The organism is Calorimonas adulescens, assembly GCF_008274215.1.
GTDB lineage: Bacteria > Bacillota > Thermoanaerobacteria > Thermoanaerobacterales > UBA4877 > Calorimonas > Calorimonas adulescens.
This window is the reverse complement of the sequence record NZ_VTPS01000008.1, coordinates 1-57,671: the sequence shown is the minus strand read 5'-3', so window position 1 is coordinate 57,671 and position 57,671 is coordinate 1. Positions and strand designations below refer to the sequence as shown.

General features: G+C 37.9%; 66 protein-coding genes and 2 pseudogenes (1 of these 68 running past the window's edge). 62 read left to right on the top strand and 6 right to left on the bottom strand.

Annotated elements, in window-relative coordinates:
- Positions 1-739, top strand: partial view of a 16S rRNA (cytidine(1402)-2'-O)-methyltransferase gene (rsmI, locus tag FWJ32_RS06490; protein ID WP_149545151.1) — the 3' portion only. It extends 86 nt beyond the left edge of the window; only the last 739 of its 825 coding nucleotides appear in the window; the start codon falls outside the window, past its left edge; it ends in the stop codon at positions 737-739.
- On the opposite strand, the gene FWJ32_RS06485 is transcribed toward rsmI, so the two are convergent.
- Complete coding sequence (locus tag FWJ32_RS06485; protein WP_149545150.1) at positions 736-981, bottom strand: AbrB/MazE/SpoVT family DNA-binding domain-containing protein; 246 nt, start codon at positions 979-981, stop codon at positions 736-738. The two genes, rsmI and FWJ32_RS06485, sit on opposite strands and share 4 nt — an antisense overlap.
- A 140-nt stretch (positions 982-1,121) precedes the next feature.
- On the opposite strand from FWJ32_RS06485, the gene FWJ32_RS06480 reads away from it, so the two are divergent.
- The 16 genes from FWJ32_RS06480 to argH all read left to right on the top strand — a co-directional run bounded on the left by FWJ32_RS06480 (position 1,122) and on the right by argH (position 16,592).
- Complete coding sequence (locus tag FWJ32_RS06480) at positions 1,122-1,712, top strand: nucleoside recognition domain-containing protein (RefSeq protein ID WP_149545149.1); 591 nt, start codon at positions 1,122-1,124, stop codon at positions 1,710-1,712.
- Positions 1,709-2,227 (top strand): spore maturation protein, encoded by a 519-nt coding sequence (locus FWJ32_RS06475; RefSeq protein ID WP_275266272.1) that lies wholly within the window; start codon positions 1,709-1,711, stop codon positions 2,225-2,227. The genes FWJ32_RS06480 and FWJ32_RS06475 overlap by 4 nt, the downstream gene beginning before the upstream one ends.
- Before the next feature lie 268 nt (positions 2,228-2,495).
- Positions 2,496-3,293, top strand: coding sequence for a fumarate hydratase (locus tag FWJ32_RS06470; RefSeq protein ID WP_149545208.1), 798 nt, complete (start codon positions 2,496-2,498; stop codon positions 3,291-3,293).
- On the top strand, positions 3,290-3,850 hold the full coding sequence (locus tag FWJ32_RS06465; protein ID WP_149545147.1) for a Fe-S-containing hydro-lyase: 561 nt from the start codon (positions 3,290-3,292) through the stop codon (positions 3,848-3,850). The genes FWJ32_RS06470 and FWJ32_RS06465 overlap by 4 nt, the downstream gene beginning before the upstream one ends.
- Positions 3,847-4,593 (top strand): hypothetical protein, encoded by a 747-nt coding sequence (locus tag FWJ32_RS06460; protein ID WP_149545146.1) that lies wholly within the window; start codon positions 3,847-3,849, stop codon positions 4,591-4,593. Before FWJ32_RS06465 ends, FWJ32_RS06460 begins: the two co-directional genes overlap by 4 nt.
- A gap of 24 nt (positions 4,594-4,617) precedes the next feature.
- Positions 4,618-6,516, top strand: coding sequence for a methionine--tRNA ligase (metG, locus tag FWJ32_RS06455; RefSeq protein ID WP_149545145.1), 1,899 nt, complete (start codon positions 4,618-4,620; stop codon positions 6,514-6,516).
- Positions 6,513-7,271 (top strand): TatD family hydrolase, encoded by a 759-nt coding sequence (locus tag FWJ32_RS06450; RefSeq protein WP_149545144.1) that lies wholly within the window; start codon positions 6,513-6,515, stop codon positions 7,269-7,271. The genes metG and FWJ32_RS06450 overlap by 4 nt, the downstream gene beginning before the upstream one ends.
- A gap of 75 nt (positions 7,272-7,346) precedes the next feature.
- Complete coding sequence (locus tag FWJ32_RS13475) at positions 7,347-7,688, top strand: hypothetical protein (RefSeq protein ID WP_203227616.1); 342 nt, start codon at positions 7,347-7,349, stop codon at positions 7,686-7,688.
- A gap of 159 nt (positions 7,689-7,847) precedes the next feature.
- Complete coding sequence (locus tag FWJ32_RS06440; RefSeq protein ID WP_149545143.1) at positions 7,848-8,873, top strand: ubiquitin-like domain-containing protein; 1,026 nt, start codon at positions 7,848-7,850, stop codon at positions 8,871-8,873.
- A 36-nt stretch (positions 8,874-8,909) separates the two neighbouring features.
- Entirely contained in the window at positions 8,910-9,734 is an 825-nt protein-coding gene (rsmA, locus tag FWJ32_RS06435; protein WP_149545142.1) for a 16S rRNA (adenine(1518)-N(6)/adenine(1519)-N(6))-dimethyltransferase RsmA, read from the top strand.
- Between the two features lie 57 nt (positions 9,735-9,791).
- On the top strand, positions 9,792-10,916 hold the full coding sequence (locus FWJ32_RS06430) for a hypothetical protein (RefSeq protein WP_149545141.1): 1,125 nt from the start codon (positions 9,792-9,794) through the stop codon (positions 10,914-10,916).
- An 81-nt stretch (positions 10,917-10,997) separates the two neighbouring features.
- Positions 10,998-12,473, top strand: coding sequence for a bifunctional methyltransferase/pyrophosphohydrolase YabN (gene yabN, locus FWJ32_RS06425; protein ID WP_149545140.1), 1,476 nt, complete (start codon positions 10,998-11,000; stop codon positions 12,471-12,473).
- A 74-nt stretch (positions 12,474-12,547) separates the two neighbouring features.
- On the top strand, positions 12,548-12,823 hold the full coding sequence (locus FWJ32_RS06420; protein ID WP_149545139.1) for an HU family DNA-binding protein: 276 nt from the start codon (positions 12,548-12,550) through the stop codon (positions 12,821-12,823).
- A 100-nt stretch (positions 12,824-12,923) separates the two neighbouring features.
- On the top strand, positions 12,924-13,880 hold the full coding sequence (locus FWJ32_RS06415) for a SpoIID/LytB domain-containing protein (RefSeq protein ID WP_238988814.1): 957 nt from the start codon (positions 12,924-12,926) through the stop codon (positions 13,878-13,880).
- Positions 13,881-13,983: 103 nt separating this feature from the next.
- Positions 13,984-15,201 (top strand): argininosuccinate synthase, encoded by a 1,218-nt coding sequence (locus tag FWJ32_RS06410; RefSeq protein ID WP_149545138.1) that lies wholly within the window; start codon positions 13,984-13,986, stop codon positions 15,199-15,201.
- Positions 15,198-16,592, top strand: a complete 1,395-nt coding sequence (gene argH / locus FWJ32_RS06405; protein ID WP_149545137.1) for an argininosuccinate lyase — start codon at positions 15,198-15,200, stop codon at positions 16,590-16,592. Before FWJ32_RS06410 ends, argH begins: the two co-directional genes overlap by 4 nt.
- On the opposite strand, the gene FWJ32_RS06400 is transcribed toward argH, so the two are convergent.
- On the bottom strand, positions 16,582-17,625 hold the full coding sequence (locus tag FWJ32_RS06400; RefSeq protein ID WP_203227614.1) for a coiled-coil domain-containing protein: 1,044 nt from the start codon (positions 17,623-17,625) through the stop codon (positions 16,582-16,584). The two genes, argH and FWJ32_RS06400, sit on opposite strands and share 11 nt — an antisense overlap.
- A 168-nt stretch (positions 17,626-17,793) precedes the next feature.
- Between FWJ32_RS06400 and glmM the strand changes: the two genes are divergently transcribed.
- Complete coding sequence (gene glmM / locus FWJ32_RS06395; RefSeq protein WP_149545135.1) at positions 17,794-19,137, top strand: phosphoglucosamine mutase; 1,344 nt, start codon at positions 17,794-17,796, stop codon at positions 19,135-19,137.
- A 2-nt stretch (positions 19,138-19,139) separates the two neighbouring features.
- The gene (locus FWJ32_RS06390; protein ID WP_149545134.1) at positions 19,140-19,901 is read left to right on the top strand and encodes a serine hydrolase; all 762 of its coding nucleotides are present in this window, start codon (positions 19,140-19,142) and stop codon (positions 19,899-19,901) included.
- 81 nt (positions 19,902-19,982) lie between these two features.
- On the opposite strand, the gene FWJ32_RS06385 is transcribed toward FWJ32_RS06390, so the two are convergent.
- From FWJ32_RS06385 to dpsA, 3 genes are read right to left on the bottom strand one after another with little or no spacing between them, the layout of a single operon-like run.
- Positions 19,983-21,167, bottom strand: coding sequence for an aspartate kinase (locus tag FWJ32_RS06385; RefSeq protein WP_149545133.1), 1,185 nt, complete (start codon positions 21,165-21,167; stop codon positions 19,983-19,985).
- 9 nt (positions 21,168-21,176) lie between these two features.
- Positions 21,177-21,761: a dipicolinate synthase subunit B gene (locus FWJ32_RS06380; protein ID WP_149545132.1), complete on the bottom strand. Its 585-nt coding sequence runs from the start codon at positions 21,759-21,761 to the stop codon at positions 21,177-21,179.
- 13 nt (positions 21,762-21,774) lie between these two features.
- A complete protein-coding gene (dpsA, locus tag FWJ32_RS06375; protein ID WP_162523540.1) occupies positions 21,775-22,644 on the bottom strand; it encodes a dipicolinate synthase subunit DpsA in 870 nt (289 codons plus the stop codon).
- Between the two features lie 378 nt (positions 22,645-23,022).
- Here dpsA and glmS point away from each other — a divergent pair, with 378 nt between their 5' ends.
- From glmS to FWJ32_RS06180, 41 genes and pseudogenes are all read left to right on the top strand, one after another.
- Positions 23,023-24,846 carry a glutamine--fructose-6-phosphate transaminase (isomerizing) gene (glmS, locus tag FWJ32_RS06370; protein ID WP_149545130.1) on the top strand — a complete coding sequence of 608 codons (1,824 nt, stop codon included), beginning with the start codon at positions 23,023-23,025 and terminating at the stop codon, positions 24,844-24,846.
- A gap of 786 nt (positions 24,847-25,632) precedes the next feature.
- Positions 25,633-26,160, top strand: a complete 528-nt coding sequence (locus FWJ32_RS06365) for a GNAT family N-acetyltransferase (RefSeq protein ID WP_149545129.1) — start codon at positions 25,633-25,635, stop codon at positions 26,158-26,160.
- Between the two features lie 147 nt (positions 26,161-26,307).
- A complete protein-coding gene (locus FWJ32_RS06360; RefSeq protein WP_149545128.1) occupies positions 26,308-26,895 on the top strand; it encodes an MBL fold metallo-hydrolase in 588 nt (195 codons plus the stop codon).
- A 53-nt stretch (positions 26,896-26,948) separates the two neighbouring features.
- On the top strand, positions 26,949-27,446 hold the full coding sequence (locus FWJ32_RS06355; protein ID WP_203227613.1) for a LysE family transporter: 498 nt from the start codon (positions 26,949-26,951) through the stop codon (positions 27,444-27,446).
- Between the two features lie 230 nt (positions 27,447-27,676).
- Positions 27,677-28,522, top strand: a complete 846-nt coding sequence (locus tag FWJ32_RS06350) for a hypothetical protein (RefSeq protein WP_149545127.1) — start codon at positions 27,677-27,679, stop codon at positions 28,520-28,522.
- 155 nt (positions 28,523-28,677) lie between these two features.
- Positions 28,678-29,169 carry a Csac_0668 family 2Fe-2S cluster-binding (seleno)protein gene (locus tag FWJ32_RS06345; RefSeq protein ID WP_149545126.1) on the top strand — a complete coding sequence of 164 codons (492 nt, stop codon included), beginning with the start codon at positions 28,678-28,680 and terminating at the stop codon, positions 29,167-29,169.
- 80 nt (positions 29,170-29,249) lie between these two features.
- Positions 29,250-29,546 (top strand): hypothetical protein, encoded by a 297-nt coding sequence (locus tag FWJ32_RS06340; protein ID WP_203227612.1) that lies wholly within the window; start codon positions 29,250-29,252, stop codon positions 29,544-29,546.
- Between the two features lie 156 nt (positions 29,547-29,702).
- Positions 29,703-29,921, top strand: coding sequence for a zinc ribbon domain-containing protein (locus FWJ32_RS06335; RefSeq protein WP_094549752.1), 219 nt, complete (start codon positions 29,703-29,705; stop codon positions 29,919-29,921).
- 62 nt (positions 29,922-29,983) lie between these two features.
- On the top strand, positions 29,984-30,262 hold the full coding sequence (locus FWJ32_RS06330; RefSeq protein WP_149545125.1) for a hypothetical protein: 279 nt from the start codon (positions 29,984-29,986) through the stop codon (positions 30,260-30,262).
- A 5-nt stretch (positions 30,263-30,267) separates the two neighbouring features.
- On the top strand, positions 30,268-30,726 hold the full coding sequence (locus FWJ32_RS06325) for a DUF5680 domain-containing protein (protein WP_149545124.1): 459 nt from the start codon (positions 30,268-30,270) through the stop codon (positions 30,724-30,726).
- A 71-nt stretch (positions 30,727-30,797) separates the two neighbouring features.
- Positions 30,798-31,118: a DUF1848 family protein gene (locus FWJ32_RS06320; protein ID WP_203227611.1), complete on the top strand. Its 321-nt coding sequence runs from the start codon at positions 30,798-30,800 to the stop codon at positions 31,116-31,118.
- 50 nt (positions 31,119-31,168) lie between these two features.
- Complete coding sequence (locus tag FWJ32_RS06315) at positions 31,169-31,576, top strand: gluzincin family metallopeptidase (RefSeq protein WP_203227610.1); 408 nt, start codon at positions 31,169-31,171, stop codon at positions 31,574-31,576.
- Positions 31,577-31,607: 31 nt separating this feature from the next.
- Entirely contained in the window at positions 31,608-31,844 is a 237-nt protein-coding gene (locus FWJ32_RS13470; protein ID WP_203227609.1) for a hypothetical protein, read from the top strand.
- A gap of 436 nt (positions 31,845-32,280) precedes the next feature.
- Positions 32,281-32,655 (top strand): helix-turn-helix domain-containing protein, encoded by a 375-nt coding sequence (locus tag FWJ32_RS06305; RefSeq protein WP_149545123.1) that lies wholly within the window; start codon positions 32,281-32,283, stop codon positions 32,653-32,655.
- A 13-nt stretch (positions 32,656-32,668) separates the two neighbouring features.
- Positions 32,669-33,463: an ImmA/IrrE family metallo-endopeptidase gene (locus FWJ32_RS06300; protein ID WP_149545122.1), complete on the top strand. Its 795-nt coding sequence runs from the start codon at positions 32,669-32,671 to the stop codon at positions 33,461-33,463.
- Positions 33,460-33,678, top strand: a complete 219-nt coding sequence (locus FWJ32_RS13605; RefSeq protein WP_238988813.1) for a hypothetical protein — start codon at positions 33,460-33,462, stop codon at positions 33,676-33,678. The genes FWJ32_RS06300 and FWJ32_RS13605 overlap by 4 nt, the downstream gene beginning before the upstream one ends.
- Positions 33,675-34,055, top strand: a complete 381-nt coding sequence (locus FWJ32_RS13600; protein WP_238988812.1) for a hypothetical protein — start codon at positions 33,675-33,677, stop codon at positions 34,053-34,055. Before FWJ32_RS13605 ends, FWJ32_RS13600 begins: the two co-directional genes overlap by 4 nt.
- Positions 34,056-34,175: 120 nt before the next feature.
- Entirely contained in the window at positions 34,176-34,616 is a 441-nt protein-coding gene (locus FWJ32_RS06290) for a hypothetical protein (protein WP_149545121.1), read from the top strand.
- A 114-nt stretch (positions 34,617-34,730) separates the two neighbouring features.
- On the top strand, positions 34,731-35,102 hold the full coding sequence (locus FWJ32_RS06285) for an SHOCT domain-containing protein (protein ID WP_149545120.1): 372 nt from the start codon (positions 34,731-34,733) through the stop codon (positions 35,100-35,102).
- A gap of 75 nt (positions 35,103-35,177) precedes the next feature.
- The gene (locus tag FWJ32_RS06280) at positions 35,178-35,393 is read left to right on the top strand and encodes a DUF4829 domain-containing protein (RefSeq protein WP_203227608.1); all 216 of its coding nucleotides are present in this window, start codon (positions 35,178-35,180) and stop codon (positions 35,391-35,393) included.
- 168 nt (positions 35,394-35,561) lie between these two features.
- Positions 35,562-37,226 (top strand): hypothetical protein, encoded by a 1,665-nt coding sequence (locus FWJ32_RS06275; RefSeq protein WP_149545118.1) that lies wholly within the window; start codon positions 35,562-35,564, stop codon positions 37,224-37,226.
- Between the two features lie 222 nt (positions 37,227-37,448).
- A complete protein-coding gene (locus tag FWJ32_RS06270) occupies positions 37,449-39,467 on the top strand; it encodes a type I restriction-modification system subunit M (RefSeq protein WP_149545117.1) in 2,019 nt (672 codons plus the stop codon).
- Entirely contained in the window at positions 39,464-40,735 is a 1,272-nt protein-coding gene (locus FWJ32_RS06265; protein ID WP_149545116.1) for a restriction endonuclease subunit S, read from the top strand. The genes FWJ32_RS06270 and FWJ32_RS06265 overlap by 4 nt, the downstream gene beginning before the upstream one ends.
- Positions 40,736-40,750: 15 nt before the next feature.
- The gene (locus FWJ32_RS06260) at positions 40,751-41,659 is read left to right on the top strand and encodes a DUF5655 domain-containing protein (protein ID WP_149545115.1); all 909 of its coding nucleotides are present in this window, start codon (positions 40,751-40,753) and stop codon (positions 41,657-41,659) included.
- Positions 41,660-41,677: 18 nt separating this feature from the next.
- On the top strand, positions 41,678-44,665 hold the full coding sequence (locus tag FWJ32_RS06255; RefSeq protein ID WP_149545114.1) for a type I restriction endonuclease subunit R: 2,988 nt from the start codon (positions 41,678-41,680) through the stop codon (positions 44,663-44,665).
- Positions 44,666-44,720: 55 nt separating this feature from the next.
- Entirely contained in the window at positions 44,721-45,875 is a 1,155-nt protein-coding gene (locus FWJ32_RS06250; protein WP_149545113.1) for a helix-turn-helix domain-containing protein, read from the top strand.
- 2 nt (positions 45,876-45,877) lie between these two features.
- Complete coding sequence (locus tag FWJ32_RS06245) at positions 45,878-46,420, top strand: PIN domain-containing protein (protein WP_149545112.1); 543 nt, start codon at positions 45,878-45,880, stop codon at positions 46,418-46,420.
- Between the two features lie 849 nt (positions 46,421-47,269).
- Positions 47,270-47,485, top strand: coding sequence for a hypothetical protein (locus FWJ32_RS06240; RefSeq protein ID WP_149545111.1), 216 nt, complete (start codon positions 47,270-47,272; stop codon positions 47,483-47,485).
- A 744-nt stretch (positions 47,486-48,229) separates the two neighbouring features.
- Complete coding sequence (locus FWJ32_RS06230; RefSeq protein ID WP_149545110.1) at positions 48,230-48,619, top strand: helix-turn-helix domain-containing protein; 390 nt, start codon at positions 48,230-48,232, stop codon at positions 48,617-48,619.
- Between the two features lie 2 nt (positions 48,620-48,621).
- A complete protein-coding gene (locus FWJ32_RS06225; protein WP_149545109.1) occupies positions 48,622-49,413 on the top strand; it encodes an ImmA/IrrE family metallo-endopeptidase in 792 nt (263 codons plus the stop codon).
- Between the two features lies 1 nt (position 49,414).
- Positions 49,415-49,981, top strand: coding sequence for a PIN domain-containing protein (locus FWJ32_RS06220; RefSeq protein WP_149545108.1), 567 nt, complete (start codon positions 49,415-49,417; stop codon positions 49,979-49,981).
- Positions 49,982-51,072: 1,091 nt separating this feature from the next.
- Positions 51,073-51,675, top strand: coding sequence for a hypothetical protein (locus FWJ32_RS06210; RefSeq protein ID WP_149545107.1), 603 nt, complete (start codon positions 51,073-51,075; stop codon positions 51,673-51,675).
- A gap of 148 nt (positions 51,676-51,823) precedes the next feature.
- Positions 51,824-52,798: a toll/interleukin-1 receptor domain-containing protein gene (locus FWJ32_RS06205; protein ID WP_149545106.1), complete on the top strand. Its 975-nt coding sequence runs from the start codon at positions 51,824-51,826 to the stop codon at positions 52,796-52,798.
- A 25-nt stretch (positions 52,799-52,823) separates the two neighbouring features.
- Positions 52,824-53,279 carry a DUF3908 family protein gene (locus tag FWJ32_RS06200; RefSeq protein WP_149545105.1) on the top strand — a complete coding sequence of 152 codons (456 nt, stop codon included), beginning with the start codon at positions 52,824-52,826 and terminating at the stop codon, positions 53,277-53,279.
- 20 nt (positions 53,280-53,299) lie between these two features.
- Entirely contained in the window at positions 53,300-54,190 is an 891-nt protein-coding gene (locus FWJ32_RS06195; RefSeq protein ID WP_149545104.1) for an ADP-ribosylglycohydrolase family protein, read from the top strand.
- A gap of 105 nt (positions 54,191-54,295) precedes the next feature.
- Positions 54,296-54,421, top strand: a pseudogene (locus FWJ32_RS13855) (DUF7685 domain-containing protein); the annotation flags it as partial.
- Positions 54,422-54,512: 91 nt separating this feature from the next.
- Positions 54,513-54,584, top strand: a complete 72-nt coding sequence (locus FWJ32_RS13850) for a hypothetical protein (protein WP_420837941.1) — start codon at positions 54,513-54,515, stop codon at positions 54,582-54,584.
- Positions 54,585-54,641: 57 nt separating this feature from the next.
- A pseudogene (locus tag FWJ32_RS13845) lies at positions 54,642-54,878 on the top strand (DUF7713 domain-containing protein).
- A gap of 174 nt (positions 54,879-55,052) precedes the next feature.
- A complete protein-coding gene (locus FWJ32_RS13465; protein WP_203227607.1) occupies positions 55,053-55,439 on the top strand; it encodes a hypothetical protein in 387 nt (128 codons plus the stop codon).
- Complete coding sequence (locus FWJ32_RS13460) at positions 55,420-55,791, top strand: DUF1444 domain-containing protein (protein ID WP_203227606.1); 372 nt, start codon at positions 55,420-55,422, stop codon at positions 55,789-55,791. The genes FWJ32_RS13465 and FWJ32_RS13460 overlap by 20 nt, the downstream gene beginning before the upstream one ends.
- A gap of 145 nt (positions 55,792-55,936) precedes the next feature.
- The gene (locus FWJ32_RS06180; protein ID WP_149545102.1) at positions 55,937-56,200 is read left to right on the top strand and encodes a hypothetical protein; all 264 of its coding nucleotides are present in this window, start codon (positions 55,937-55,939) and stop codon (positions 56,198-56,200) included.
- On the opposite strand, the gene FWJ32_RS06175 is transcribed toward FWJ32_RS06180, so the two are convergent.
- Positions 56,181-56,552 (bottom strand): hypothetical protein, encoded by a 372-nt coding sequence (locus FWJ32_RS06175; RefSeq protein ID WP_203227605.1) that lies wholly within the window; start codon positions 56,550-56,552, stop codon positions 56,181-56,183. The genes FWJ32_RS06180 and FWJ32_RS06175 overlap by 20 nt on opposite strands.
- A 242-nt stretch (positions 56,553-56,794) precedes the next feature.
- Between FWJ32_RS06175 and FWJ32_RS06170 the strand changes: the two genes are divergently transcribed.
- A complete protein-coding gene (locus FWJ32_RS06170; RefSeq protein ID WP_149545101.1) occupies positions 56,795-56,989 on the top strand; it encodes a hypothetical protein in 195 nt (64 codons plus the stop codon).
- Positions 56,990-57,281: 292 nt separating this feature from the next.
- The gene (locus tag FWJ32_RS13755; RefSeq protein ID WP_338028695.1) at positions 57,282-57,497 is read left to right on the top strand and encodes a hypothetical protein; all 216 of its coding nucleotides are present in this window, start codon (positions 57,282-57,284) and stop codon (positions 57,495-57,497) included.
- Positions 57,498-57,671 lie beyond the last annotated feature (174 nt).

Below are 57,671 nucleotides of genomic sequence, written 5' to 3'. Positions count from 1 at the left end.
GGATGTGATTGCGGCTGAGGACACAAGGAATACCATAAAGCTCTTAAACCATTACGATATACATAAGAGGCTTATAAGTTATCATGAGCATAATGAGGTTACTGCCTCAGAAGAAATAATAGGTATGCTCTTGGAAGGGAAAAATGTGGCCTTGGTAAGTGATGCGGGTATGCCCGCTATCTCTGACCCTGGGGAGATTGTAGTGGAAAAGTGCATTGAAAACGGCATACGGATAGAGGTACTGCCGGGACCGTCGGCCTTTACTGCGGCACTGGCACTTTCTGGCCTTGACACACGGAGGTTTTGCTTTGAGGGTTTTTTGCCCCGCAAGAAAAAAGAGAGGGATGAAATCCTTGAAGAGCTAAAACATGAGGTGCGTACCATTATTATATATGAGTCTCCACGTAGGGTTATGGGCACATTAAGGGATATAAAGGATGCACTGGGTGAACGAAATGTATCGGTAAGCAGAGAGATTACTAAGGTATACGAGGAGACCTTCAGAGGGACAATCAGCGAAGCGATTAAATATTTTGAGGAGAAAGGCACCAGGGGTGAGTTTGTGATTGTCGTAGAGGGTGCAGAAAAAGAAAAACCTCTCCTGGGGATTGACTTTGCCAGAGGCCTGGCCAGGAGGTACATGGACCAGGGCATGAAAAAGATGGATGCGATTAAACTGGCAGCGAAAGAAGCCGGTGTCACCAAAAGAGAGGTCTATGATATTTTTAAAGAGGTCTAAGCCTCTTTTTTTAATTCGTCCAGACAGTCTTTGCAGATGTTCTTACCTTTATAGTTTACCACATCTTTGGCGTTGCCGCAGAATATGCAGGCTGGTTCATACTTTTTTAATATAATCTGTTCTCCATCCACATAAATTTCCAAGGCATCTCTTTCTGCAATGTTTAAAGTCCTTCTAAGCTCAATTGGTATTACTACTCTGCCCAGTTCATCTACTTTACGAACTATTCCCGTTGATTTCATGTTTCTTCCCCTCCAAATTTCGACAAAATTTATATTTTAAGGATACCAGATTTTACAAATAAAGTCAACATTTTTTTAATGTAATTTAATCTCATAATATGCGCAAAGGGCTCATATGGTTTCCATAGGAGGTGCTGAAAATGATTAACTATTTCTGGTTTACCCTTATAGGCATAAGCGCAATAGTTGGAGTCCTGACAGGGAGGATAGACCAGTTGAACCAGGCAATAATGAACGGTGCTAAAGATGCTGTGGAGATCTCCATTGGTCTCATTGGCATTATGGGGCTATGGCTTGGAATAATGAGGATAGCTGAACATTCTGGCCTTATAAATTTGCTTTCAAGAGCACTGTACCCTGTTCTGAAGCCGTTATTTAAAGAACTTCCTGAAGACAACATGGCAATGGGCGCCATGATAATGAACCTTTCAGCCAATACGCTTGGGCTGGGTAATGCAGCCACGCCTATGGGGATAAAGGCTATGGAAGAGCTTCAAAGATTGAATCCGGACAAAGAGTCTGCTTCGGACGCCATGTGCATGTTTCTGGTGCTTAATACAGAGTGCGTGCAGTTCATGCCGACCACCATGATAGCCATTAGAGCGGTAGAGGGGTCAAAAGACCCGGCCGCCATTGTTCTGCCCATCATGATTTCATCAATCACTGCTGCAGCTATGTCTGTTATTGTAACACTCCTTATAAGAATGGCATACAGGAGATACAAGGTATGAATAGCCTTTCAAGATATATTATTCCTTTACTGCTGGTTGGCATACCATTTATAGGTATTATTAAGGGGGTAAAGGTATATGAAGTATTTGTTGAGGGGGCAAAGGAGGGACTTAAGACTGTCGTCAATATACTGCCCTACCTTATTGCCATGTTAGTGGCGGTAAACATGTTCAGGGAATCGGGTGCTATGGAAATAGTAGTAGAAACCATTGGCAGATTAACCTCTGCTGCGGGTATTCCGGTAGAGTTATTGCCCCTGGCCATCTTAAGACCTCTCTCTGGCAGTGCCTCTCTTGGGATAGCCATGGACCTTATCAGGGAATATGGACCCGATTCATACATAGGTATACTGGCGTCCATGATATACGGTTCTTCTGAGGCTACCTTATATGTGCTTTCTGTGTACTTTGGAGCTATAGGTATAAAGAAGATGAGGTATGCCCTCCTTGCCGGCCTGGCCTCAGATGTAATAGGCATTCTTATTTCCTGCCTTATAGCCAGTTTACTCTTTTGAGATTATTAAATAATGGAGCTGCGGCCTGACCAGAATAGATATTGTGATACAAAAATATGATAAGCCCAAAATAGAAAAACCAGTTCTGTTAAATAAAAAGACATTCACCAGTATAACTATGAAGTCCAAATTATAATCCTGCAATGCTTAAGGAACAGGCCACAAAAATTATTGAAGAAGCTGGTGCGGTGTGATATATTAGTAATAACTGGAGGGGATTTAGTTGATTAGTGCAGAGGAGATAACCGATGCAGTGGCCGGGCTCTGTATGGAGGCTAACAGCAAGCTTCCAGAGGATGTCATGGAAGCCCTAAAGAAGTCTTTGGATGTTGAGGAGTCTGAACTGGGAAAGAGCATACTGCAGGAGATAATTGAAAATGATAATATTGCATACTGCGAGGGTGTGCCCATGTGCCAGGACACCGGGATGGCTACTGTGTTTGTAGAGCTGGGACAGGATGCCACAATCGTTGGGGGAAGCCTTACGGATGCTATAAACAGGGGGGTGTCTAAGGGCTACAGGGAGGGGTATCTCAGGAAATCTGTAGACAGAAAGCCGCTGTTTGAAAGGGTAAATACCGGCGACAATACCCCGGCGATTATTCACGTGGATGTGGTACCGGGCGATAAACTCCGCATAGTGGTAGCACCAAAGGGCGCAGGGAGTGAAAACATGTGTGCACTGAGGATGCTAAAACCTGCCGATGGTGTGGATGGGGTAAAAAGGTTTATATTAGATACAGTAAGGAATGCAGGAGGAAACCCATGCCCGCCCATTATCGTGGGCGTGGGTATAGGAGGCAATTTTGAGAAGGTAGCCTTGATGGCTAAGAAAGCGCTCTTGAGGTCGATTGGCAGCCGCAATTCGGACAGCAGGTATGCAGCCTTAGAGGAGGAGCTCTTAAAGATGATCAATGATACAGGAATAGGGCCTCAAGGGCTGGGGGGCAGGGTGACGGCCTTAGATGTCCATATTGAGTATATGCCTACGCATATTGCATCGCTACCGGTAGCCTGTGCCATTCAATGTCATGCGGCAAGGCATGGAGAGGTGATATTAGGATGAGAGAGGTCCATATCACCACTCCTCTGAGTGATGATACAGTAGAGAGGCTCATAGCCGGTGACAGGGTCTATATTACGGGAACAATATATACAGCGAGAGATGCAGCCCACGAGAGGATGATGGAGCTGATCGAGAAAGGAGAACCGCTTCCCTTTGATGTAAAGGGGCAGGTAATATATTATGCCGGACCGACGCCTCCAAGGCCAGGCCGGGTTATTGGTTCTGTAGGGCCTACCACAAGCGGCAGGATGGACAGCTACACACCAACCATGCTTGACATGGGACTTAAGGGCATGGTGGGCAAGGGTGAAAGGTCAAAGGGTGTCATAGAGTCCATGGTAAAAAACAGGGCTGTGTATATGGTGGCGGTTGGCGGTGCGGGTGCAAAGATAGCACGCTGTGTAAAAAGAAGCAGTATAATTGCCTTTAAGGACTTAGGCCCTGAGGCTGTCTACATGCTTGAGGTTGAAAACTTTCCTGCAATAGTTGCCATAGACTGTTATGGGAATAATCAGTACGAGATGGGTATTAAACAGTATGGGAGGCTTACAAAATGAAAAGATGGTCTTTGCTAATTTCAATGCTTTTAATTGCAGCTATAGTTGTGCCGGTATTTGCTGATACGGGTACAGGAGTGGAAAAGAGAAAGTTCATAAATATAGAAGTCAGGGAACCGGAATTCTATCCACCAGGGAAGACTGATTTTACAGCACCTGAGGATTATGTAAATGCGTTCTTTGATGCCCTGTATTATGCGACCAGTGCGCCTGATGGGTCTAAAGGACTGGAACCTTATGAGTATGCCTACGGTCTTTTAAGCGATTCGTATCAGAGCAGGTTAGGGTATAAGGACTTTGTAGATTCGTGGAAGGATACCGCCAATGTTGCAGTGATAAAGGTGATCCCGGCCGGTTTTGAAAAGACAGGCCAGTTTGTTTATCCGAGATATTTTTATGAGACTGTAAACACTGAGATAGATGGGGATAAGAGTGCCTTTGTGATATATAACGGGCTTGTAACACTGGAAAAATTTGAGACCGGTTATAAGATAAGGAGTCTGACTAAAGAACCGGAGGATATGGTATCCTATGTGAACAACAATGCCACATGGAGAAATAATCCATATCTTGTAGCGCTGACATTTATGGGCAATCCGGAGGAGTATAAGACGTCGGATGGTGAAAAGTATACTATCCTGGAGGACGATAGGGCCACAGTGCGGATTGCCGGCAGGTCAATTTATCTTGCAAAGCTTACAAATGGTACATGGAAGATTTTATACTGGGAGGACAATAAATAATATACGGAAGGTGGACATTGAATAATGGAGAGAAAAACCTATTATATTACAACGCCTATCTATTATCCAAGTGATAAACTTCATATAGGCCACACCTATACTACTGTGGCTGCGGATGCTCTGGCCAGGTTTAAGAGGATGACAGGCTATGACGTTATGTTTCTTACCGGGACGGATGAGCACGGCCAGAAGATTCAGCGTATAGCGGAAGACAAGGGGGTAAGCCCCAAGCAATATGTGGATGAGATTGTAAGTGGTATAAAGGCTCTCTGGAGGGTAATGGACATCTCTTACGATAAGTTCATCAGGACTACTGATGAGGAGCATGAAAAGATAGTCCAGACGATCTTTCAAAGGATGTATGACAAAGGGGACATATACAAGGGTGAATATAAGGGCTGGTACTGCACCCCATGTGAGTCTTTCTGGACAGAGACCCAGCTTGTAGACGGGAAGTGTCCGGACTGTGGCAGGCCTGTAGAAATGGTAAGTGAGGAAGCTTATTTTTTCAAGCTGTCCAACTATGCCGATAGACTTTTGAGGTATTATGAAGAAAATCCTGAGTTTATACAGCCTGTGTCAAGGAAAAACGAGATGATAAGCTTTATAAAGGCTGGCCTTGAGGACCTGTGCGTCTCAAGGACATCATTTGACTGGGGCATTAAGGTGCCTTTTGACCCTAAACATGTAATCTATGTGTGGGTAGATGCCCTGTCTAACTATATAACTGCTTTGGGTTATTCTACAGGCCATGATGAGGCATACAAGAAATACTGGCCAGCGGATGTGCACCTGGTGGGTAAGGAAATAGTGAGGTTCCACACAATCATATGGCCTGCAATGCTGATGTCTCTTGGTGAGCCGCTGCCTAAGAGGGTATTTGGGCATGGCTGGTTAGTCTTAGATGGTGGGAAGATGTCCAAATCAAAGGGCAATGTGGTGGACCCTCTCCTGCTTGTTGAGAAATATGGTGTAGATGCCATAAGGTATTACCTCTTAAGGGAGGTACCCTTTGGTGCTGATGGTGTATTCTCCAATGAGGCGCTGATAAAGAGGATAAATGCAGACCTGGCCAACGACCTGGGCAACCTTTTGAGCAGGACAGTCAAGATGGTGGAGGACTATTTTGGCGGTGTGGTGCCGCAGGCAGGGAACATTGAGGGGCTTGACAGGGAAGTGATTGAAATGGCCTTGTCCCTGCCTGCAAAGGTTGAGGATTGTATGGATACCCTGCAGATAAGCAATGCCCTCTCCGAGATATGGAAGCTTGTTGGCAGGATGAATAAATACATCGATGAGACTGCTCCATGGGTCCTTGCAAAGGATGAAAAAAAGAGGGAGAGGTTGGCTACAGTTCTGTATAACTCCTGCGAGGCCTTGAGGTATATAGCAGTGCTGCTAAAGCCATATCTGCCGAATACCTATGTCAAGATTTTAGAGCAGATTGGCCTGGCCGACGATGATATGGCCACATGGGATTCGTTAAAGCAATGGGGAGGTTTAAAGGCAGGTACCGTTGTAAAGCGCGGCAGTCCTATCTTCCCCAGGATTACCGATAATGTTGGTGTAAAGGGAGATAAAGGGCAGAACAATAAAGGGGAATATATTACCATAGACGACTTTTCAAAGGTAGAGCTGAGGGTGGCAGAGGTTGTTGGGGCGGAGAGGGTAGAAAAATCAGACAAGCTATTAAAGCTGAGACTCAAGGTTGATAATGAGGAAAGGACTGTGGTTTCCGGCATATCGAAGTATTATGCGCCAGAGGAGCTTATAGGTAAAAAGGTTATACTGGTAGCCAACCTGCAGCCGGTCAAGCTGTTTGGAATAGAGTCTCATGGTATGATTCTGGCGGCATCCAATGAAAACAGCCTCTCCATACTTACCGTAGACAGAGACATAGAAAGCGGTGTTAAGGTCAAGTGATAGACACCCATGCTCATTTGAATGAACAAGAGTTTGATGGCGATATAGATGAGGTGCTTGACAGGGCAAAAAGGACCGGGATTACGAACATTATCGTCCCGGGCTCTGATTTAGAGACCTCATACAGGTCTATAGAGCTTGCCGAAAGATATAGCATCATATCCCCGGCTTTGGGTATTCATCCCCACGACTCCAGCGATAGTATGGAAAAGCTTGATGTGCTTTCAGACATGGCAAGAGGACATAGACCTGCGGCAATAGGTGAGATAGGGCTTGACTATCACTATGACTTCTCACCGAGAGAGGTACAGAAGGCGGTATTCAGGGAACAGGTACGCATAGCAAAAAAGCTGGATTTACCTGTGATAGTCCACATAAGGGAATCATTTGAGGATGCGTACAGGATCATGGCAGAGGAAAGGTTAGAAAAGGGTGTGGTTCACTGCTTTTCTGAAGGTATAGATGAGATGAAAAAAATTTTGTCTCTGGGTCTTCTCATATCCTTCACAGGGATTATTACTTTCAAAAACCTGCCTGCGGGTCTTGCGGAAGTGGTGAGGTATGTACCGCAGGACAGATATATGATAGAGACTGATAGTCCGTATCTTACCCCTGTACCGTACAGGGGCAGGCGTAATGAGCCGTCATATTTGGCTAAGGTTGCCCAAAAGGTATCTGAAATAAGGGAAATCCCTGTCGATATGGTAATCGAGCAGACAGACACCAATGCAATACTCCTCTTTGAATTGAGGTGAGGTATTATTTCCTCACCTTTTTATATTGCACCACATATATTAATATAGAAGCTTTGATATTGGAGGTGTAGATATATGGATTATAACGGACAGGATCAATATATGCCCTATCCTTCACCAGTTATGCCTTATCCCGGTATGCCTATGCACGATATGATGATGGTCCATATGATTATGCAGGACCCGTTTTTCAGGTACTTTGCCATGGAGACGATTGAGCACCTTGTGGAAGAGGTGGTAGAGACATGCCAGCGCATGGGAATGCCCGGAATGATGCCTGGTATGCCGTGCATGCCAGGGATGCCCGGAATGCCCGGAATGATGCCTGGTATGCCAGGAATGATGCCCATGCCCGGTATGCCATGCATGCCGGGGATGCCTGCCTCACCGCCGCCACCATATAAGAAGGAAGAGTGAGAACCGGGTATTATACCCGGTTCTTTTAATGCCATGTATAAAATTAGCAGAATTAGCATATGATTGTTATATACCATATTATGTAAGAAAATTTGACAAATAAATATGGATATATTAAAATTAATTATCTCCCAAATATGAAAAATAGGAGGTTGATGTATGGAGACAAACTGTACAGGCAGTAAGAACTGGATAAGCTTACCCATACTTACTGCAGCAATAGTTTGCACTGTTGCCTTTGCCCTTTTTCTTGGGGTCATGTTTTTGGAAAAGGATGTAAAGGTCAGTGTGGATGGTACAGTCCAATCCTATAAGACTTATAAGACAACCGTAGGAGAGTTTTTGACTGAAAAGGGTATAGAACTTGGCCCGGAGGATAAGGTATATCCGGGCAGAGACATAAAGCTGAAAGATGGCATGACTGTAACTATAAATAAGGCTGTACCAATAATTTTGACGGACGGAGGTGTTACCAAGGAATTAAAGACCACTGAGAAGACCGTGGGGGATTTCCTTAAGGCCAGCAATATTGTGTTGGGAGATAGTGATAAGGTTTTCCCTGGCCTGACCGCTGCACTGGTGCCCTATGTTAATATCAAGATAACAAGGGTGACAGAAAAAACAGTTGTAGAGCAAAAAGAGATACCGTATGATGTTAGCAAAAGGGAAAACAGAAAAATGGACCAGGGTACCACGAAGGTGGTCCAGGAGGGTGAAAACGGCCTGGCCGAAGTAACCTACAGGGTTACATATGAGGATGGTAAAGAAAAGACAAGAGAGGTACTGGCAGAAAGGATAATAAAAGAGCCCCTGTCCAAGATCATAGAGGTGGGGACCCTGGGGGTTTTAAAGACATCCAGGGGAGATACCATCAGGTATACCAAGGTATTAACCATGACCGCTACCGCTTATGATGCAACCTATGAGAGCACAGGGAAAAAGCCCGGGGATAAGGGCTATGGCATAACATACAGCGGGATCCCTGTAAGAGAAGGTATTGTGGCGGTAGACCCCAGGGTGATACCTCTTGGGACCAAGCTGTATGTAGAAGGCTACGGATACGCCTTGGCTGCCGATACAGGTGGTGCTATCAAGGGTAACAGGATTGACCTTTATTATGATGACCCTAAAGTGGTAGCAAGGTTTGGCATTCAAAAACGTAAGGTGTATATACTGGCAGATTGAGAGGATTATCCCTCTCTTCTTTTTTAGGAGGTTTCTATGGAAAATACAAGGGAATTTACCATACGTGTATTGAGGAGGTATGAGGTCAGGACGAAAAAATCCCTTGGCCAGAATTTTCTTATTGATGATGGTGTTATCGACAGGATTATCTCTAACGTACCGGATGGCTCCACTGTCCTTGAGATTGGGCCGGGAACGGGCGCTCTTACCAGGAGGCTGGTGGAAAAGGCGGGCAGGGTTATAGCTGTGGAGATTGACAGTAAGCTCTGCGAGATATTAAAAGAAGAGATAGATTCTAAAAGGCTTGAGGTGGTAAATGAAGATTTTTTGGATATAGACTTGAATGAGGTGCTTGCTGAAAGGGCCATTGCGGTAGCCAATATACCATATTATATAACCTCGCCCATAATATCTAAGCTCCTTACTTCTGCAGATATGGTTGAAACAGCAGTCTTAATGATGCAGAGAGAGGTGGCGGAGAGGGTTGTGGCCAGGCCTGGTGGGAAGGAGTATGGTATATTGAGCATAGTTGCTGCGTTATACAGCGAACCGGAGATACTCTTCTATATACCTGAAAGTGCCTTTATCCCACCACCAAGGGTGGAGTCATGCGTAGTAAGGTTTAACAAGAGGAAGCGACACTTAAGAGTGAGTGAGAAAGACCTTTTAAGGGTCGTAAAGGTGGCGTTTAGCAAGAGGAGAAAGACTATAGTCAATACGCTGGCGAACCTTTTTAATGGTGATAAAGATGAGTTTAAAGAATATCTTAAAAAGGCAGGAATTGACCCAATGGCAAGGCCGGAGACGCTGGGCATAGAACAGTTTGAGGAAATAACGGGTATAATATTTAAAAAGTCATAAAGGCATGCCTCCTGGAATATATTTATATGGAAAATCCATAAATTCGGGGGTATGCCCATGGACAGTTATAAAAGGAGTTATATAACCCTAAATATACTTGACAGAGAGGGTACTAACGGTGGTACTGCAAAAGGATACGTAAAAGTAGAGAAAAGGGGAGAAAAAGGAGCAATCACATTCTATGTGGAGGGTCTGGAAAATAATCTGGAATATAGCGGGTTTATGATATCTATAAAAGACGAGTCCATAGAATATGTAGACTGTGGAGGCATAAGGATAGACTCCGGCGGTATAGGAAGTCTCAAAAAGACCTTTGATGCCAGCAATATAGACGGGAAGGGATTTGACATATACGAGATATCGGCGGTGGGACTGATTACTCCTGAACATAAAATACCGGTTATAGGTTACACCACGGAAGAAATCCCGGGGATAAGAGAAAGGATACTCAGTCGTTTTATGAAGTCAGAAGACTTAGAGAAGAAACAAACCATAAATATGACGGAGGGAAAAAATGAAGAAGAACCTCAGGAGAAGATTACAAAAGAGGATGAAGCAGCCATAAATGAGGTTGATGGACAGGACGAGGAGACCGTTACACCGATGCAGGAAGAGAACTCAGAAAAAAAGGGCCAGCTCGATGTAAACAGTTCAAAAGAGAGTCCGGCAAGGGAGGAACAGATAGAAGGGAGACCGGCAGAGACAAACTCAACGGGGGAAAAGTCAGTAACCCATAGAGAAAATACAGGATTAGGGGAAGGCGGATTTTTAGAAAATGCGGGTAATATTAATGAAGAGATAGATGGCTATATGGTCAGCCTCAAAAAATATGTTGGCAGTATAGTGAATTATCTGCAGGAGGTGAAACCTTTCGAGTGGGATTTACCCGGTTACAGGTGGTGGAGGATTGACCTTAGCTTTACAGACAGTGTTTATGACCACTATCTTGTTGGATTCTATTATGAGGGAGACACCGTCAAATATCTGGTATATGGGATGCCGGGACGTTTTTGCATACAGGAACAGCCATTTGGGGGTATGACCGGGTTTGTCTACTGGCAGCCGGTAAAGGGGCAGGAGAGGATATTTGGGGAAGATGGATACTGGCTTTTGCATATTGATGCGGCGACAGGGCGTATTGCGGTGCCGCTGATGCCAACGCCTCCTCCGCTGTTTTCATAGTTTTCACCATGCTTTCATGCATGTTTTTTTTATATTTTCTGTTATAATATATTTGTGACTATAATATTGGAGGTTGTACATATGAGTCCAGTAATACACATCCTGGGTCTCGGGCCCGGCAAAGGATACATCACTGTAGATACCCTGGAGGTTTTGAAAAAATCGGCGAGAGTATTCTTGAGGACAGAGGTACATCCCGGAGTGGAAGAGTTGAAGTCAATGGGGATTGTATACACATCCTTTGATGAGTGTTACAACACCCACGAATCTTTTGAAGGGGTCTATGAGGAGATAGTAGAGAGGCTGCTCTCCTATGCTGAAGAATACGTGGAAATATCTTATGCTGTCCCTGGCAGTCCGATGGTAGATGAAAAGACAGTGGAAAAACTCATTGATAGGGCGGCGGATATGGGAATTGAACTGGACATCAGGCCGGGCATGAGCTTCATAGACGCTATGGCTGCCGAACTCAGGTTTGACCTTAGAAATATTATGCTTTTAGATGCCACTGATTTTGAACCTTACAGTATAGATACATCCTTAGGGGTCATAATATCCCAGGTATATGATAAATTTATTGCTTCAGAAGTAAAGATTAAACTTTCAAGAGTTTATGACGATAATACATTAGTAACAGTAATATCAGGGGCAGGCAATGGGGATATGATGAGAAAGGTGGAGATTCCGCTATATCAATTGGACAGGATTGAATGGATTGACCACCTCACCTCAGTCTATATAAGACCCATGGGATTTGAAGACAGGGAGAGGCATGGCTTTGAAGATTTTAAGTACATAATGGACAGGCTACGAAGGGATTGCCCATGGGATAAGAAACAGACCCATGAGAGCCTAAGGCAGTATCTTCTGGAGGAGACCTACGAGGTTTTAGAAGCCATTGACCTCGATGATGACGAAAAATTGATGGAAGAGCTGGGAGACCTGATGCTTCAAATATTTTTCCATGCAAAGATAGCTGAGGAGAAGGGGAACTTTGACATCTATGACGTGGTGGACAGAGTGAGCAAGAAAATGATATTGAGGCATCCACATGTATTTGGAGATGTGAAGGTCAGCTCATCGGATGATGTGCTTAAAAATTGGGCAAAAATAAAGAAAGAGGAAAAGAGGCAGAAGACCCAGACGGAGGTGATGGAGAGTATTCCCCACAATTTGCCGGCCCTGATGCTTTCCTGCAAGGTGCAGGACAAGGCAGCAGAGGTGGGATTTGACTGGGACGACGTAGATGGAGCGATGGAAAAGGTATATGAAGAGATGGAAGAGCTGAGGGAGGTGTATAAGGGCACAGACACAGACAGGATGGAGGAAGAGCTGGGAGACCTGCTTTTTGCTGTTGTCAATGTGGCAAGGTTTTTAAACATACAGCCTGAGCTTGCGCTCAAGAGGACAGCGGATAAATTTATATCAAGGTTTTGTTATATTGAAAAGGCAGCAGAAAGAAAAAACCAGAGATTACAGGATATGTCTCTTGACGATATGAATGTTCTCTGGGAAGAGGCAAAAGTGAATAAAACAGGTAAAAAAAATCAAAAATAACTCTATAAAAAGAAGGATTTTCAGGATTTATGCAGAATATGCTAATAGGAAGCAAATGAAGAGGAGGTATATTGATGAACAAAGCTGATCTGGTAACAAAAGTTGCAGAGAAAAGTGACCTTACTAAAAAGGATGCTGAAAAGGCTATTAATGCATTTGTTGATGCCGTGACAGAAGCATTGAGCCAGGGGGACAAGGTTCAGCTGGTTGGTTTTGGTACCTTTGAAGTAAGGGAGAGAGCAGAGCGCAAGGGTAGAAATCCTCAGACCAGAGAGGAGATAACCATTCCAGCTTCAAAGGCTCCGGTGTTTAAAGCCGGAAAGGCTCTAAAAGACATGATAAATCAATAAGTTATGAAAACAAAGGGAGGGGAGTTGCCCCTCCTTTGTTTTTGCATATTTTCGGCTGGACCTCAAATAATATTTATAGAAGGGAGGTCCGAGATTTAAATTGAAAAGACTTTTAATGTGTATTTTGCTGGTCTTAATGATTGTATCAACAGCCTGTGCTCCTGTCGCCAGGAGGTTACAGCAGGTTCAAAAACCGCCAATACCCGAAAAAATAAGCAGAGGGGAAGATAAAGAACCTGTACTCAAGGTATACGTCAAACAGGCAGGAAAAGTGGAAGAAATGCCCGTTGAAGACTATGTCATGGGTACTGTTGCAGGAGAGATAAAAAATGACTGGCCTATGGCGGCACTGAAGGCTCAGGCTATTTTGGCGAGGACCTATGTGCTGGACTTTGTAAATACCAAGAAGTCTAAATATGAAGGTGCTGACATATCCACTGATTTTGAAGAGGCTCAGGCATGGAATGAGGCCAATATAAACGACAGGATAAAAAGGGCTGTCAGCGATACCAGGGGAGAGGTGGCTGTATATAGGGGTAATTACATCAAGGCCTGGTTTTTCTCCCATGCCGGTGGTATGACTGCCACAGCCAAGGAAGGTTTAAACTATAAAGGAGAGAATCCTCCTTATATACAGGTGGTAAAATCTCCCGAGACACCCAGGGCAAAGCCAGAAGACGCAGAGTGGACGGCATCATTCAGTAAACAGGAGGTGCTGGATGCACTCAGCAAGATGGGGGCAGGAGTAAGTGATTTTACTGAGGTAAGGGTTGCGGCGAGGGGTCCTTCGGGGCGCGCCACAGTCCTCAGCTTTGATGGGGTGCCTGTAAATGCTCCGGATTTCAGGGTAGCCATTGGCAGTGGGAAGATGAGGTCAACGCTCTTGGAGAGCCTGAGGTTTGATGGCAACACTCTTACAATGAGAGGGAAAGGATTTGGTCACGGTGTAGGTATGTCCCAGTGGGGAGCATATGGCCTGGCCGAGCAGGGGAAAACAGCAGAGGAGATAATAAAGTATTATTTTAAAGGAGTGGATATCGTAAGGATGTGGGAATGAGGCCTGGCCAACTGGGCCTCTTTTGATTTTTTATAAAATCTATTGCATATTAATAAAATATGATGTATAATAATACAAAATAACGTAACTGGAGGTTTTGTTTATGGAAAAGATTGTACTTGCGTATTCTGGTGGGCTGGATACATCGGTAATAATACCATGGCTTAAGGATAACTATGAGTGTGAAATCATAGCGGTGTGTGTGGACGTGGGCCAGGGGGAAGAGCTCACAGGCCTCAAGGAAAAGGGTATAAACTCCGGGGCCAGCAAGGTTTACATCATTGATGCCAAAGAAGAGCTTGTGAAGGAATATATATACCCTACCATGAAGGCCGGAGCGATTTATGAAAATGAATATTTATTAGGCACATCCTTTGCAAGGCCTCTTATAGCCAAAAAACTTGTAGAGGTTGCGCATAAGGAGGGTGCTACGGCCATAGCCCATGGAGCTACCGGTAAGGGTAATGACCAGGTAAGGTTTGAGGTCTCTATAAAGGCGCTGGACCCCAATATGAAGATAATAGCTCCATGGAGGATATGGGAACTTAAGTCCAGGGAAGATGAGATAGACTATGCGGTTAAAAAGGGTGTAAAGGTGACAGCCACGAAGGACAAGATATACAGTATGGATAGAAATATCTGGCACCTGAGTCATGAGGGCGGTGATTTAGAGGACCCATGGAATGAGCATAATCCTGATATGTATGAGATGACGGCAAAACTGGATGAAACCCCTGATGAGCCTGAGTATGTTATACTGGAGTTTGAAAGGGGCGTACCGGTAAGTGTAAACGGAAAGAAATACAGTCCATTGGGACTTATAGAAAAGTTAAACGAGATAGGTGGAAGGCATGGGGTGGGCATTGTAGATGTGGTTGAAAACAGACTGGTGGGTATGAAGTCAAGAGGTGTATATGAAACACCCGGCGGGACACTGCTATACAAGGCCCATGAGGCTTTAGAGCACCTCTGTCTGGATAAGGACACGTATCACTTTAAAGGGTATGTAGCTCAGAAGTATGCTGAGCTGGTATACAATGGCCTATGGTTTTCTCCTTTAAAGAAGGCGTTGGACGCATTTGTGGATAAGACCCAGGAGAATGTGACAGGAATGGTAAAACTGAAGCTGTATAAGGGCAATGTAATCATGGCGGGCTCATACTCCCCATATTCGCTCTATGACAAAGACTATGCTACGTTTGGTGAGGATGAGGTATACAATCAGAGGGACGCAGATGGTTTTATCAACCTCTTTGGCCTGCCGCTTAAAATCGGAGCCATGGTGGAGAAAAAGAATGCGGGTAAGGAGCTGGCTGTATGAAGCTCTGGGGTGGTAGATTTATAAAAGAAGAGGATAGACTTATGGAGGAGTTTAATTCCTCCATAAATTTTGATATAAGGCTTTTTAAAGAGGATATAGAGGGGAGCATCGGCCAGGCCTATGCCCTTAAGAAAGCGGGGATACTGGGGGAGGATGAACTCAATAAGGTGATATGCTCCTTAAATGAGATATATAAGGAGTTTGAATTTGGGAAAATTAAGGTGGATAATAGCTATGAGGATGTCCACTCCTTAGTAGAGTCCCTTTTGTATGAAAGGATAGGGGATACGGCCTATAAACTCCATACCGGAAGGAGCAGAAACGACCAGGTAGCCACGGACATGGTTATGTATGTGAAAAAAGAGATAAGGGTTATATCAGCACAGCTCATAAGTCTTTTAGAAGCCATTATGGATAATGCGAGAAAGTATGAAGACATTATTCTGCCAGGTTATACCCATCTTCAGAGGGCACAGCCTATACTCCTGGCCCATTACTTTATGGCATACTTTGAAATGTTCAAAAGGGATTATATGCGCTTTAAGGATACATTAGAGAGGATTGACATCATGCCTTTAGGGTCCGGGGCATTGGCCGGGAGTACCTTTCCGCTTGATAGGGAATACGAGGCTGAGGTTCTTGGCTTTAAAGACATATCATTGAACAGCATGGATGCTGTCTCCAACAGGGACTTTTGCCTGGAGACAATCTTCAATTGTGCGCTTACCATGATGCACATGTCCAGGATATCTGAAGAGCTTGTCCTCTGGTGTACAAAGGAATTCAACTTTATCGAAATAGATGAGGCGTATTCAACAGGTAGCAGCATGATGCCGCAGAAGAAAAATCCTGATTCGCTTGAACTTGTAAGGGGTAAGACGGGCAGGGTATATGGCGACCTCATGTCTCTTTTGACAACCATGAAGGGATTGCCACTGGCATATAACAAGGACATGCAGGAGGACAAAGAGCCTACCTTTGATGCTGTGGATACAGTGAAGATGTGCATATCCATACTGGAAAGGGTGATATCCACCATAAAGGTGAACGGTGAAAATATGTTTATGGCATGTAAGGAAGGCTATCTCAACGCCACTGACATGGCGGACTATTTAGCAGAAAAGGGGATTCCATTCCGTATGGCCCATGGGATTGTGGGGAATGTAATCAGATACTGTGAGGAAAAGGGGAAGGCACTGGACGAACTGAGCCTTGAGGAACTCAAAGAGTTTTCTGACGTTTTTTCAGACGACGTGTATATTGCCATAGATATAGGTAACTCCATAAACAGAAAACTCACTATCGGCTCCACGTCTCGAGAGATGGTAGAAGAGGCCATGAAGATTGAAGAGGAATGGCTGAAAGTAGAGAGAAACATGTTTATCGTATAAGGTTCAGCGTAATATATCCCTCGTTCAGCTCGATGGACTCTACCTTAAGGCCAAAGGGGAGTGGCGGGAGTGTAAGGCGAAGCTCTGTAGAGCTTAGTATTTTTTTCATTTCATCGTTCTGTATAATAATGCCGCCTAAGGTAAGCCTGTCGGGGATGAAGTCTATGGCACTGCTGTTGGTAAGCCTCATCTCGCCCTCCAGGCTAAAGTTTGAGAGCTTATCTGATGATGGCCCCTCAATGACAAAGCCGGTCCCGGTCAGATGCAGGTCCATCTCTTTCAACATTTCATCACTGCGTATGATATCCTCAATAGACTTTTCATCAATGACGGCCGATGCACCGTTAAGCTTGGAGTTTACCGTTACAGAGGATGGCACGATGTTTTTCCATGGCAGGTCGGATAGATGAGACATCAGATAGGTTAACGACTCAAACCTCTGCAGCAGGCTTTCACCCTGTTCTATCTGCTCTTTTACATTTTCGTCGGTAAGGGCCATCTGATATAACCTTTGTTTTTCTGAGAGCAGTTTTTGAATGTTATCTATAGTAGACTGCAGGTCATTCCTGGTAGACTCGAGCTCTTTCCGTTTTGATGCAAGGTCTGAAGAAAGGCGCTCTTTATCTGCTTTAAGGGATTTCAACCTGTTTAAAAAGTCAAGGTAATACCCTTGTATGCTCTCTATGTAATATATACGGCTAAAAAGATCTGACATGTCCTCGGAGTTTAGTATTACCTCAAGCAGGCTTATGTTTCCGTCTATATATAAAAATCTGTACCAGTATCTCAGCTTATCCCTGCTGACACTCATATTGGCGTCTATGCCCTTCTCTTCTTCTTTTAAAGATTTTATCTCTCTATTTATCGCTTCAATATCCATGTTAAGGTCCTCCAGTTTTTTTTGACTGGATGAAAGGGATATCTCGAGAGATATAATTTCCTGGGCAATGTTCTCTGGAGATGAGTAAACATATACGGGTATCGAAAAAAGCAAAACTGAGATAATCAAAACTGTGAGATATAGTTTCCTCAACATAATATCACCCACATAATAAATACCACAAATATCCTGAAAATCCTTCATGTAGATTTTTTTGCTGTGATAAAAGCACATGCCAGATGAAGAGCAGGGTGCGGGATCTTATTTTTTTACTGAATATATGCTATAATTTTAGCAGATATTTGACGAAAGGGGTATTATATGGGGAGACTATTTGGAACAGATGGTGTTAGAGGAGTGGCAAATGATGAGCTCTCTTTAGAGCTGGCGTATAAGCTGGGGGAGACCGTTACATATACATTAAAGAAGGAAAATGATAAAAAACCGGCCATAGCAGTAGGAAGGGATACAAGGGTATCGGGAGATATGCTGGAGGCAGCACTTATGGCCGGCATTATGGCAGGTGGTGGAGATGTCTATTACTTGGGCGTAATACCTACACCGGCAGTGGCATACCTTACCAGGCACTATGGGGCGGATGCGGGGGCTGTCATTTCGGCCTCTCACAATCCTATGGAGTTTAATGGTATTAAGTTTTTCAATGGGGACGGGTTTAAGCTCCCCGATGAGGTTGAGGACGACATAGAGGCCGGGCTGGAGAAAAACGGGTGCTGCAGACCAACAGGCATGGAAATCGGCAGAAGGTATGACATGAAAGATGCTGAAGAGGTGTACATAGATTTCTTGAAGAGTGTGGAAGAACTAGACATTAAAGGTATGAAGATTGCCATAGACAGTGCCAATGGGGCAAGCTACAGGGTGGCACCAGCGCTTTTCAGGACACTGGGTGCTGAGGTTAGGGTGATAAACAATGTCCCCACAGGGTTTAATATAAACCATGGGTGCGGCTCTACCCATATTGAGGCGTTGCAGGAATACGTGAGAGAGACCGGGGCTGACATCGGCCTGGCCTTTGATGGCGATGCCGACCGGCTTATAGCTGTTGATGAAAAAGGGAATGAGGTAAACGGCGACAGGATAATGGCCATATGTGGTTTAGACCTGAAAGAGAGGGGGCTTTTAAGTAAGGATACTGTTGTGGCCACTGTTATGAGCAACCTTGGGCTGGAGGTGGCATTGAAAGAACATGGCATTAAGCTCATCCGGACAAGGGTAGGGGACAGATACGTCCTCGAAGAGATGAAAAGACATGGCTATTCCATTGGCGGTGAACAGTCGGGGCACATAATATTTTTAGAATCCTCCACAACGGGTGATGGCCTGATTACTGCCATGAAGCTTTTAGGGGCATTAAAGAGGAGAGGGAGAACCCTTTCGGAGCTGGCTGGTATGGTACCTGATTTTCCACAGGTGCTCGTCAATGCCAGGGTTGCAAATAACAAAAAGGAATTCTATGTTGAAGATGAGGTTATATTGAGCGAAATCAGGAGGATAGAAGCACATTTTGATGACAGGGGTAGGGTGGTAATAAGGCCTTCAGGTACGGAACCACTGGTCAGGGTCATGATAGAGGGAGATAATTTGGAGGAGGTGAAGAGGGAAGCCGAGGGCCTGGCCAGGCTGATTGAAGAACGGCTTTCCTGAAAATGTTAAAAAGAGAGGACATTGAAAAATACATCCAGGATAGTGACATAGATGCATCCATATACATCAAATCAATGAGGGGAGATTTTGAGTTTAAGCATAAGGAGACCAGGGTTATGCCATCTGCCAGCCTTATCAAGCTCCCGATGATGGCCTGCATATATGATCTGGCCTATGATGACAGGTTGGATATGGAACAGAAATTAAAACCCAGAAGAGAGCAGATAGTCGCCGGGAGTGGTGTGATAAAGGATCTGCATGCAGATATAGAGTATTCCATACGTGACCTTACATATCTTATGATAACTGTAAGCGATAATACCGCAGCCAATATACTCATAGACTATCTCGGCATGGACAGAATAAACGATGAAATCGAGAAGCTGGGTATGAAGGACACAGTCTTAAGACGGTACATGATGGACTCTGCAGCCAGGGCAGCGGGCATAGAGAATCTTACCACTGTTTTGGATATGGGACTTTTCTTTGAAAAGCTGTATGATGGGGATGTAGTAAACTATTTAGCATCCCGTGAGATGACCGATATACTAAAGGCCCAGAGGTTCAATGTCATGGACTATTACCTTCCAAAGAGGTATAAGGTTGCCCATAAGACCGGTTCATTGGAAGGATATGAACATGACTGCGGTATCATATTCAGTCAGGAAGATGATGTGATAGTGTGTGTGATGACTTCGGGTTTTAAAAATGACTATGAAGGCATAGACTATATAAAAGGATTGGCTAAAATCATCGTATCCTGAAATAAGTCAGCCCTGCATCAGGAAGGGAGACCCTGTGCAGGGCCTTTATCACATGTTATAGCCATATAAATACACCAAGGGTTATACTACGAATGCTGCATGGAGGGCAAGGACTGCCTTTTCTGTATCCTCCTTTTTTACAAGGCACGTTACAGCATCGCCATGGTCCTGAGTCTGTATGGGCTCTATACGTTTATTCATTAACGTTTTAACCATTCTGGTAAGCAAATTATCATTCCCTCTCTGTACACCTGTAATCATGGATACCCTGCTGCAGTTTTCAATGGTATTACACCCTATATCATATTCTATAAGAATATCTTTTAACTTTTCCACATCCCTTTCTCTTACTGTAAATATTAAATTAAATGGTAAAATATCTATAGTTTCGAGACAAATATTCCTTTCCTCCAGCTCATTGAATATCTCACTATAGAGTTGCTTTCTATTGTCAGACAGGGTAAGGTCTATGCGGGTTAGCGAAGTCATGTGAGATATGCCCACGACCTCCTTGCATAAGGACCCGCAGGTTATGGTTGTGCCTTCATCATCTCCCCTGATGTTTTTTACTATCAGAGGGATATTTGCCCTCATGGCTATCTCTACAGATTTAGGATGTATCACCTTTGTACCCCGTCTGGCCAGCCTTAAAATATCTAAATAGTTGGCAGTCTTTAATACCTTTGCCTCAGGCACTATCCGCGGGTCTGCAGTAAATATACCGTCTACATCGGTATATATTTCCACCTTTTCGGCCTTCAATGCTTCACCAAGCAACGAAGCCGTTATATCGCTTCCGCCTCTTCCCAGAGTTGTGGTCTCTCCATCTGAGGTAATACCAATAAATCCAGTAACTACAGGGATATATCCTTCGCTCAACAGTGCAAGGAGATTATCAGGTATTACCATTATGACACCGGCATTGCCAAAATTGTCGTCGGTCAGGACGCCGGCCTGGCCGCCTGTGAGAGCAATAGCTTTAAATCCAGCTCTCCTCAGACAGCCTGCCATAACCACACTGGATATTACCTCGCCGCAGGACATGATCAGGTCTAAGTCCCTTGATGGCACATCATCGCATGTTTCTTCAGCCAGTCTTATCAATGTATCGGTTGCATACGGGTCCCCATTGCGGCCCATGGCAGATACAACCACTACCGGCATGTAACCGCTGTTTACAGCGTCAGCAACTCTTTTGACGCATAGATCCCTTGATACAACTGAGGTACCACCAAACTTCTGGACCAGTATTTTACCATTTGTCATATATAACGCCTACCTTGCCATGATGATAGGTTGCAGTTGTCTGCCGTTTAAAGCCTCAATGATGGTTGCCTCAATCAACTCCATCCTTGCAACTATTGATCTGGGTTTGCCCAGGGGGTCATCCTGGGCAAAGGGGACAAAATATATGTTTTTCACATTCAGAAGTCTGCCAAGGTTCATGGCATTCATACCGAGGCCATCATTGCTAGATACTGCAATCACCACAGGCCTCAAGTTTCTCAGATGTGCCTTGCAGGCCATAAGCACGGTAGTGTCGGTGATGGAATTGGCCAGTTTGGCCAGGGTATTTCCCGTGCATGGTGCCACCACTATGCAGTCAAAAAGTTTTTTAGGTCCGATTGGCTCCGCTTCTGCCATACTCATAATGGGCTTTTTACCGGTTATTGCGGTAAGCTTTTCAATCAGTTCGTCAGCCTTTCCAAAACGGGTGTCTGTCCTGGAAGTATTCTCCGATAGTATGGTCGTCACATCGGAGCCCTTAGAAACCAACTTTTCAATCTCAGGCAGTACCTTGTCAAAGGTACAGTAAGACCCTGTAAGAGCAAAACCTATCCTGAGGTCTATCACATCCATTGAAATTACCCCCCTAAAAATTTAATTCATATAATATGTTTTTAATTGTATCTTTGATATAGGTAGCGGCCGACCGTGGTGCGATCTTGCCCGGAAGTCCTAAAGCATGAATGGCTTTTATTCCGTACTGCTTACATGCAGCAAAATCCACTCCACCAGGGGCGGAAGCTATATCAATTATCAGTGTGTCTTTATGAATGTATCTTATAAGGTTTCCGTCCAGTATCTTTGCAGGTACGGTATTAATAATAAGATCTGGATACGTCATGAAATTTTGAAGCTGGGAAAGGGGAAGCGTATTCATCCCCCGTGCCCTTATCCAGGCATAATCCGATGGTTTTCGTGCCTCAACCCATACGTTGGCCCCCATACTTTTAAGAAGAGAGGAAACAATCCTGCCTATTCTGCCGTATCCCAGCACCAGACATAGGCTCTCATTTATGGTGATAGGCATCTCTCTCAAGGCTATTTCCACCGTCCCCTCAGCAGTGGCAATGGCATTCAGCACAGCAAATTCCTCTCTGTCCATGAGGTCAAATATGCGGATACCATACTCATCTATCTTGTTATGCACATCAGCAGATATGCTGCCCGCAAATAATGGTATATTTTTTGGAATGGCATTTAAAAACTCATCGATAAGAAGTGGCTTTCCTGACTCAATAAATATGTTTTTGCCATCCTTAGAAAAAGGGATTGGCCCTATGCATATATTCACATCCTGAAGCGCATCGGTTATACTGGGAAAGGAAAATATAAAATCACTCTCTTTAGAAACGTGCACACCATAAGTGCTGACATAGGTACCATCGCTGGCATACAATGCAGCAAGCTCAGATAATCTTTTATCGCCACCTACAACTGCTATCCTTTTAAGGCTCATTGGGAACCCACCTCCTGTAACTAATTTCATATTATGGCTTCCCACATCAATTGTGTATGTCCATCCGCATAATCTGGGTATTTCATTTTTTGCCTGTAAGGAATATAATAGTTAATGTAATGTCAATTGAGAGGAGGGATATATGGGGGTAATTGTCACGGTTGCAACTATTTTTATAAAAGGGGGGGATAAGTAGATAAGACTGATAAAAAAACTAATAAAGCGCCTGGGCCTTACATGGCTTACGAGGTCAGGGTTTATCGAGTTATAGGCGGGTGCCCTGCGGCAAACCACTGCCGTTAAAGGTCCGACAAAACCTGTGGAAACGCAGGCACAAACCGGGCCAGGTGGTCCAATATTTCAAGGGAGAGATAGAAAATGTGCGGCATTGTTGGATATATTGGCGAAAAGGATGTCACTGATATTTTGATTTCCGGTCTTAAAAGACTTGAGTATAGAGGATATGATTCCGCAGGTGTTGCGGTATACGATGGTGAAAATATAAATGTTGTTAAGACGAAAGGCAGGCTTTCAGTCCTTGAGGAAAAGGTAATGGATACCCCTCTCAAAGGGAAAGTGGGCATAGGGCATACCCGGTGGGCCACCCACGGAGAGCCTTCCGATATAAATGCTCATCCCCATCTAAATAAGGATGGAAGCCTTGCTGTCGTCCACAATGGCATAATTGAAAATTATTTAGAGCTGAAAAATTGGCTCAAGGGATTGGGCTATGAATTTATTTCTGACACCGATACAGAGGTAATATCCCATCTCTTAGACTACTACTATGAAGGGGATGTGCTGCAAGCAGTTTTAAAGCTTGTCTCAAGAATTGAAGGCTCGTATGCGTTGGGTGTATTGTCTAAAAATGAGCCTGATAAAATAGTGGCAGTCAGAAAGGATAGCCCGCTCATTGTTGGTCTGGGAGAAGGCGAAAACCTAATAGCCTCTGACATACCAGCCCTTTTACCATACACCAGGAATGTGGTGATAATGGCAGACAGGGATATAGCTGTTCTGACAAAGGATAGGGTCACTTTCTATGACTACTATGGCAGAGAGATAGAGAAACCCGTCACTCATATAGACTGGGACATCAGTGCCGCTGAAAAGGGCGGATACAGGCATTTCATGTTAAAAGAGATAAACGAACAGCCAAGGGCTATAAGGGACACCCTTAGGGGAAGGATAACAGAGGATGGTTTCCATCTCGATGACATCAGTCTTGATGAGGGATATATAAAGGGCCTCAAAAGTATACAGATTGTGGCCTGCGGCACGGCATATCATGCTGGTCTCGTAGCAAAAGAATTCTATGAAAGGTATATAAAGATACCTACAGTAACGGATATAGCATCGGAATTCCGCTACAGAGACCCATTGGTAGATAAAAATGTCCTCACCATAGTAATAAGCCAGTCAGGTGAGACAGCCGACACCATAGCTGCAATAAGAGAGGCTAAAAGCAAAGGTTCAAAGGTGTTTGCCATAACCAATGTCCTCGGCAGTACCGTAGCCAGAGAGTCCGACTATGTGCTGTACACATGGGCCGGGCCTGAGATAGCTGTGGCATCCACAAAAGCATATATAACCCAGCTTGCAGCACTATACATGCTGGGCGGATATATAGGACTCAAGAGAGGCACCTTGGATATGAAGTTTGTGAGGGAACTACAGGCGGAGCTCACTGCCATCCCGGATAAGGTTCAGAAGATACTGGACGAGCAGGACAGGATACAGAGGATAGCCGATGAACACTATAACGTAAAGGATGTCTTCTATCTTGGTCGAGGCCTTGACTATGCAGTCTCTATGGAAGGCTCGCTAAAACTTAAAGAGGTATCCTATATACACTCCGAAGCCTACCCAGCAGGAGAACTCAAACATGGTACCCTTGCCCTTGTGGAAGACGGCACACTGATAATAGCCGTAGCCACCCAGAAGGCCCTGTATGAAAAGACGCTAAGCAATATAGAAGAGACAAAGACCAGAGGGGGCTATATCATCACCGTCACTAAAGGCGACAATGAAATATTTAATGACGCCTCCGACGAAATGATAATGCTCCCCACGGCAAGCGACTACATCATGCCCATCATCACCGTAGTACCGCTTCAGCTCCTTGCATATTACATGGCAGTAGCAAGAGGCTGCGATGTAGATAAGCCAAGAAACCTTGCTAAGAGCGTAACAGTAGAATAAATAAAATCAGAGATGCAATTGTTGTTGTTGTATAACCCCAAAAAACTCGTGTCACGAATAAAAAAGTCGTGTTAAAAATAAAAAAGTCATGTTAAAAGTCATGGTGAAAATAGGGTAGAAAACCTTATTGTAGCCATGATTTTTGTTTTAGGATGAGTAGGGTTAAGGTATAGGGGATAAGGGTGAACATATTGATTTTAAAGGATTTGAAGGGAGTATTGATGAAAGATATTGATTAAAACTTTCCCCTTTTCCCTTAAAACTTTTCCCTATTCCTGACACGACTTTTTTATCTAAAATGAGGCTAAAAATAGGAAGAAAATAGGAGATAGGAGCAAGGAAATAGGGTGATTTTTGACATGACTTTTTTATCTGGAAAGAAATAGGAAAATGGGGTTAAGGCGAGAAGGGGCAAGGGCTTGAGGGGGGTGGAGGTTTGACATGAGTTTTTTATGTGTATACATAGTTAGGATTAAGTTTTATTCTAAAAAGGGTTAAGAGATAAGAAGGAAAATAAAAAAGTTGTGTCAGAGATAAAAAACTTATGTTAAAAATAATAAAGTCGTGTCAAATAGATAATAAAGTTATGTTAAGATTTTAATCGCATAATTATAGTTAAAGGTTAAAAGCCCATTTCTTCTAATGATAGAAGAATAATTACAATATACTATCAAAAGGAGCAAAACTTGTTTAATTGAAAACGAAGTTATGTTATATTAAGGTCATAATAGTATTATATGGCGAAATAATTTACTTCAGAATTGGTCAGAAGGGTGGAAACATTTGATGCAAACTATCAATTTTAATTTAGTAAATGGTTATAGGGTTAAATCCCTTTGCACAGATGATTGCAAGATTGTTGAGAAATTATGTGAGAAATGTTCTGATTATTATATTTTGCATGATGGGGTGTTACCGTCTATAGAAGATGTAAATGGAATATTCATGGTTTTGCCTCCAAATAAAAGTTATGGAGATAAATTTGTTTTAGGAATATTCACGTTTGATAATAAATTAGTAGGTATAGTTGATATTGTAAGAGACTTTCCAACTGTTGGAGAGTGGATGCTTGGACTAATGCTTATTGACCCAGATGAAAGAGGTAGAGGAATAGGAAAAATTGTACATAAAGTATTAAGTGAATGGGCAATTAATTTAGGTGCAAAATCTTTTAGAATAGGTGTAATTCAAGAAAACTATAAGGGAATTAAATTTTGGTCTGGTTTAGGATACAGAAAGATTAATGAAGTTGATATGGAATTTACAGCAAAGACTCATATAGTAAATGTTATGAGATTGAAGTTTTGTGATTAAATTTATAAAGATTAAAATTAGTTCGCCTTCTTCATTTTTTGTGTCTAAACTGTATTATTATACGGAATAAAATCTTCATAAAAAATACTGCTAATAATGATATACATATATATGAGTACGATGATTAAACCTTCGAGGTGAGTATAGATGAAAATACTGAACTTAATTTGTAAAAGGACAAATTGTTATCTCCTTGAATCCAGTTGCGGTTGGATAATGATAGATACTGATTTTCCTGGTACTCTTTATCGGCTTATGAACTTATTGAATCAGCATAATATCAAAATAAGTTATATCAAATATTTAATTGTAACACATTTCCATCCGGACCATGCTGGGATTGCTCAAGACTTAAAGAATTTAGGAGTAAGATTAATTTTACATGAATGTCAGGTTGCTTTTGTAGACAATTTAAACAACTTTTACAAAAAGAATAATCAATTTAATTTTACAGATAATCTACCTGAGGGTAATATCGTAATTTCCAGCAAAGAAAGTAGAGACTTCCTCAAAAGTATTGGAATAGAAGGGGAAATAATCCAAACGCCTGGTCATACAGATGATAGCATAAGCCTCATTATTGATGGATGTTGTGCATTCACAGGCGACCTTCCGGAATTCAGTCTTATGGAAGCCTATAACGACCAAACAATCAAAAACAGTTGGAAATTAATAAAGGATTATAAAATAACAAAAATATTTCCAGGTCATGGAAACCCGTACACAATAATTTAGTGTACACCGATATTGATAGTAAGATATTTTGGCTAAAAGAAAGGTTAATTAAAGTGGTTTTGTGGGGAATCTTCATCAGCGCTTTTTTAATAGGCTTTTCAGGAGCATTGATGCCTGGGCCTATGTTGGGGGTCACAATTGACGGCAGTCTTAAAAAAGGGTGGACAGCAGGCCCTTTGACAGTATTAGGACATGGAATCCTGGAACTTATATTAATTGTCATCATGACATTCGGGCTTAAAGATTTCTTCTCTAATCCGACAGTTGCAGGATTTATCGGATTATTTGGCGGGGCTTTTCTTGCATGGATGGGGTATGGAATGATAAAGTCCGGCATAAATAAGTCAGTTTCTCTGGAGAACCAAAGAGCAGGAAATAGCGCAGGAAAGAGAAATCTTGTATTGGCAGGAGCACTTGTAAGCGCTACTAATCCTTACTTCATTCTCTGGTGGGCATCAACAGGGATGGAATCAATACGCCAGTCTTATACTTCAGGTTTAATTGGTGTATTTTTCTTTTTCATCGGACATGTTTTATCCGACTTTGTGTAGTATTCAGCAATTTCTACGGCATTTTCCAGAGGGAAGAAACTGATAAGTGATACTGTATATCGCTGGACTATTTTATTGTTAGGCATATTTATTATAGTATTTTCAATCTATTTTGTCGGCAGCGGCTGGAAAATGCTTCGAACCTGATGATATAATTTCAAGGTGGACCTGATGAAAAAAATGCTATTACCTCGTAATAGATTTAAAATTTAAACTGGAGGTCAAACTCTATGAAATCAATGCTTTTTGAAATTAACAAGAAAAGATGGTTGACGCTATTTTTAGTAGCATTATCAGCAACAATATTTAGATTGATACTGCAGGCTTTTATTCCTTCAAGCGGTAATAATCCTTTTCCTCCGAGTGCAATCGTCAAAGCAGGATTATTAATCCCCTCTTTTACGATTTATGCACTAATAACCTATTTTTTATTAGCGGTAGTATTCGTCATAATACAGGGTCGTCTACCAGGAACAAAGATTAAAAAAGGTTTAATGTTCGGTTTTTTATTCTGCATGATGTGGTGTATATACTTATTTGAGCCTTTACCTCACGTTTCAAGCACATCACTGACCGAACTTTTTGCTTATCCAATAGTGGATGGAATATCACTTGTATTTTTAGGATTGCTGTTAGGAAAATTTGTTGCTGTAGATTCCCAATTGTCAGGGAAAGTATACATTAATCTTAACATTGTACCGTTAATGGCAATACCTGTATGCTTCCTGGTACTGAGAGTATTTTGTTATAGTATAGTTCATATTTATTCCTCTTTTACTACCAATCCGTTAGGAACAATGATATGGGCAGTTGCATCAGGTATCTGGATAGGGGTTTTGTATTTATTTCTCAGACAAGGCATTAAGATAGAATCTCCGATGGTGAAATCACTATTTTTTGGCATTATAGTCTTTGGAATTAACCTTTTTCTTTTCAATTTTTTCATTACTTTGGTGTTCGAATCAGATATTGCTGATTTAATCATAAGAACTATGGCAGACATCATATCTGTAACGATAGGAGTCTATATTTATGAGGAAGTTTATTCCCTCATGATTTTGGCTCGCAGCAAATAGCAAGTATTCAGAAAATGCAAATAGTTAATATCGATGTAAAATAGAAGGATTTCATTGGTTATATTTTATTACACATTATTTATTAAATTCGAAGCAAGAAATATACATATAAGACAAAAAATGATTTATCGTATTTATTTCGGGGGAAATATAAAATGACAAATGAAATATTAAATAAATCCTGTTGTAGAGGTAAAATAGAATCATCTCATAAAATAGAGGATGACAATACATGTCCTGTGTGTAAAACACCAGGAGTAAAAGTAAAAAATATTACAGTAAAGCATTTGGTAGATGATACGCTGACAGAATTGGTCACAGATACAGATTATTATATATGCATGAATGAAGAATGTGATATTGTTTATTATAATCCAGAATCAGGTGTTGAGTTTAATAAGCAGCAAGTGAAAGTGCCTATATGGTTTAAAAAAGACGCTAATCCCAAATATGCCTGCTACTGCAGCAAGGTTACAGAGGAACAAGTAATAAATGCCGTAATAAAAAATGGTGCAAAAACCGTTAAAGATATTATAGAAATTACAGGGGCGATGAAAAACAGCCAATGTGAAAAGAATAACCCCTTAGGGAAATGCTGTCATAAAATAATTCAGAAGGCCATAGATAAAGGGCTATCCATGAAATAAGTGCAGTTAATATTTAGTACTGCATTTTTTATATATTGCTATATATTGCGGCTTGTAAACTTTAGGGAGGAAAAAGGCATATGGGAATTGATATGCATGAAGAAGCAAGAAAAATAGGTCAGTTAACAGGAGAAATGTCTTGTACACTGCAAATTGTAAAGAAATTAAAAGGAATGGGTTTTTGCTTTACAGTATTGGAAACTTTAATTTTTAATGGTGTGCAAATTGATAAAGGTTTTGATGAGCGGCTTGATATATTTTACAGAATAAATCTTTGTATTGAAAATAGTGAAGATAGTATTAATGATACTTTTATAGATTGTTACTATAGAAATATTGATGATTTGAAGAAGGGCATGGGGAATTATATTGGATAAAGCACTCTTAGACGTTAGGATGAATGAAACATATGCTACTCTTTACACGTCAAATAAAAATATAACTGTGAAATAGCACGGATATAAGCATTTTATATTATAATTAAAGAATAGAATAATTTTAATGAGAATAAAGCGGAAGGAGTTTAATTTAAAATGGAAAAGCAGTTTGAGTGTTTAAGGTGTAAAGAGCAAATGAAGTATCTGAAAGAATACCGCTTTGATTCCCAGGATAATAATAGGGGAATATTGGGAGCCTTATTTGATATTGAAGAGCATTTGACTTTTGACGTATATGTCTGCCCTAAATGCAGGCATACAGAGTTTTTCTTTACAGGTGCAAGGGAAGGCTTTGATGAATGGAATGACTGGTAAAGTAATTCTTTAATGTTATGTAATGTTTATTTCATGTGTTTATGGTGCAGGGGGGAAGGGTGATGGGGAAATACTCGTTAATAAAATTTATATCAGAGTTGTTGATGGGCTTAGGATTTATCTTTACAATTAGTCCGATAATTTTATATTGTTTTATTCATGGCAATTATGAAAGATATATTTGGATTATAAATGGACCATATCCATTCAGCCATTTTGGCAGCGGACCATTTCAGTTGTTTATGTACTTAAGCCTGCTTATAGTTGGGGCAGCATTGATTGTTATTTCAATGATGATAAAAAGAGTGAAGAAAAAAAGTGAGAATAAACAGGAAGGGTGAAGATAATGAACTGCACAGAATTGGCTTTGAAAGAATTTCTGGTCAGAGCAAAAAGGAATACATATGCTGGAGATGGGGTTCCTTCTGTATCTTCAAGACCGAACTCAAAGGATTTACATTATGGTGAAGGGGATTTACTATACATAGACTCTTACTTCGGGAGCGTTGATTTTATTGGTGAAGAAGTGGTATTTGAAAATCAAAAGCCCATATGGGGAATGAATTATTATGGGAAAATGCTCATTGATGAAATTCCGCCAGGATTCAGCAAATGCTTGAAAAGTGCATTAAAGACAGTTCCTGTTGAAAACCCATTCAGAGGACCTGCTTTATTTGAACAGAATGGGTTTGTTTATAAATGTTCATGGCAGGGAGATATATCTGAGTTTAATGGGAATGAAGCAATATACTTTGATGGTATTGAAATATATAGATTGTCTTTTCATGGCGGATATATAAAATAATAGTAATATTATTCAATATTTTTACATACACCGTAAACACAAACTTTTTATGGAGGCATTATCCAAAACCGATGCTTGAGATAATAAGTTGCAGCAGAAGAACGGATATTCCTGCGTTTTATTATGATTGGCTTCAGGAATGTCTGAAAAATAAATATGTAATGGTAAAAAATCCTTACAATAAGTCAACATACATGGTGGATTTATCTCCTGAAAGGGTGCATTCCATATGCCTGTGGTCAAAGTCGTTTGCCAATGTACTTAAAAACCCTGGATATTTGTCGCTGTATAATTTGTTTTTTATTATGAAAAGCAAGATGAAAATACTGCATAGACATGGCAGAAATTTTGGAGAAAATGTACAAATCAGACCCAAAAATATGGTTATTTAGGCAGGATTTTAGGTCCCAAATGGTATATTGTAGATAATATAAAAGATAAAGTGATTATCGTTTCGCCGTTAAATCCAGGGCCAGTACATGACTATAATAGTGTAGTTCAGGCTGTTGTGCATGAATATGTTCATACGGTAATTTATCAGATAAATAAAAAAACGCCAAAATTTTTAAATGAAGGGTTGGCAGGTTATTTATCAGGTAATACTAAACCAAATTATCCTTTGGAAAATGTACCTGATATAGAAGATACAAAGATAAGTAATCCAATTAAATTTGGTAACAAAGGACTTTATGCTTTTTCTTATACATATATAGAATTTCTCGATAAGAATTATGGTATGAAGAAAATTATGGATTTAATAAAAAATCCTTCAGCATATGAAGAAATATTTGGCATATCTGAAGAAGATATATATAAACAGTGGACCCAATATATCAAAGATAATTATTGAAATACACTTTTTATTGTATTTGAGGATATTTATGTTTATAGAGAATAATCCTGAGGATAAGGTTTATAGAGATTTAATTGATTTGGCTTTTGATACCTGTGATGAGTTCAGTTTAGTAGTAAGACGTGATATGGATATATCAGACAATATGAATAATGTTCTCGAAAAATTAAAGCCATTTTTAAAAGAAGTAAAAGAACAGTTTGAATGGCCTGGAACAATAACTTTGTGTGAACAACCAGCATTAGTATACTATTATAGTACTTGATAACAACGCTAAAGAAATATTAAAGCAAACATCAAATTCCTTGCATGAGTGGCTTCAACCGAACCTGCCAGAGGATTTATGTTTTATAAAAAATTCTAAGCCGTGGTTAATAAATACTTCACATGAAAGGTTAAGTTATATTTTAACAGAAGACAAAGAAAATATTGACCGAATTATAAAAATCAAAGGCTTAAAAATAAAATTATAGTAAATTTTTTTGTGCTTATCTCAATAGATGGGTAGAATTCAAATGCAGGGATAAAGAATGTGAATTTTGCAAAAGCAGACCTGTTAGACTTAGCCTGTAGTTTACTGAAAAAGAAAGGGTAGGAAATATTACAACTGAAAAGCCAACCTCAAAGATTTGTAAAAATATTTTTTACAAACCGTATCTTTTTTACACTTTTGGTGTATAATAAAGTAGGAGGTGTAAAAAATGAGCATGGAATTATTATTTGAGAATAGAAAACTAATTGGCAAAAATATATTGAATATCATTAAAGACAATGGATATACAAAGTCTTCCTTCTCAAGGCTTACTAATATTTCAAGGCCTACTTTAGATAAACTAATCAAAGGAGAAGTCGACAGCCTCGCTACATTTAAAACTCATATTCAAAAGATTTTAGAAAGTCAGGATATGAATGAAGAACAACTACTAAACTATGTTCCAAAATATAAGACGAAAAAGGAACTAGTTTTTGCACTGTCTGACAATGCTCCAGAGAATCATGCCCTGAACCCTAAGGCTCAAGAGATGTTTGGTATTTTAGAGGATATAGTTCATATGTATGAACTGTATTACAATTAAGAAGGTGCAGATTATGTCGGAATTAATAACGAGTAAGAACCTTGAGCAGGTTATTGAAAAAAATAAACTTATTAAAGATGATATATTAAGATTAGCAAATGATTTTACAGTCAGGTTTAATAAGTCGGGAGTAACGGGGCAGGATAAACTGTCTTTTTCGGTATTAAAAGAGAATCATTTAATTCAGATTCCCATCGATGATGAGTATTGGGGCGGGGCTATTATTACAAAGGGAAATATTAAAATACCAGTTATCAATACTGCCCAGCCCCGTGTTTATCAATATTTTGTTGCATGGCATGAAATATACCATCTGCTCTACGACCTCAATTTAAGGGAGGAGACCCATAATATTGCCGTTGATATGGATTTAAATGAGAGAAGAGCAGACTATTTTGCTGCAAAAATGATTTTTGGCAATGTGTATGACTGCTACTATTCATTAGACGATGAAGATTTTATCGACAGAGTTATAAAATGCATGGATGTATATAAGGCACCATATAAGGCAGTACTGATAGAACTATTTGAAGAAGCCGTTACAAAATATAATGATTTGGATTTAAAAGAAAAAATTCTTGAGCATTTTGATAATAAACCTGATGACTTAGTGCAGAAATTTATAGATTTGGAATTGGATGCAGAGTTAGTAAAACCCTCATATGTTGTAAGTTTGGGGGGATTAGAGAAAAAGATACAAAACGCTATGAAAGAGAACCCAGATGTTTCCCATCATAAAGATAACTATCAGTTTCTACTTACGCTAAAGAATAGAATCAAAAAAGGAGTGGAGGAGCTTGCCAAATGAAAGGAGAAGGCATAAATGACTTAAAAAAATACCTTTCCACGGGCAAGTCTCTCAAAGTTTGTATCCTGGATAATAACTCAATTGAATTTTTAACCTGGGTACGAAAAAGAATTGGTCTTGAAAAGATATTTGAGCAATATGATATGATTCTTATCCAAATAATTTTTGAAAGCAATAGGTTGCAATATGCAAGATATTTGAGCAATATGATATGATTCTTATCCCCCAATGGGTATGGACTGAGGTTTGTGATAGCGAAAATAGAAAAAGTTACATAAATGATTTAAAATATTATTCGAAGGTCCAAATTATAGATGAAGTTGATTGTTTAACATTGGTGGATTACAAAGAAGCAGAATTATACTATCTGTTCCTGTACTGCTGTTACAATGTGAGCAGGCTTGTTAGTTTTATCAAGAAAAACATCTTAAAAAATAGACCTGTAGAGGATTTAGACCCTTATGAGGAATGGCTTGGTGTATTTTATAAAGAGGGACTAGACCAAAAGAAACTTTCAAACGGCAGAATCCAAAGGAAAAATGCAGGAGAGATTTCAATCGCCATTTTAAGTTACATCCTTTCCTATTTATAGTCAAGAAAACACTATATCTCATAAAATAACCACAAAATTGTTTAGTATATAAACTGGAAATTAATTCGAAAATAGGGTATAATTTAAACGTTTGAATAATTTTTAGGAGGAATATAAATAGTGAAAAGATCATTAAAGTTAATAAGTGCTATTCTATTATTTGGTATTATAATTGCTGTATTTTTATACATACAAATAAATAAACCTTATTCTGAAATAATTAATTTGAATTGGTCTATTAAACTGCCAGACTCATATAAAGTAATCTACTCCACAGATAGTGGGGCAAGTTTTCATGGCGATGGACAGAGATACCATATATTTGAATATAAGAATGAAAATAAAATTAGCCAGACTTTAAACTGGATAAATGCAAAAAATGCTGCAGTGGAATCAGAAATAAATGAAGTTCTTAATAATTTGAATGTCACGAAAGAAAATATGCCTGATTATGGTAAAGAATACAAATATTATATTAGAACCAAAGAAGATTCGTCAAAAATATATTTAATTTTTGCTGCTGATACAAGAAAACTCTATATAATTGAAGACATATATTGAGATTTAGCAGTCTGTTAATTGTAAATTTACCAAAAACGTAGTGGCATGGAAACGGGATTATACCCTTGAATATGTTAATAGAGAAAAATCGATTATTTAAAGGGAGTTGGTTTTATGTCAAAAGGAATAAGAGTTAAACCAAGTAAGCCAGCATCATTGTTCGGTATGATAGTAGGTATTGTTTTTGTGTTTATTGGCTTATTTGTAGTAATTCCCAGCGCAGGTCTGTTCGGTATATTCTGGACACTGATTGCAGTTGGTATAACAGGGTTTCAAGCCTATAACTTTTTTGGCGACAAAAGTGTTGCATCATGGGAGATAGACATAGATACTGGCGCCAATGCAGAGACGAATAATCAGTCAACATCTGTAAGTGGTGATTTTGAAACGAAGCTTAGAAAACTGAACAGGCTAAAAGAAGATGGGCTAATTACTGAAGAAGAATTCCAGAAAAAGCGTGAAGAGATTTTACGGGAAAAGTGGTAGAGAAATAAGGTTGTAGATGCTGGATTTTGTTTCATGGATTGATAAATGTGGAATTGCTGAAATAGGAGGATAAAATTGACTATAAATATTAAAAGTGCAAAATTATTGGAGATAAAAGAGTTAAAAGGATTTCAGAATGAACCAGGGGTATTGGAGTATCAGGTTAAAGTTGATTATGATTTTAAAAAACTAATAACAGCAGATGATGGGATCTGGCCAAGGTTTGTTATATTAAAGAAAGAGTCTGAAAAAAGCGGCTGGAGGATGGAAGGTGTTGGTACGGGACCGTGATTAATATACAAAAAAGCAGTTATAGAAAACCTATATACTAAGGCACATGCTATGAGGCATGTGCTTTAGTATAATAACTTAAATAGTGATAAAATATTGTAATATTATTGAGCGTTATAAGCATCTGTCATAAAATAGAATTAATAAAGTTATAAAGGCGGGGACTTTATGGATAAAGAATCTAAAGATGCAAAGAAAATCACCAATGCTGAAAATATTATAGAGGCACATAGAAAAGCAGTAAAATTGGTATCTGTAAACTGGAATGATGTGCAATTAGAAGTACCGATTTTTTATAGTTTGGATGCTGCGATTGCTTATGAAGAAGCCTTTGAAGAAACAAAAAGTTATAGAAAATCATTCTGCACAATGGTTTTGAGGATAATCAACAATAATAAAAAAGTGATTTATCAAGAAGATGAATTCCTTATTCTTGATTTAGATGATATAGAAAGTTTATCTGATAATGATTTGAAAAAGATAGGAGAAGAAATTATATGTAGTTCAGACTATTTAAAGAGATTTGAGGAAGAAGTATCTGAAGAAGCAGATGATTTCTTCAAAAAATTTTATTTGATTCATAAAAAAGAAACAAAAAAGTACAGAGAACATATGGGAAAAATGGTAGAACAAATAAAGCCTAAATTAGATTTTGCTGACTGTTATAAAAACTTATTGCCAGGCATAGAGTTAGCATCAAAAATAAGCAGGATAACAGAAACAGTAAGACTTCCTTTGGTTGATATGACAATGTATCAAAACATTATAGATAATTCAACATTGATGGAATTGGCTGTTACTGCAAGTAAGATGGGAAGTACGATAGATACATATATGAAAGTTATTAATCCAATATACAATAATATAAGCAATGCAATAAAAATGCAGTCGGCTATAGCATCATCTTTAAGTATATTTGATGCAACCATACAAAACTATTGCTATCAAATAAATGCCATAAGGGATATACTACAGCCAAATAATATGGAATATATTAGAAGGGCATTAGAAAGCCAAGAATCACTTAGAAGAGCCATAAATAACAACTTTCAGAGTCATATACAGATTCTTGGAGCAGAACTAAATAATATACTTAACTTCACATATAACGATAAGTTATTCAATTTTGTGAATGTACGGCAAAATATTATTAATAATATAAAACCTTTTTTACTTGAGATACAGACTGCCCTTATTTCAAGAGCAAATATAAAGGAAAGTTTGAAAGAAAAAGCCAAGACTATGCGTCAGTTTGGATGGTGGGTTATTGGTTCTTTACCCATAGATAAAATAAATTACATTTATAAAAATAGAGAAACCTTAAGGCAGGAAGATGTCGATAAAATAGTATGTGATTATTATAAAGCCAGTGATTACAGAGAATTAGAAGAAATAATAAAAGAATGGAACGAACTAGAATATTTCTGTAAGTGGAAAAATAAGATAGGCGATGCTTTTTGTGCTCATAAATCAGGAATGTATTCTTTATCTGTTCCAGTGTGGGCACTGATGCTTGAAGGCATTATACGAGATTTTATGAAGGATGCTTATGATGTATCAGCATATAAATTTAGTTTTTTATATGACAATTTTAAGGAAAAGACAAAAGAATTGGATAGTTTCATTGTTAATTATGTTTTTACCTGCATAGATTCATTTTATATCAGGTTCAATCCTGAAAAGCCAGATGAGGTACATGACTTTAGTAGACATAAGATATTTCATGGACAGGCTTTAAACTATGATAATGAAACAAACTCATTAAAACTGATATTGTATTTAGATGAACTATTCTATATGATATCGTCTTTGAAAAGCCTTAATATTGCGTAAAATAAAGAACTATTTATACATGCCTTTGGAGGAAGGTATGCCGTTTTTTAATATACAAGAAAAGAACTTATAAAAGATTAGGATGTTCTATAAGATGCAATATGTAAAGGAAAATCTAAAAAAATATAGAATATTTAAGTATAGATTGATATAATTTTGCGTGTATATACTGATAAATGACTTAAAGTATCAAAATTGAGAAATAACATTGGAGTGATAAAGTTGATTAACTTTCAAGATAAAGTTAACTTTATATGGAGCATAGCAGAACTTTTAAGAGGCCCCTATAAAAAAGAACAATACGGGGACGTAATACTGCCTATGGCCGTACTCAGGAGGTTTGACTGCGTCCTTGCAGCCACTAAGCAGGAAGTATTAGAAAAGTATGAAGCCTTAAAGAAGTCAGGGCTCCAAAACATGGACCCTGTTTTAAATAGGATATCAAAGCAGGAATTCAATAATACCAGTAAATATGATTTTGAAAAATTATTGGCTGACCCCGATAATATCGCAAACAATTTAAGAAATTATATCAACGGTTTTTCCAAGAATGCCAGGGAAATCATAGAACATTTTGACTTTGACAAGCAGATTACCAAACTTAATGATAATAACCTGCTTTATCTAGTGGTATCAGAATTTAACAAGATAGACTTACATCCAGATGTGGTAAGCAATACCGAAATGGGATACATATTTGAAGAATTGATTAGGAGATTTTCAGAACATGGGGAGGCGGGAGACCACTATACCCCTCGTGAGGTTATCAGGCTTATGGTAAATATTCTCCTGAATGAAGATAACGAGGAATTAACGCAGCCAGGGCTTGTTGTAACTGTCTACGACTGCTGTGCGGGGACGGGAGGCATGCTTTCAGTTGCAGAGCAGTACTTGAAAGAATTAAATCCTGGAATACAGGTTGAACTATTTGGGCAGGAGATAAATCCCCAGTCCTTTAGTATCTGCAAATCCGACATGCTCATAAAAGGACAAAACGCAGATAACATCATTTTAGGCGACAGTTTTACGGAAGATGGACATAGGGGCAGAACCTTTAGGTACATGCTTACCAATCCGCCTTTCGGTGTGGAATGGAAGAAAGCGGAGAAGTTTATCCGTGAAGAATATGAGAAAGAAGGATTCAACGGTAGGTTCGGCGCAGGACTTCCCAGAATATCCGATGGTTCCCTTTTATTTTTACAGCACTTGATATCCAAAATGAAGCAGGACGAAAAAGGCAGCCGTATTGCTATTATCTTCAACGGCTCACCATTGTTTACGGGGGATGCAGGCTCAGGAGAGTCGGAAATCAGGCGCTGGATAATTGAAAATGATATGCTCGAAGGCATTATTGCACTGCCTGACCAGTTATTCTACAACACAGGTATTTCTACTTATATCTGGATAGTAACCAACCGAAAGAATAGCGACCCGATGAGGGGACCTGTAAGGACAGGAAAGATACAGTTGGTCAATGCAGTAGACTTCTATCAGAAAATGAGGAAAAGCCTTGGAAACAAGAGAAATGAAATCACTGAAGAACAGATAAAAGAAATTACAAGAATATACGGTGAATTTAAAGAGAACGAATACTGCAAGATTTTTGATAATGAAGATTTCGGATATCAGAAGATAGTTGTAGAGAGACCTTTAAGGCTTAATTTCCAGGTTACTGAGGAGAGAATTAATAATTTATACAATGAAACAGCCTTTAAAAAACTGGTTGAATCCAGAAAAAAAGGTGCTGCAGGGCTTAAAGAGATAGAAGAAGGGAAAAAACTGCAGCAACAAATAATAGAGACCTTAAAGACAATGGATTCTACTATTCTGTATAAAAACAGAGATGCTTTTACAAAAGCGCTGAGGAAGGCTTTTAAGGACAGTGATATTAAACTGGATAGTACACTTTTAAAGGCTATCCTTTCTGCCCTATCCGAAAAAGATGAAACAGCAGATATTTGTGCGGACAATAAGAGTAATCCAGAGCCAGACCCAGACTTAAGGGATACTGAAAATGTACCTTTGAAAGAAGATATACATGAATATTTTGAACGGGAAGTAAAGCCTCATGTTCCCGATGCCTGGATAGACGAAAGCAAGACTAAAATAGGATATGAAATACCTTTCACAAGGCATTTTTATAAATACCAGCCATTAAGACCTTCTGAAGAGATTATGAAAGAGATTAGAGAATTGGAGCAAAGCATCTTGGAGAAATTGAAGAAGGTGATTGGTGAATGAGTAGGTTTAAGAGGTATGAAAGGTATAAGGATTCAGGGGTTGAGTGGATAGGTGAGATACCAGAACATTGGGAAATAAACAAGTTAAAATATATTTGTTCTGAATCGGCAGTTTATGGTTTAAATGAATCGGCAGAAAATTATGTAGAAGAAGGAGTTAGATTTATTAGAACTACTGACATTGATGATAAAGGAAATTTGGATAGTAATGAGGAAGGGGTGTTCTTGCCCGAAGAAAAAACAAAAGGGTATATTCTAAAAACAGGTGATTTATTAGTATCAAGAAGTGGTTCATTAGGTACATCCTTATACTTTGATGAGAACAAATATGGTAAATGTTCTTATGCAGGATATTTAATTAAATTTCGGGCAAATAGCAAGAACCATCCCAAATTTTTATTTTATTTTAGTAAATCAAATATTTTTTATATACAAATTCAAATGGCTTTAGTATCATCGACTATAAGTAACTTTAATGGCAATAAATATGCTAACATGATATTGACATTGCCAAGTTATAACGAACAAAAAACAATTGCAAATTTCCTAGACCAAAAAACTACTGAAATAGATGGCTTGATTGCTGATAAAGAAAAATTGATTGAACTGCTGCAGGAAAAACGACAGGCGATTATAACCGAAGCCGTTACCAAAGGACTTAATCCGAATGTTAGGATGAAGGATTCAGGGATTGATTGGATAGGAGAAATACCAGAGCACTGGCATGTGAAAAAGATAAAATATCTTGCTTTTCTCAAAAGCGGTGAGAGTATTACTTCAGAAATGATAGAAGAACAAGGTGAATATCCTGTGTATGGAGGAAATGGGTTAAGAGGATATACATCATCATATACTCATGATGGAAATTATGTGCTGATTGGCAGACAAGGGGCTTTATGTGGAAATATAAATTATGCTCAAGGTAAATTTTGGGCTTCCGAACATGCTGTTGTCGTGACTCCATTGGGAGATGTTGATTTAATTTGGTTGGGCGAATTGCTAAGAAGTATGAATCTTAATCAGTATTCAATTTCTGCTGCTCAACCAGGGCTCTCTGTAAGTACTGTACAGAACCTATTTATTCCAGTTCCCCCATATGAAGAGCAGCGTGCAATATCATATTTTTTAAAACAGAATATTGCTGATATTGAGGAAATAATACAAGATACAAGAAAACAGATAATTAAACTAAAAGAATACCGCCAATCCCTTATATCTGAAGCAGTAACGGGTAAAATTGATGTTAGGGATTACAATATTAGCAATTAAATTGGAGTGGGTTATATGGGTGATTTAAAACTTTTTAGAATTAAAAATGGAGTAAAAGAACTTATAGGTACTTCGGTAGCCATCGAAAAGTCTATTCAGACATTAATTGAAAATAATATGGAAGCATTTTTTGGTATTAATTTTCTGGCATCTGAGTATTCTACGGGCAAGAATCATGGCGGACGAATAGATTCTTTGGGCATAGATGAAAATTACTGCCCAGTTATACTGGAATACAAGAGAGCATTAAATGAAAATGTAATAAATCAAGGACTGTTTTATCTTGACTGGCTAATGGACCATAAAGCAGAGTTCAAATTACTCGTAATGGAGAAATTGGGAAAGGATATTGCCGATAAGATTGAATGGTCTATGCCAAGACTTTTATGTATTGCAGGGGATTTTACGAAGTTTGATGAATACGCCGTAAAACAGATTAATAGGAATATAGAACTTATTAGATATAAAAAATATGAGGATGACCTAATTTTGTTTGAACTGGTAAATGCCACTACAGCATCTCAAACAGCAATAGTTTCAGATGATGGTACAACTAAATCAAACATATATAAAACAGTAACAGAGAATCTTCAACAGGCCGATAAGAAATTACAGGATATGTATTATTCAGTAAGAGACTTTATATTAAATCTTGGAGATGACATCCAGGAAAAAGTTTTGAAATACTACATCGCTTTTAAAAAGATACGAAATTTTGCCTGTATAGAAGTTTATCCCAAAAGCAAAACAATACTTATGTATTTGAACATAAATCCTGACGAGGTAGAGTTGAAGGAAGGGTTTACCAGGGATGTAAGAAATATTGGTCATTACGGTACAGGAAACTTAGAGGTTAGGATAAACAGTAAAGATGATTTTGAAAAGGCTAAAGCGCTTATAGCAAAAAGTTATGATGAAAATTAAGTTTTTGGGGGGACTTAAATGGCTAAAACTCCTGGAGAACTTTCAGAAAAGGGTTTTGAAGAGTATATTGAGGAGCATCTTTTAAGAAACGGATATGTAAAGGGCAGTCCTGATGATTACAACAAAGAATATGCCATAGACACTAAAATCCTATTTGAATTCTTAGAGGATACCCAGCCGAAAAAGATGGATAAGTTAAGGCAAATTCATAAAGACCAGTATAAGTTTAAAATTCTAAAACGACTCAATACGGAACTAAATAACCGTGGTATGATTGATGTATTAAGGCATGGGATTAAAGATTATGGCGTATACTTGGACCTTGCCTATTTTCAGCCTGCCAGCAAATTAAATGATGAGATGGTAAAACTCTATGAGAAGAATCGGATATCCGTCACAAGGCAGGTGCACTACAGCACCAAAAACGAAAACAGCATTGACATGCTCATTTGTGTCAACGGACTTCCGGTTGTGGTGCTGGAACTTAAAAATGCTTTTACTGGTCAAACCTATGAAGATGCAATAATGCAGTACAAAAAAGATAGAAGTCCCAATGAACTATTGTTCCAGTTTAAGAAAAGAGCCATTGTATTTTTTGCAGTGGATACTCAAGAAGCCTATATGACTACAAGGCTTTCTGGAGGTAATACTTCATTTCTTCCATTTAATAAAGGCTGTGATGGAGGAAAAGGGAATCCAGACAATCCTGATGGGCTTAAAACCGCTTACCTTTGGGAAGAAATACTACAAAAAGATAGTTTGATGGATATACTAAAAAGATTTGTATTTATCCAGACAGAAGAAAAGAAAGATATAGACGGAAATGCCTATATTTCAGAAACCGTCATATTTCCAAGATATCATCAATTGGATGCAGTAAGGAAACTGGAAGCCGATGCTAGGGAGAAGGGAGTAGGAACAAACTACCTTGTGCAGCACAGCGCAGGGTCAGGAAAAACCAACTCGATATCATGGCTTGCCCACAGGCTTGCCAATCTTCATGACGATAACGACAACCCCGTATTTGATTCTGTTATTGTCATTACCGACAGGAGGGTTTTGGACAGGCAGTTGCAGGACAGCATTTACCAGTTGGAACATAAACATGGAGTTGTTCAAAAAATAGATAAAGACTCTAACCAATTGGCGGATGCCTTAAAAAGCGGAACGAGAATAATTATTTCTACTTTGCAAAAGTTTCCATTTATCATTGAAAAGATAGGAGAGTTAGAAAAGCGTAAATATGCCGTAATCATAGATGAAGCCCATTCCAGCAGTGCAGGAGAAAACATGGCTTCTTTAAGGGAAGTTCTCTCTGCAAATAGCCTTGAGGAAGCGGCAAAACTGGATGAAGAGTTAGAGGGCAAAGAATACGACCCTGAGGAGGAAATTTTAAAGACAATAAAGAAAAGGGGAAAACAACCTAATATCAGTTTCTTTGCTTTTACGGCTACACCTAAAGCAAAGACCCTTGAAATGTTCGGGACAATAGGATCTGACGGACTGCCCCATCCATTTCATTTATACTCTATGAGGCAGGCAATTGAAGAAGGCTTTATTTTGGATGTGCTTCAAAACTATGTTACATATGAAACCTACTTTAAACTGGCAAAGAAAATTGAAGATGACCCCACTTTTGACAGGGCAAAAGCTACCAAGGCATTAACCCGCTATGTAAGCCTTCACCCCCATAATATAGCCCAAAAGACTGAAATCATGGTGGAACACTTCAGGAGCGTAACCAGGCATAAAATAGGAGGAAGGGCTAAGGCAATGGTTGTAACCAGTTCCAGGCTTCATGCTGTACGCTATAAGCATGCCTTCGATGAGTATATCAAAAAGAAGGGTTATAGGGATATGAAAACCTTGGTAGCCTTTTCGGGAACGGTAAAAGATGGTGGTGTAGATTATAAAGAAAGTGATATGAACGGATTTAAGGAATCAGAACTTCCAGAACGTTTTGCTACCGATGAGTACCAGGTGCTTTTAGTTGCAGAAAAGTACCAGACAGGATTTGACCAACCCCTTTTACATACAATGTATGTCGATAAAAAGTTGTCAGGAGTCAAGGCGGTACAGACTTTATCAAGACTCAATAGAACCTGTGCAGGAAAAGATGATACCTTTATCCTTGACTTTGTAAATAAGGCAGAGGATATTCAGGAAGCCTTCAAGCCCTATTATCAGGCAACTATTGTGGAAGAAGTTACAGAACCTAACTTGCTCTATGATATTGAAACTCAACTACATGCTTACGGTGTATATCTCAAAGAGGAATTGGATAAGTTTGCTTATATATATTTTAAGCCCAAGGATAAAAAGGCTTCTAAAGACAGGGCAATGCTAAACCACTTTATAGATGCAGCCGTAGAAAGATTTAAGAAACTGGATGAACAGCGGAAACAGGATTTTAGCAGCCAGGCAATGAAATATATAAGGCTTTATTCCTTTATCCTTCAGATCACGCCTTTTGAAGATGTTGAACTCCATAAGTTGTATGTATATTTAACATATCTGCTTAAAAAACTTCCAAAGGAAAAAGGTTCTACTGTTCACCTGGCAGATGAAATTGCTTTGGAATACTATACTACCAAAAAGACCTTTGAAGGAAGCATCTCATTAACCCCCGATGACGAAAATGTACCAGTCATACCTGTAAAATTTGCAGGAACGGGGGTAAAGGAAGAACAGGAAGAATATCTGTCCAGCATTATTGAACGTCTTAATAAGCGGTTTGGAACTGACTTTACAAAAGCCGACCAGTTATCGGTTGAACAGATAAAAGAGGATTTTGCCGCTGATGAGGATTTGGTTCAAAAGGCTAAGATAAATACCATTGACGACTTTAGACTCGCTTTTGAGAAAGTGTTTATTAATAAAGTAATTGACAGGATGGACCAGAACCAGGCATTCTTTACCCGTGTTCTAGACGATGAGCAATTTAAGAATGCACTTATGGAGTATATGCTGTTTGAGACCTATGAGAAGTTAAACAGCAGGGCTTAGTAAAGATGGCCAATAGAAAGTGTTAAAAAAGCATTTTATTTATGAGGGGGTCAGTATGAGTTTTGATTTTAAACTTCTTGGCAGAAAGATAAAAGAAGCAAGAGAAAGCCTTCTTATTGAAAAAGAGGAGGTTGCTAAATATTTAAGATGCTCTATTGAAGAATATGAAAAAATTGAAAATGGTGAGTCGAGTAGTGTAGATGGAGACACAATTATACTCATTTCTCAAGTATTAGAAATGGATTTTAGATACTTTGTTTCTGGTGATTATGTATCTGCTGAATCGCAAATTAAGGAACTTTTTAGACAGAATGGAGATATAACTAAAAATGATAGGAAAGCGATTCGAAAATTTATTAGGCTATGTGAAGAAAAACATAATTTAGAAGGTTTGTTATCGAGGCAAAAGCCCTTACCATATGATTATAGTGGATATGGGTTTAGAAGTAATAATCATAAATACCAGGGAATAACTGCTGCGTATAGGGAAAGAAAACGTCTTAATATTGATGACTCTATCAATGACATATATGGTCTTCTAAGAAAGCAAAAGATTCATATTTTTAGAAGAAGACTTGAAGATAGCAACATTTCTGGCGTTTATATAAAACATCCCATTGCAGGGCATTGTGTACTCATTAACTATTCAGATGATATATATAGACAGAATTTCTCTATGGCACATGAATACTGTCATGTTCTTTTTGACTCTGGTAAAGAGCAATCAATTACATATTTTAACAGAGAAATGAATTATGTAGAAATCCGTGCAAATAATTTTGCAAGTAATTTTCTGCTTCCCGCCAAGGGAATTGAATCAATTAATACTGATACTTCGTACGAAGAACTAATAAAGATAATTTTAGACATATGCAATCATTATAATGTTAGTAGTAAAGTTGTAGTATATAGGTTAAAAGAAAAAAGATTAATCAGCGAAAAACTTGTAGAAAGACTGTTAAAAGATGAAAGACTCATTATATCAAAGTCTGATAAGATTGACCCTGAATTGGCTGGAGCATCAAAAAACCTTCATGAAAAATTGAAAAAGATTATTGAAAGTGGAATTTCACTAGAATATATAGAGTTGGTAAGAAACGCTTATCAACAGAATGAAATATCTTATGGCAAAATGCTGGAATGCTTACAAATGAATATTGAGGATGCAAAACAGTTGATTGATTTATGGGATGTTTACATGGAGGTGTGATAATGAGCAGTATTGCTGTTATTGATACGAGTACGTTGATAAATTTAAAGAATATTAAGTGTAGCAGTTTAATAGATTACTTAGAATATTATTTATGCACTACTATTTATGTAATACAGGAAATTGAAAAAGGAAGAGAAGATACTAAAAATTTTTATAGACAATTGGAATCTAAAAATAAAATCAAACATGTAAAATTATCTATTGAAGATTTAATAGAGATGGCAAGGGTTCCAGAGCATAAGAAAAGAATCAGCAATGCAGAGTTGTCATGCTTTGTTAAAGCCAAAAACTTTGGATGTAAAACTTTTTGCGATGATAAGAGAGCCATAAATTATGCTAAGGGATACATAGAGTTAGGTGAAATTGTTGGAATAATTCATCTTATAAAAGAAGCATATATTAAAGGATATATTGGGGATAGTGAAGTATTAACCTATCAGAATAGATTACATAAGAATAAATTTAAAATACAAGGGGATTTGCTAAACGAAGTTGCCGCAGAAAAACTTAAACTTCTTATAGAAGGCAAAGCGATATCATAAACGAGTTAATATTGATAGAAAAAATATGTTATATAAAGAGACAAGTCAGTCCTGCTAAGACATAAAAGTTGACAGAACTGACTTGTTCATTATTGGGCTCAATAAGTGTGAGTCCTCTTATATTTATAGCCCATATCCCAAGAGCATTCTGCATTAAGGCCATTACATTTTTCTATCAATTTACTAATGAGTACAGGTCTATTAGTTTTTTAGCGTGTATAATTTGTATAATTTGATTGAAAGTGGGTTTATTTTTTCGTGTAATTGTTCCAAATAATTATTCTTTTAAGAATTTAATTCAATAATAAGATCAATAACATATTCATAATTTTCACTAAGTCCAGAGGCGGATTTTTTTTATTTTAGGGTAAGCCGTATGAAAAGCAGCAGATACAGAGATTAGGGAGAACTATAAGAAAAATAAGGGGGAAGAAAATAAGAAGATGCTGTATTATATGAACTTTTCTGTCTTGTTGAAGGTGAAAATATTTATCTTGCAAAATTTTTCAAACGTATTATTACTAATTATAGAAAAAATGCCTATGGAAAATTGCAGGAGGTATATAAAAAAGGATTGAAGGCTTTAGGGTATGAGATGGTTGTTGAACTGAAGAAGTTAAAGAACTATGAATATTTAAGGCTTGAGGAATAATTAAATAGCATTGCAAATATTAACTAATTGCGCTATTATTCTTAGTAGGATACAAGGTGAAAACGCGGTTGGAGAGCATATCTCCTTTACGGCCAGTTTTAACTGGAATGAACGTAAGGAGGGATATGCTTTTTTATTTATTGATAAGCATGAGGAGGGAAAAGTAATGTTGTTGGCCAATAAACAGGATGAAAGATTTGATTCTAATAATTAACAGGCAGTTAGAGGTGGAATATTGCAGCAATAGTAGCATTGATGAAGACTGTGATTTTTTTAGAGAGATTAATTTATTTACATATATTAAGAGGTTTGAAACAGGAGTTTTCAGAAATGGTAGATATGAAATTTTAATAGACGATGCTATGTTAGCGTGGGGACTTTATTATATTGTTAGGATTAAGGGCAGAGTATAGGAATATGGTTTAAGGGAATGAAAGTATGCTTACGGTTCAAGAATTCATACAAAATATTTCAGAGGATTTTAAGAAGGCATTTCCTGAAGTGAGAGTAGAAAAAGTTTATTCGTCTCGGCACTGAAGTAACCCATGTTGAATTGCCAATCAATAGCATGTATAAAGAATACCAAGTTACGGATTATGAAAGTATAAAGAAATTATATATAAAGGTTGCTAATGAAATATTAAATGAATACAAATTCAAAGTTGATTATAATAATGTGTATCCTATATTGAAACATACTGATTTTGGTAATAACACAAAAATGCGGTTTTATAAGAAAAGAGCCTTTGAAAATTTAGATGTACTTTAATACCATTTACAACCTGTTCGAGGTAATTTAGTTCCAGTCTGAAAACTTCTAAGTTTATCATTTCAACCACTCCTTGCAAGTGATTTTCGGGTATTATATAAGTGAGTGCATAGAAAATCAAAAAATCAGCGCTAAATTTTATTTTCCATTCCTGCTTTAGTCCGCTTGAAAGCGGATTCGGTCAAAAACCGTGGACTTCCAGTCTAAATACGCTTTCAGCCGACTTTAGTCGAAATAGAACAACCCACCCTTTTTAAGGGGTGGCCGTTGAGTTAACGAATTAAGCATAACTTTGCACAAAAGTAATAAAATATTACATAAACGCATAAGATATTGACACAAAACCAATGTTGATGTAATATAATATTACAAAAAGGAGGGATTAAGGATGTCAAAGGATATTCCTATTGGATTAAAAATAAAGGCTATTAGAGAAGCAAGGGGATTAAGTCAGATTGAGGTAGTAGAGAGACTTGCTGAAAAGGGTATTAACATGAGCAGGGAAACATTGAGCAAAATAGAAAACGGCAACAGGACTGTATCGGCTGTGGAGTTAAATGCCATATGCAAAGTTCTGAATATAGATATAAACATTCTTTTTGAAGAGGATGAAAACGACGATTTAGTTACACTATTCAGGAAGAAAAATTTTTCAGAAAAAACGATTGAGGAAGTTGAGAAACTACAGGATATGATAAAGATGTTCATTTACCAAAAGAAAATATACGATGGAGAGTTTAAAACACAAAAGAGAAAGCCATTATGGGAGGAGTGTTAAGATTGCAAAATAATAAATTGAATCTCCCAGAAGAATCCTTCAGACTGCAAATCAAAGATTTGGCAGAAAATGTGAGAATAAAATTTGCGAGGAAAGGGCTTTCTGATATATTTGATATTCTATCAGAGACTGCATTTCTAATAAGAAAACCATTAGATACAGATGAATTATCAGGATTTAGCACTTATTTTGAGGGACAGCTTATTGTCTATTTGAACAGCAATTTTACTTTGGGACATGAGCGCTATACTGGTGCCCATGAACTATACCATCTTATTCATAATGCTGACATCCTGAAAAAAGAAAAAATCCTTTTGAATGATGAAAAGCATAAAGCGGAAGACGCGAAAGCGGATGTATTTGCTTCCGAATTTTTAATGCCTGAAGACTATGTAAAAGAAGTATTTTATAAAATTGTTAATGTAGATAAAAACAGTGTTTTACCAAGGCATATCATTAGAATGCACAATTATTTTAAAGTAAGTTATAAGGCTATGTTAAAAAGGCTTATCCAACTTAATTTATGCTCTATTGACAAATATGAGGAACTTGTAGACATTTGTTCACTGGAAAATACAGAACAACTCCAATCCTTAACCAGACGGGAAGGCTACAGTATAGACTTGATAACTCCATCAAAAGAAACATATGTACCAAAAGAATATATCGAGTTTGTAAAAACCAACTACGAAAGAGGGAATATCTCATACAAGAACATGAAAACCAGCCTTGAATTTATCGGACTGGCTCCTGAACAATTCGGATATGAGTATCCTTTGGAAGAGGATTATTAAAATGAGATATGTGGGGGCTATATCTGATGCCGATATCTTAATTAATTTAGCCATGGTTAACAGATTGGATATATTAGAACTTTTATTTAAAAAAATCATCATTCCTCAATTTGTATATGATATTGAAATAAAGAAAAATGCAGGAAGATATTATGGTGTAATTAACGAAGCCCTTCATAAAGACGGGAGTATATTTAAGATTGTAGATAGGAAGAAAGATATATCTATAAACATACTTGCAAGAGATATCATCGAAGATAAGAAAAAGGTAATCGGTCCAGGAGAAAGTGAATGTGCAGGATATGCCCAGGCATTGAGAATTCCAGCGATAATATCAGATAATTACACTGAATTTAAATGGCTTGATGAGTTTATTACCCTGACACACAATAATATTTTGGCTTTATGCGTATATTTTGGAGAGATTACAAAAGAAGAGGCACAAGATATTTTTAATGGAATTAATAGTAAATTAATGTACCCAACTAAAGATACATTTGAAGACCAATATGGGAAATCCATAAGAAGGTTTGAGAGAAACGGTTGGAAAGGATATTTAGGCATATAAATACAGGGATATGGGTTAAAGGGATAAGGTTAGATGGAAGTAGTGATTGTTAGGATAGTGTAAAATTTTATTAGGTCATTTAGCAGGAAAAATCAGTCCTGATGTAGAAATAAGACCTCACCATCCTACAATCCGGATGAGTATAAAACTCAAGGAAGGTGAGGTCTTATGAAATTAATTCTACTTGTCCTTAAGAAATTCCTTCTTGTATCACAAAAAATATTTAATCTATTAAATGGAAATTCATATAGACTTAAAGAAACAGAGGAATGGCTAAAGAGTCAAAATATTGCTTGATTTTTTATGCCATAGGTGGAGGCAAATTCGATTGAAATTTGGAGTATTTTTCACTTGACAAATACAGTTTAGAAAATCTCAAAAATAAAATCCTGCAAGAGTATATACCTGATTGCAGTAAGAATGGTCAAGTTGAAGGAATCCAAAACGCATTACAGGTGTTAAAGCAGGTTGAAAGTCATATGAATGAACTTGCAAAGTTGCGAAATTCTTATAATTAAGTATTTGCAAGTTATACTCATAGCAATAATGAAGAGGATAACGAAGAAATTAAAGAGGAGAGCGAAAAAGATATAAAAGATGTAGCAGATAGAACAACGTAGAAGAGAGAAAATGAGAATATAAGGATTGAAACGGAGAAACCTGACAGAAGCAGCAGTTACCCTAATATAATTTCAGTACATATCTTTGAAGAAATTGTTAAAACCATTATTGATCAATTTGTTCGATACAATAAGGATTATATAAAGACATCTACAATATCTTCACTATTGAATGATAAAATTATGCAGGAAACAGATTATAAAAAGTCTCCGAAGACGCTTGTTTACAGCGTTATTAAAATTCTTATAAAAGAAAATATCCTGGAAAATAAAGAGAATTATAAACGAATGTATGTTTTAAAAGAAAATCCTGAATATATATTGAAGTGGTTAAAGAATATTTAATAGCAGAGGCAAGGTTATAAGAAGTCAGATGATGTTATATTTAAGGTGCCTAGGATATGATAATATATGTGCGTGGGGTAGTTTGATTACTTATATTATTTAAAAAATTATGGGTGAGATAATAGCATGATTTCTGCTTCTATAGAAAATATTATTAAGATGTTTAATTGGGACATTATAACCAGAATGTACGGTAGTTCTCACAATTCCGTTATAGGGTTTTTGTCAAGCGAATGGATTAAAAAATCCTCTGACCATTCTGTGTTGGATGGAGCCCCTTCTCCTTTTGTCGGAAAAGGAAGAAAAGGGCAAAAGAACGCAGATATTCTATTATGTAAAGGAGATAAGCCTTTTATAGTAGTTGAAGTGGAAACAACAGTTGTTAAATATTTAGAGAAGATAGATTCAATTGCAGACTATATGGAAAACACGAAAGATTATGAAGGGGTTAGTTTTGGTCTATTAGTTATGCTCAATTATACAAATGGTGAGGGCAAGTATAAGCATAATTGGCATGATGCAAAAGAATATGCCATAAGTAAAGATATCCCGATTGCATTTGTTTCTATTGAAAAGAGTAAGGCAGATTTAGGGGATACTGTTTTGGACCGTTTAAAAAGAAGAAATGAATATTACCCGTGGGAAACCAGCAACATTGATTACTGGATTTATGGAAGTGATAGAAAGATAATAAAAGGGAACTTGTTAATAAGAAATAATGCTAATTAACCGTATAACTAAGTAAAAAGGAGAACTAGGGAGTGTCTAGAATGATATTTTAACTAGTTATATAATTAATGATTGTAAAATCATAATTCAGGGAACTTGCTTAGAGTAAAGTTTTGAAAAACAACGATATAATGAAAGGGGTATAAAAATGTCAAAAGAGCATCCTTCGGTATTTATCAGTTATAGTTGGGATAGTGAGGAACACGAAAACTGGGTAACAGTTTTAGCGGCTAAATTAAGGGAAAACGGTGTTGATGCAACGATTGATAAATTTGAAACGCAAAGTAAGACTGTTAATTTGAATAGGATGATGATAGAAAAAATAAAAAATAGTGATAATATCTTACTTATTCTTACTGAAAACTATGCTAAGAAAGCAGACACCTTCCAGGGCGGAGTTGGCTATGAGACAAATTTGTTAATACAATATATAAAAGATAATCCAGATAAAATAATCTTAATAATGAGGCATAAGGGAGACTATAGAAAAGCCGTTCCATTTTATCTGGAAGGGTTTCATTTTATTAACTTTTCACATGATGACCAGTTTGATATTAAGTTTGATGAATTACTGTATAGAATTTATCAAGTAGATGTAATTGATGTACCAAAGGTAGGTCCCAAACCCAAATTGGAATCAAAAAAAATTATTTATGATAGGATAGTGAACGAAACTACTAATATAATTCCCAATTTTAAAGAAATAACGGATTTGGATAAAAACAAATTTATGAAACAAAGTTATTCTAAAATATTATCGCTTTTATACGAATTTGCGGAACAGACCAAACAAAAGAATAATAATTTTGATTACGATAAAGATATTGTACATAATCAAAAGACTATATTGAGATTTTATATTAACGGTATGGAAAAGTATGCAGTTAAGATTTGGCTTGGAAATTTATTTGGTGGTAAAAATCAAAATATTTATTTGTCATATGGAAGATTTAATATTGATAGCGATAATTCGTTTAATGATGTAGTTGAATGTGAAGTAACTAAAACTAAAGATTTAAAATTAAAAATGACAATGAATTTTATGACGGGAAGTAATGCGAGTGATGCATACGGAATTGCCACTGAAATATGGAAACAAATTGTTCAATATTTAAACCATTAACTCATAAAAAATGAGGTGATTTAAGATGAATGTAGATTTTAAAGAAATTAAGGATTACTTTTATAACAACCGTTACAACAATAATACCGACCGTAAATATGCAAGTATGTTTGAAAAAGTTTCACAAGTAATTGATGAGAATGATATATTATATTTTTATCCAAAATACTTATTTGTTGATGAACAGACTTTACAATTATATTTTATCTTAAAGAACAACAAATTTATTAAGGTCTGGATTAATGAGGATAAGCGAATAGTTATGGAATTTTTTAATATAAACAAAATTAAGAGTGTTACTTATGAATGTCCTTTAGATGATTATGGCGACTATAGGTTAACTTTGCTTTTTGAAGAAAAGGTAGAAGAAATTACATTTAACAGCAAAGAGGATACAAATGAGGGTTGGAAATATAAATTTGATGAAGCAATATGCAGTATTGCAAAATATTTTGCACAAATAAATAATCATAGATACTGAGTTTAAAGGAAGTATGTTTAATGGACAGATATGAACGAATACTTGGAGGGCTTTTTGGTGTTGCTTGCGGAGATGCTCTTGGCGGAACGCTGGAATTCATGTCAAAGGATGAGATTGAAAGAAAGTATGGATACTTAAAAGATATTATCGGTGGAGGCTGTTGGGACCTGGAACCTGGAGAAGTAACAGATGATACAATGATGACTATTGCTGTCGCAGAAGGCATCCTGGACAATCCAGAGAATCCTATCGAAGATATCGGAAAACACTTTATAAAACGGTATGATGGTAAACCTAAGGATATAGGCAACATTATCCGAATTGCACTCGGCGAGTACAAGCGAAGCAGTGATTGGATGAAAACAGCCTGCTACGCCCATCAGGCAACAGGTGGTATGAGTGCAGGAAATGGTTCACTTATGAGGTGCTTACCAGTTGCGTTATATTATAGTGATGTTGAAAAAATGCTTGAGATAACTGCTTTGCAAAGTGTACTTACTCATTATGACCAAAAAGCAACGGATGCCTGCCAGTTTTATAATCTGTTAGTTTACCAGTATCTTAATGATAAGCCTAAAATACCTCCTATAAGGGAGCATATTGAAAAGTATCCGGAATATAAGCAGGTATTCCAGTTATCAAAATACCAACTGAAACCGACAGGATATGTGTTTGATACTTTGATATGTGTACTATGGTGTTTTATTAACACTTCTTCTTTTGAGGATGCTGTATGTGAAGCAGCCAACCTTGGAGGAGATGCGGACACTATAGCCGCTATTACAGGAGAAATGGCGGGAGTATACTATGGATACAATGCTATTCCTGACAGGTGGAAGGAAAAGATATTGATAAAAGACCATTTAATTTCTATTGCACAGCGAATTATAAAGGATAATGGGAAAATATAGAAATCAGAATGACAGGTATTATTGGAAATAGCACTGATTATGGGGTTCTTGGAAGTGATAGAAAGATAATTGAAGGTAATTTCTTTAAAAAAGGAGAGAATTTGTATGAATAGGTGTCAATGGTGTGGTAAAAACTCCAGTAGTTATGGCATGGTAGTTCTAACTATAAAAGAAAATCAGCCGTCCCAGTCTATATGTGAAGACTGCTACAGTAGATATATGGCAGATATACTTGGAGTTGAAGATTATAAAGATTATGAAAAAGAAGCAACTTTTACAGACTGCGATGGAATAGAACACTGCTTTCAAATTAAGAAAGAAAATTCATCCAACAGGTATTTGTTGGGAAGCAGTAGAGTTTATTGGGGTAGATAAAGTAGGGTATTCCTTTTAGGTACATCAGGATTTTGAAGAAGATTCAAATGATGCCTTAAAAAGGCTTTATAAAAAGATAAGAAAAGGATTATCACAAAAGTTCATAAAAAGAGAAGTATTCCAAGGACAAGAACTTATCTCTTTTAAAGGGAATATAGTAGAAGGGCGTATTGAATGGGATGATAGATATGATGACAGAACACCCAAATTTATTATCGATGGACAGGAATATAGCCTAGAATAATTTGGTAGAATGATGATGCCTTGTGAAGGATGGAACTTTAAGTTAGAAATTATAGAACCTACGGAGTAGATATGATATTCGTAGTATTAAATTTAAAACAAACAGGTTGCACTTACCTATAGCATAACGTAGAATATAGGTATACAATTGGAGAGCATATTCTCTTACACTGCCAGCAGGTGCTGGAATAGATTGAGAGAGTATGCTTTTTTGCATTTCAAATAGTTATTAAGGAGGTAGACAATGCTTACTTTTGCTGATTTTTCGAGTAAGATAATTTGTGATTTAGATAAAACATTTCCTAAAGCCAGGTTACAGGGGAAGTATGTTGTCGTAGAGTTGGAACCAAACAGTGTGTCTATACCTGTTAGTAGTATTTATAGGGAATATCAGGAGACCAAGGATTATGGGAAAATTTTAGCATTATGTATTACAATTATTAATGATATTTTGAGTCAGTATAAATTCAAAATTGACTATAAAAATGTTTATCCGCTATTAAAGAGTAGGAAGTTTGGAAAAGGAGAACAGGATTTAGATTTTTATAGAGAGGAAGCCTTTGCCGATATAGATACACTTTATGTTACAAATGCAGGGGAGATTTTTCGATTTGTACAAAAAAAGAGATGATGTGGATTTTGATATGGTGAAAAAAGCAGCATGGGAAAATTTAAATAAAATGAGAAATCCCTTAGTTAAATTGGGTAAGGTACTGGAAATATATACTTTGAAATTTACTACAGATTATAATTCGGCCCTTTTATTAAGCAGTGCACTACAGCATCAAATGTACAAGAAAGTATGGCGGGATTATCTTTTTGCAATTCCTTTTTCAACTACACTAATTGTGGCCAGATATCAACCTGAATATATAAAAATTATGGAATCGCTGATTATGGCAGATAAAGACCCGAATAAGGTTTCGGAGAAAGTGTATCAGTACAAAAGTGGGAAATTTGATATTGTAGATGAAGGATATTAAAGGGTAATAGGAATAAGGAACAAGTATAGTTTCAAAGGGATTGCAAGGATTTATTCCAATTTGACTAAAAGATTATGAGTTGAGATATGCTAAATTCTTATAATATACTAAGCATAGTAATATAGGGAAAAGGAGATATGACAATATGAACAAGGTAATAATTAAATGTGCTGAACTGGTAGATAAATATAAATTAAATAGGGATTGCATTCTGAAGCAGTTGCAGTCTATGAAAATAGATAAAGGAGCAGAGAATTTTGTCATTGCATACTATAACGACTCACATTACACTCTGATTGGCGAAATTAAGGGCAATCAGGTAATTTTAACCAATATAATAAAAGCAATCGCTTTTAAAGAAATGGATAACTCAGATATTTTTGAATTTATCAAGGAACAAAGTGATTAGGATTAAGAAATAAGGCTTTGGGGATAGGGTTTTCTATCCTGTAAGGCCTTATTTTATTAGCATTTGGTATTTCATTTTTAACTTTTTCAATGAAAATCCTTATGGTGGGGATATTGTTCATGAGGAGTTGATATTCATAAGGTTCAATTTCCTGCTGAATCTGATTTATGTACTGTTCAATTGTTTGGATGTAAGAAAGGGATAAGGAATCATAGGTATTAGTGTAAAGGAAACAAGTGACTAATGCTGCGATTGCTTCACTTATTTCCCTTGAAACCTTATCCCCTAATATACCCTTTACAACCTGTTTCAGGTAATTTAGTTCTATTCTCAAAACCTCCAAATTTATCATTATGATCACTCCTTCAGAAAATTTTCAGGTATTATACAAATGAGGACATTACAAATCAAAAAATCAGCGCTAAATTTTATTTAAAGAATTAAGAATTTAAATTGTCTCGTAAGGTGTCAATTAAATAAATGTGGACATAATATATATATATTATAGAAGTTAAGAATTGGAATTATACTTGAAAAGAACATAAGGAAGTGATATCATGAAAATTAAGAAAAGCAAGAAAGGGGTTGTATAGAATGGCGACGGTAGTTAGTATTAAGGATTATAAATTAAATCAAATACCTAGACGTCAGGATGTTTCCACTCTCGATATGATATTCAACCCCGTTAAGAGAAGAAAGTTTTATGTAGATATCGATAAAGACTATGTAGAAACAGATGATGAAAAAGAGATTTTCGATGAAATGACTAAAAGAGGGAGGGGTGAGTAAATTTTGCCCTGTCCAGCATTGCCGAAAAATCCACAAAAGAGTACCCATTTTGAGAAGGATTGCATTCACTGGTTTGATTTAACTGGTAATAGTGACCCTTCAATTGCTTCACAAAAGGCAAGACCATTTATAATTATTTAGTAGATATAACCCTAAATCAAGTAGAGTTATTATTTGCCCAGTTTCAGACATGATACACTATTTAGAAAAAGATACATATGGCACTATAATACAACCGCCAAAGTTAAAATATCCTTATCACGCACCATTATATAAAAAGGATTACCCTTTCTTGGATAAGGATAGTGTTGTACTCCTTGACCAGGTATATACTGTATCAAAAGATGAACTGTTTGAAGACTGGTATATGGGACAAGTTGTAAACACAAGGAATATAGATGAAGCAATTTTTTATAACTATGATTTGTTTGCATCTATTAGTGAGGTTATTCAAGATTTGCTGAATTCCATTGAAAATATGCATATGGGGAAATACTCGAGGAAGTAATTATAACTAAATTCAAGGATAAAAAACCAAGGACTAATCAGTAGGACAAGTTTTGGGTTTTATTCATTATTAGTTAAACAAAGAATTATTATTGACTTCTTTTAACACTATTAATTGGTACTTATTGTTAAAAGGTTGGCTTTTTAATAAGGGTTTTGATACAGGAAAGGTAAC

Bases quoted from the DNA above. Each gene is read 5' to 3' on its own strand.
- FWJ32_RS06485 (WP_149545150.1), bottom strand. From the start codon at position 981: ATGAAATCAACGGGAATAGTTCGTAAAGTAGATGAACTGGGCAGAGTA.
- FWJ32_RS06480 (WP_149545149.1), top strand. From the start codon at position 1,122: ATGATTAACTATTTCTGGTTTACCCTTATAGGCATAAGCGCAATAGTT.
- FWJ32_RS06475 (WP_275266272.1), top strand. From the start codon at position 1,709: ATGAATAGCCTTTCAAGATATATTATTCCTTTACTGCTGGTTGGCATA.
- FWJ32_RS06470 (WP_149545208.1), top strand. From the start codon at position 2,496: ATGGAGGCTAACAGCAAGCTTCCAGAGGATGTCATGGAAGCCCTAAAG.
- FWJ32_RS06465 (WP_149545147.1), top strand. From the start codon at position 3,290: ATGAGAGAGGTCCATATCACCACTCCTCTGAGTGATGATACAGTAGAG.
- FWJ32_RS06460 (WP_149545146.1), top strand. From the start codon at position 3,847: ATGAAAAGATGGTCTTTGCTAATTTCAATGCTTTTAATTGCAGCTATA.
- metG (WP_149545145.1), top strand. From the start codon at position 4,618: ATGGAGAGAAAAACCTATTATATTACAACGCCTATCTATTATCCAAGT.
- FWJ32_RS13475 (WP_203227616.1), top strand. From the start codon at position 7,347: ATGGATTATAACGGACAGGATCAATATATGCCCTATCCTTCACCAGTT.
- FWJ32_RS06440 (WP_149545143.1), top strand. From the start codon at position 7,848: ATGGAGACAAACTGTACAGGCAGTAAGAACTGGATAAGCTTACCCATA.
- rsmA (WP_149545142.1), top strand. From the start codon at position 8,910: ATGGAAAATACAAGGGAATTTACCATACGTGTATTGAGGAGGTATGAG.
- FWJ32_RS06430 (WP_149545141.1), top strand. From the start codon at position 9,792: ATGGACAGTTATAAAAGGAGTTATATAACCCTAAATATACTTGACAGA.
- yabN (WP_149545140.1), top strand. From the start codon at position 10,998: ATGAGTCCAGTAATACACATCCTGGGTCTCGGGCCCGGCAAAGGATAC.
- FWJ32_RS06420 (WP_149545139.1), top strand. From the start codon at position 12,548: ATGAACAAAGCTGATCTGGTAACAAAAGTTGCAGAGAAAAGTGACCTT.
- FWJ32_RS06410 (WP_149545138.1), top strand. From the start codon at position 13,984: ATGGAAAAGATTGTACTTGCGTATTCTGGTGGGCTGGATACATCGGTA.
- argH (WP_149545137.1), top strand. From the start codon at position 15,198: ATGAAGCTCTGGGGTGGTAGATTTATAAAAGAAGAGGATAGACTTATG.
- glmM (WP_149545135.1), top strand. From the start codon at position 17,794: ATGGGGAGACTATTTGGAACAGATGGTGTTAGAGGAGTGGCAAATGAT.
- FWJ32_RS06390 (WP_149545134.1), top strand. From the start codon at position 19,140: ATGTTAAAAAGAGAGGACATTGAAAAATACATCCAGGATAGTGACATA.
- FWJ32_RS06385 (WP_149545133.1), bottom strand. From the start codon at position 21,167: ATGACAAATGGTAAAATACTGGTCCAGAAGTTTGGTGGTACCTCAGTT.
- FWJ32_RS06380 (WP_149545132.1), bottom strand. From the start codon at position 21,761: ATGGATGTGATAGACCTCAGGATAGGTTTTGCTCTTACAGGGTCTTAC.
- dpsA (WP_162523540.1), bottom strand. From the start codon at position 22,644: ATGAGCCTTAAAAGGATAGCAGTTGTAGGTGGCGATAAAAGATTATCT.
- glmS (WP_149545130.1), top strand. From the start codon at position 23,023: ATGTGCGGCATTGTTGGATATATTGGCGAAAAGGATGTCACTGATATT.
- FWJ32_RS06365 (WP_149545129.1), top strand. From the start codon at position 25,633: ATGCAAACTATCAATTTTAATTTAGTAAATGGTTATAGGGTTAAATCC.
- FWJ32_RS06360 (WP_149545128.1), top strand. From the start codon at position 26,308: ATGAAAATACTGAACTTAATTTGTAAAAGGACAAATTGTTATCTCCTT.
- FWJ32_RS06350 (WP_149545127.1), top strand. From the start codon at position 27,677: ATGAAATCAATGCTTTTTGAAATTAACAAGAAAAGATGGTTGACGCTA.
- FWJ32_RS06345 (WP_149545126.1), top strand. From the start codon at position 28,678: ATGACAAATGAAATATTAAATAAATCCTGTTGTAGAGGTAAAATAGAA.
- FWJ32_RS06340 (WP_203227612.1), top strand. From the start codon at position 29,250: ATGGGAATTGATATGCATGAAGAAGCAAGAAAAATAGGTCAGTTAACA.
- FWJ32_RS06335 (WP_094549752.1), top strand. From the start codon at position 29,703: ATGGAAAAGCAGTTTGAGTGTTTAAGGTGTAAAGAGCAAATGAAGTAT.
- FWJ32_RS06330 (WP_149545125.1), top strand. From the start codon at position 29,984: ATGGGGAAATACTCGTTAATAAAATTTATATCAGAGTTGTTGATGGGC.
- FWJ32_RS06325 (WP_149545124.1), top strand. From the start codon at position 30,268: ATGAACTGCACAGAATTGGCTTTGAAAGAATTTCTGGTCAGAGCAAAA.
- FWJ32_RS06320 (WP_203227611.1), top strand. From the start codon at position 30,798: ATGCTTGAGATAATAAGTTGCAGCAGAAGAACGGATATTCCTGCGTTT.
- FWJ32_RS13470 (WP_203227609.1), top strand. From the start codon at position 31,608: ATGTTTATAGAGAATAATCCTGAGGATAAGGTTTATAGAGATTTAATT.
- FWJ32_RS06305 (WP_149545123.1), top strand. From the start codon at position 32,281: ATGAGCATGGAATTATTATTTGAGAATAGAAAACTAATTGGCAAAAAT.
- FWJ32_RS06300 (WP_149545122.1), top strand. From the start codon at position 32,669: ATGTCGGAATTAATAACGAGTAAGAACCTTGAGCAGGTTATTGAAAAA.
- FWJ32_RS13605 (WP_238988813.1), top strand. From the start codon at position 33,460: ATGAAAGGAGAAGGCATAAATGACTTAAAAAAATACCTTTCCACGGGC.
- FWJ32_RS13600 (WP_238988812.1), top strand. From the start codon at position 33,675: ATGATTCTTATCCCCCAATGGGTATGGACTGAGGTTTGTGATAGCGAA.
- FWJ32_RS06285 (WP_149545120.1), top strand. From the start codon at position 34,731: ATGTCAAAAGGAATAAGAGTTAAACCAAGTAAGCCAGCATCATTGTTC.
- FWJ32_RS06275 (WP_149545118.1), top strand. From the start codon at position 35,562: ATGGATAAAGAATCTAAAGATGCAAAGAAAATCACCAATGCTGAAAAT.
- FWJ32_RS06265 (WP_149545116.1), top strand. From the start codon at position 39,464: ATGAGTAGGTTTAAGAGGTATGAAAGGTATAAGGATTCAGGGGTTGAG.
- FWJ32_RS06260 (WP_149545115.1), top strand. From the start codon at position 40,751: ATGGGTGATTTAAAACTTTTTAGAATTAAAAATGGAGTAAAAGAACTT.
- FWJ32_RS06255 (WP_149545114.1), top strand. From the start codon at position 41,678: ATGGCTAAAACTCCTGGAGAACTTTCAGAAAAGGGTTTTGAAGAGTAT.
- FWJ32_RS06250 (WP_149545113.1), top strand. From the start codon at position 44,721: ATGAGTTTTGATTTTAAACTTCTTGGCAGAAAGATAAAAGAAGCAAGA.
- FWJ32_RS06245 (WP_149545112.1), top strand. From the start codon at position 45,878: ATGAGCAGTATTGCTGTTATTGATACGAGTACGTTGATAAATTTAAAG.
- FWJ32_RS06230 (WP_149545110.1), top strand. From the start codon at position 48,230: ATGTCAAAGGATATTCCTATTGGATTAAAAATAAAGGCTATTAGAGAA.
- FWJ32_RS06220 (WP_149545108.1), top strand. From the start codon at position 49,415: ATGAGATATGTGGGGGCTATATCTGATGCCGATATCTTAATTAATTTA.
- FWJ32_RS06210 (WP_149545107.1), top strand. From the start codon at position 51,073: ATGATTTCTGCTTCTATAGAAAATATTATTAAGATGTTTAATTGGGAC.
- FWJ32_RS06205 (WP_149545106.1), top strand. From the start codon at position 51,824: ATGTCAAAAGAGCATCCTTCGGTATTTATCAGTTATAGTTGGGATAGT.
- FWJ32_RS06200 (WP_149545105.1), top strand. From the start codon at position 52,824: ATGAATGTAGATTTTAAAGAAATTAAGGATTACTTTTATAACAACCGT.
- FWJ32_RS06195 (WP_149545104.1), top strand. From the start codon at position 53,300: ATGGACAGATATGAACGAATACTTGGAGGGCTTTTTGGTGTTGCTTGC.
- FWJ32_RS13465 (WP_203227607.1), top strand. From the start codon at position 55,053: ATGCTTACTTTTGCTGATTTTTCGAGTAAGATAATTTGTGATTTAGAT.
- FWJ32_RS06180 (WP_149545102.1), top strand. From the start codon at position 55,937: ATGAACAAGGTAATAATTAAATGTGCTGAACTGGTAGATAAATATAAA.
- FWJ32_RS06175 (WP_203227605.1), bottom strand. From the start codon at position 56,552: ATGATAAATTTGGAGGTTTTGAGAATAGAACTAAATTACCTGAAACAG.
- FWJ32_RS06170 (WP_149545101.1), top strand. From the start codon at position 56,795: ATGGCGACGGTAGTTAGTATTAAGGATTATAAATTAAATCAAATACCT.